The following is a 56,412-nucleotide window of genomic DNA, read 5'->3' as shown; positions in this document are numbered from 1 at the left end:
ATCGGACAGGCCGAGATCGCGATCACCGGCGGGCTATCCCCCCGGGTGGCCCCGATGGGCGAAATCCGCGACCTTGGGGCTTTGTTGCAACGGGCGGGTTTTGCCTTGCCCGTGGCCGATAGCCTGCCGATCCGGACCGAGTACCGGGACGCGATGCATCTGATGCACGACCTGCGGCAGATGGGTGAGACAAATGCGCTCAGCCAGCGTCGGAAAACCACCCCGCCGCGGGCCCTTTTTACCCTGACTTCACAGCAATATGCCGAGGCCTTCTCGACCCCGACGGGTCGGGTCAAAGCAACGTATGAAATGGTCTTTTTGACCGGATGGGCCCCGGATGCGAGCCAACAGCAACCGCTGCGGCCGGGGTCCGCAAAACAAAGGCTTGCAGATGCGCTTAAGGTGCCGGAGGTGCCTTTGGGCGATTGACCCGCGCTGAAAACTGACTATTTCACCACGATACGCCGAGAACAAGGAACACACCATGCTGGACAGCAGCTCCACCGCAAAAGCGATGGCCCGGCCCGCACACGCAGAGGCGGATCATCCGGCAATTGCAAAGCCAAAGATCGGCATTCTGCTGGCCAACCTCGGCACACCCGACAATTACGACTACTGGTCCATGCGCCGGTATCTCAACGAGTTCCTGTCAGACCGCCGCGTGATCGACTACAGCCCGTGGATATGGCAGCCGCTGTTGCAGCTCATCATCCTGTCGAAACGCCCGTTCTCATCCGGCGCGGCCTATAAATCGATCTGGAACGAAAAAGACGGCGAGAGCCCCTTGATGACCATCACCAAGGCGCAAACAGCCAAGGTCAAAGAGGCGATGCACGCGCGCCACGGCGATGAGGTGATGGTTGACTTCTGCATGCGTTACGGCAATCCGTCCACCCGATCAAAAGTGGCCGAGATGACAGCCGCAGGATGCCGTAAGATACTGTTTTTCCCGCTTTATCCACATTATGCGGGGGCCACGTCGGCGACGGCAAACGATGAATTTTTCCGCTCTCTGACCTATGAAAAATGGCAGCCGACCACGCGCACCGTCGATCCCTATTACGACCGGCCCGACTATATCGAAGCGCTCGCCCAGTCGATCGAGAAGGCCTACGCCGGTCTGGAAAAACGCCCTGACATCCTGGTCTGCTCTTATCATGGCGTGCCCATCCGCTATCTGATGGAGGGCGACCCCTACCACTGCCAGTGTCAGAAGACGACGCGGCTGCTCAAAGAACGGCTGGGTTGGAAAGACACGGAAATCACCACAACCTTTCAGTCCAAGTTCGGCCCGGAAGAATGGCTGAAACCCTACACGGTAGAAGAAGTCGCCCGGCTGGCGGAGGCCGGCAAAAAGAACATTGCGGTCTGTGCGCCTGCGTTCTCAGCCGACTGCATCGAAACGCTCGAAGAGATCAACGAAGAGATCAAGGAAAGCTTTGAAGAAGCGGGCGGCGAAGATTTTACGTATATTCCGTGCCTGAATGATGACGACGCGCATATCCGTGCACTTTGCAATGTCATCAACGATAATCTGAGCGGCTGGATCGACTGAAACCGCGCCAGCGCCGCGGCAAATAAAAAAGGCGGCGTATTTCTACACCGCCTTTTTTTGTGGTTGGAATCCTATTAGGAAACCGCAGCTGCGACAATAACCAGCAGAAGCAGTGGAAGCAGGATACCTGCAGAAGACCCTTGTGTTTCTTCTACGATAACTGGCGCTTCAACGATTGGCTCTTCCAAAGAACCAGCGAATGCTGTGGATGCTGCGGCGGTGAAAGCAGCTGCGAGAACGAGTTTTTTCATATCATAACCTCCAGAAAAGGCATGCTACGCAATGCGATAGCATGCACCCAAGACTTACCTCGTGCTCAAATGTAAAACACCATACGCCTGCCTTTGCAAACCTGATTCGCCAAGAACGTCGGTAAACCGCCGAAATGTCGTCAAATTAGCAACACCTGTGTTCCGACCTCTGAAAACCCAAAGAGTTCAGCGATGTGCTCATTGTAAAGACCGATACACCCGTTGGAGGACTGACGCCCGATCTTGCGGGTGTCGTGGGTGCCGTGGATACGATAATAGGTCCAGCTGAGATACAGGGCGTGGGTGCCCATGGGATTGTCGGGGCCGGGGCCGATGTACTCCGGCCAGTCCGGATTACGCTTCAGCATGGAGGGCGTCGGCCGCCAGCTCGGCCCATCCACCTTACGCACCACCTGCGTTCTGCCACGTCGGGTCAGGTCTTCGGACAGCGGAACGCTGGAGGGATAAAGCTTGTAGAAATCGCCCTCTTCGGCCCAGTAGTGCAACGCACGGCTGTCGATATCCACCAGAATGGCACCGCGGCGCAGGTTCGAGAAATAAGGCCGCCAATCCAGCGTCCGAAAGCTGGAGCTGTTGCGCCGAACGGTTTCGGTCAGATCCCGCTCACCCTCTGTGGTGCTTGAGGAATTGACCGATCCCAGGTCTTGCGCCAGGGCAGGTGTCGCCAACATCGCAGCACTTCCTGCCAAGAACGCGCGGCGGCCGGGCTTATTAAAGGTATTCTCAGACATCAACTGCCTCCATAGATCAATGGTGTTCATTTTGTCGCCACTTTATGGCGAGAAAGCCTCAGTCGCAAATCAAACAGATGTCATTGCACCCGGTCACGTCGATGTGCGTTTGAAATATCACGCCGGGCAGGATATGTGGCAAAATACCGTTTCAGGAGAGTTTTATGATCCGTCTGTTTTCGCTTTTTCTCGCTCTGGCCGTGGCTCTGGCAGCTTGCGCCCCATCACCCAGCGGCACAAGATTGGGACCAGATGGCAAACCGCTCCCTCAGGTCTATCGGATCAAGGATCGCGACACAGCGAATATCCAGTTCCGGATGCTGGATGCGGTGAACGCGCTGCGTGGCGCATCCGGCCAGCAGGCCGTTGCCTTGGATTCGCAATTGAACGCTGCGGCAGCGACCCACTCGCGTGACATGTCGGTGCAGAACCGGCCCTGGCACTTCGGATCGGATGGGTCTTCTCCGATCGAGCGGGTCCAGCGGGTCGGGTTTTCCGGCAGGTTGGTCGGCGAAAACATCTCCGAAACCTTTGAGAGCGAGCTTGAAACCCTTGGGGCCTGGATGGAAAAGCCGGACACACGCCGGATCATCCTCGACCCCTCGGCAGACGCTCTCGGATTTGCCTGGTATCAGGAAAACAACGGCAAGATCTGGTGGACGATGATCCTGGGCGATACCGGCGGCGGGGTCGCCGCCAGCAGCTGATCCTCAGGCGTTGAGCTGGATCAGCGTGTCGTTGCGCACCATCGCGTAAATCTCTTCGATCTCATCGTTGGTCACGGCGATGCAGCCCCACGTCCAGTCCGGTCTATCCCGTCTGAACCGCGATTTCTGCCCGTGAATAAAGATGTCGCCCCCTGGTGATTTCCCGACAGCTTTGGCCGCCGCGTAATCGTTGGTGTTTGGATAGGAAATCCCCAGCGACAGGTGGAATTCGCTATTCGGATTGCGCCGGTCGATACGGTAAAGGCCCTCTGGCGTCCTGCCGTCCCCTTCGAACTGCTTGTGGCCCACAGGCGCAAATCCAAGGTGGATGTCATAGCTTTTCAAAAGCTGCTCGTTGTGCAGCAGATGCATTCGGCGTTCGCCTTTGTTGACAACCACAAAGGACACATCCGGTCCGTCATATCTTTTGAATTTCGAATCCGTTGCACAGGCCCCGACAGACATCAGCGCGGCTGTGCCCATCAATAACTCTCTTCGACGCATGTTCTTGCTGTCCCGTTTTTCTTTTTGTTCTCTGCTCTTTTGCCATTTCTACCATGGAGATTGCGTTAAACAAGGTCACAAAAACGTCAGGACGGGGGCTTATTTTTCAGCTGCTCCTCAATCGCAACCAACCGTGTGAGCACTTCATCACGGTAGGCATCGGTCACGGCCCCTGCTTCCTGCTGGTGCGCATCTTGCATCGAATTCACGATCAAACCCACCAAAAGGTTCACGACGGCAAAGGTCGTGACCATGATGAAAGGCACGAAAAACGCCCAGGCGTAGGGATAGACCTCCATCACCGGACGCACGATGCCCATGGACCAGCTTTCCAGCGTCATGATCTGGAAAAGCGTGTAACCGCTTTGTGGCAACGACCCGAACCACTCTGGAAAGCTGGCGGCAAAGAGCTTGGTCGCGATCACCGACCCGATGTAGAAGATGATCGCCATCAAAACGAAAACGCTGCCCATGCCGGGCAGGGCGGTGACGAACCCTTCAACCACGCGGCGCAGGCTCGGGGCGACAGAAATCACCCGCAGCACCCGCAAGATCCGCAGCGCCCGCAAGACGGACATGGTCTGCGAGCCGGGCACGAGGGCGGCCCCCACGATCACCATGTCAAAGATGTTCCAGCCGTTTTTGAAAAACCGCCCGCCCCGCGCAAAAAGCTTGAGCAGGATCTCGACCACAAAGAAGGCAAGGCAGGCCTTGTCGAGGGACACGATCAGCCCGCCGGCCATGGACATGAGCCGGGGCGATGTTTCCATCCCCAGCAGGATCGCGTTAAAGATGATAACGCCGATGACAAGGCTGGTGACCCATCGCTGGTCCAGCCAGATATCAAGACGTTCTCTGATACTCATCACGCTCTCCTTTGTTGCGCTCATCGCATATGGGATTTGGTCAAACAGGCGACAAGCTCAACATGTGAGGACCAGCGGAATTGGTCCACAACCTGTATCCAGCCCAGATCATACCCAGCCGATACCAGAACCGATGCATCGCGCGCAAAACTAACCGGGTTGCACGAAACATAGGCGATGCGCGGCACATCCGCCTTTGCCAGTTCCGCCACCTGCGCCTGCGCCCCCGCGCGCGGGGGATCGAGCACAAGCGCCTGTGCTTTGGCCATCTCATCGGGCATCAGCGGGCGGCGAAAGAGATCGCGTGCTTCGGTCGTGATCCTCTTGAGGCCCTGCGCATGACGCCACCCGGCATCGAGGGCGGCCAGCATCGCCGCCTCCCCCTCAACCGCATGGACCTCTGCATCCTGCGCCAGTGGCAGGGCAAAGGTGCCACAGCCTGCAAAAAGATCGATGACGCGGCCCGCGCCCGCCACGATTTCCCGAACCGCGTCGGTCAGAACACGTTGCCCATGGGCCGTGGCCTGCAAGAACGCACCAGGGGGTGGCGCGACCTCGGCAACCCCAAAGTCAAGCACCGGCGGCGCGCGCATCGCGACGACCTCATCCCCCCATGTGAGCCGCGCAAGACCCATCTGGTCACAGATCGCCGCCAACTGCTGGCGCAGGGGACCATCCAGCGGCTTGCCCTGTGTGACCGCCACATCAAGCCCGGTCTGCGTCGCGGTCACCATAACGGACAGCGGCGTTTTGCGACTGGCCCCGACCACCGCAAGCGCTTCGGCCACCGGCAGACCCCGCAGAATATCGGGATCTACCAGCTGGCAATCGGGCACCGGCACAATGGTGTCTGACGCGCGCCCATGAAAACCCGCCATCGCCGCCTTTTTGGTTCGCCGCGCGGCAAAGCCGGCCCGGCGGCGCGATGTCGCGGGCGAGGTTTCTATCGCTCTGAATTCAGGCGCCAGCCCCTGCGCCTTGAGCGCCATGCGCACCACATCAAGCTTCCATTCCGCCACAAAGGTGTCATCCGCATGTTGCAACTGACACCCGCCGCAGGATTTGTAATGCACACACGGCGGGTGGACCCGCCGATCGGACGGGGTCAGGATTTTCACATCTGTCAGGGTCTGGCCCGAGAGTGTGCCCGTCACCTGTTCGCCCGGCAGCGCCCGCGGCACAAAGACCGGACCCTCGGCAATGCCGTCACCCTGCACTCCGAGACGCGTGATGGTTACTTCTGTCATTGTCCTGCTTTAGGCCCGAAACCGGCGTGATGCCAGTGCTACTCCGCCGCCTGGGTGCGGATAAAACCGCCCGATTGCCGGTCCCAGTACTGCGCATAAAGCCCGCCCTGAGCCAGCAGCGTCTCGTGATTGCCATCTTCGACGATCTGGCCATCGTCCATCACGACGATGCGGTCCATCTCGGTCAGCGTTGACAAGCGGTGCGCAATGGCCAGAACGGTCTTGCCCTCCATCACCCGCTCAAGCGCGGTTTGAATGGCCGCCTCCACCTCGCTGTCGAGCGCGCTTGTTGCCTCGTCCAGCACCAGAATGGGCGCGTCCTTGAGGATCGCGCGTGCCAAGGCAATACGTTGTCGCTGCCCGCCGGAGAGTTTCACACCCCGCTCGCCCAGATGCGCATCATATCCGACGCGCCCCTTGTGATCGACGAGATCCTGTATGAACCCGTGCGCTTCGGCTCTTTCCGCCGCTGCAATCACCTCTGCCTCACTGGCCTCGGGGCGTCCATAAAGGATGTTGTCGCGGGCAGATCGGTTGAACATCGCGGTTTCCTGCGTGACCATGCCGATGCTGCGCCGCAGGCTTTCCTGCGTCACCTCGGTGATATCTGCGCCATCGATGGTAATCTGGCCCTTTTCCGCATCGTAGAGCCGCAAAAGCAAGGCAACCAGCGTCGATTTGCCAACACCGGACGCGCCGACGATGCCGACCTTTTCACCGGGATGGATGGTCAGGTTGATCCCCTGCACGCCCCCTTTATCACGCCCGTAGGCAAAACCCAGATCCTGCAGGTCGATCTGGCCCTCCGGCACGATCAAATCCTGTGCTTGCGGGTGATCCTCCACCCTGTTGCGGGGCGTCAGCGTGCGGATGCCGTCCTCGATCTCACCGATGTTGGAATAGATCGCCATCAGGGTGAAACTGACCCAGCCGGTCATTTGCGAGATGCGGATCGCAACCGCCCCCGCCGCCACGATATCGCCCTGGCTGGCCTGCCCGGTTTGCCACAGCAGGATCGTGCCCCCCAGCAGGAGCACCGGCAAAATCCCCGCCAGTGTCATCAGCGCAAAGCGAAAGCCCGCCGCGAGATAGCCAAACGACAACGCCCTTTCGCGGAAGGTCTGCATCGAATCCAGCGCCGCGCGGTCCTCGTGATCCGCATGCGCGAAAAGCTTGACCGTCTTGATGTTGGTGATCGTATCCACCACCTGACCCGACACCATCGCGCGCGCGCCGGCGCGCGCGGCAGACCGCGCCCGGACACGCGGCAGAAACCAGTTGATGAGGGCGAAGTACCCGGCCAGCCAGACGGCAAAGCCCATCGCCACACGCCAGTCGATGGCAAAGAGCAGAATGACCGACCCGATCAGCGAGGCCAACGCAAAGGCCACGACGTTGATCACCTCGACCACCACATCCGTGACGGCGCGCGCCGCCTGCATCTGCTTCTGGGCGATCCGGCCCGCGAAATCGTCGTCAAAGAACCCCACCGTCTGGCCTAAGGTCCAGCGGTGCAGCCGTGACAGGACCAGTGGGTTCACATTCGGCCCGACAATGATCGAGTTGGCGGAGGCCGAGAGACCAAAGAACACCGGGCGGGCAACCACAAAGAACGCCACGGCCGCAACGACCAGGCCGATATTCTCACCTTCGAAAAACCGCTCCGGCCCGGCACTGGCGGTGGCATCGATGACCAGACCGAGGATCAGTGCGGTGCCTGCCTCCATTGCCCCTGCCAGCGCCGACAGAAACGCCGCCAGCCAGAGCGCAGGCCAGGACCCCGACAGGCACCAACGCATGAAGGCGGCCAGTGTTTGCGGCGGGGGTCCGTCCGCTGGCCGGAAGGCCTCGATCCATCGGTCTATTCTCACGCGTCTTCCTCAATGGTCAGAAATCCGCCCGACTGCCGGGCCCAGAAATCTGCATATAGCCCACCGCGCGCCAAAAGCGCGTCATGGGGGCCGTCTTCGACAATCCGACCCTGATCGAGCACCAGAATGCGGTCCATCTGCGCAATCGTGGACAGGCGGTGGGCGATGGCGATGACCGTCTTGCCCTCCATCATCCCGTAGAGTGTGTCCTGAATAGCCGCCTCCACCTCGCTGTCGAGCGCGCTCGTCGCCTCGTCCAGCAGCAAAATGGGCGCGTCCTTGAGGATCACCCGCGCCAGCGTCACCCGCTGCCGCTGCCCGCCGGACAGTTTCACACCCCGTTCGCCCACATGCGCGTCATAACCACGTCGCCCCTGCGGATCCTCAAGGTCAAGGATGAACGCATGCGCCTGCGCCTGGCGCGCGGCCGCGATCATCTGCTCCTCAGTCGCGTCGGGCCGGCCATAAAGCAGGTTGTCCCGCACCGACCGATGCAGAAGCGAGCTGTCCTGCTGCACCATCCCGATGGCGAGCCGCAGGCTGTCCTGCCGCACCTTGCTGATGTCCTGCCCGTCGATGCAGATGCTGCCGCCTTCGACATCATAGAACCGCAGCAACAGCTTGACCAAGGTGGATTTGCCCGCGCCCGAACGCCCCACAAGGCCTACTTTTTCCCCGCGCCTGATGGTCAGATCGACGTTTTCCAAGCCACCGGACTGACGCCCGTAGTGATGGGTCAGACCCTTGATGGAAATCTCGCCCTTGGTCAATTTCAGCGGCTCGGCAGCATCTGCATCTGTCAGGCGAATGGGCTGGGCAATGGTCTGCATCCCCTCGGAGACGACCCCAAGTTCCCGAAAGAAGCTGGTCAGCGCCCACATGATCCAGCCGGTCATCGCATTCAGCCGCAGGGTCAAAGCGGTGGCTGCCGCAACGACACCGACGCTCGCACTGCCTTGCATCCACAACAGAAAAGCCCACCCCACAACACCAACAATCAGCAAGCCGTTCAGCATCACCAGCGTGAAATCCATCATGGTGAAGATCCGCATTTCCTTTTGGAAGGTTTGGCGCGCAGCCTCGATGGCCTCTTTGGCGTAGTCGAGCTCCTTTTCGTGATGCGCGAACATCTTGACCGAATGAATGTTGGTATAGGCATCCACCAACCGGCCCGTCAGCCGCGACCGGGCATTCGATGCCGCCTCAGACGCCGGACCCACACGGGTCACCGTCCAATGCACCAGCCAACCATAGAGCACGAACCACGCCAGCAGCGGCAACAGCAGGCGGGGGTCAGAAATGCTCAGCAGAATGGCGGCCCCGATGAAGTAGGCCAGCGAAAAGGAAATCGCGTCGAAAATTTGAAAGATCACCTCGCCGCCCGCCGAAGGGGCCTGCATGATCCGGTTTGCAATCCGACCGGCGAAATCATTCTCGAACCAGCCCACCGACTGACGCAGCACATGACGGTGCGCCCGCCAGCGCATCAGCATACCAAAGTTCGGCAGGATCGCGTTGTTCAGCAGCAAGACATCCAGCGCCTGAATTGCCGGACGCAGGAACACGATAAAGAGCGCCATCAGGATGAACTCGGTCCCGTGCTCTGCCCAGACACGGGCCGGGTCACCTTCCATCAGATCAATGATGCGACCCATGTAATAGATCAGCCCCACCTCAATGGCGGCGACAACGATCGACATGAAACCTGCAAGGTAGAACAGGGGCCGGAAGGGTTCGGCGAAGGACCACAAAAACGGCCAGATGCGGGTGGGAGGCTGATTCGTCTCAACGTAATCAGCATAAGGGTCGACGAGGTTTTCAAAGAAACGGAACATGGGGCGGAGGCCTTGAGTGCAAGATGTACGAAATGGCCAGACGCCGCGACCGGCTGTCTGGAAGGATTGGATTATATCAGCCTTAGCTGTCCCAGATCCCGCGATACATTTCGTATTCCTCCGTTGTCGTGACCATGACCTAGCAGACAAGCAGGCCGTCTGTCGAGGTCTTCATGCGTCCCTCAGCAAATCATCGCGCGAGAGCGTAAAACCGGACGCGATCCAGCGAGTTTCCAGGGCCGCGAGACGCGCGCCCAGAGCCTTGCCCTGGTAGCTTGGCATCAGGTCTTTCGCGCCGATGGGCAAGACCGCCGTTGCCGCCCTGTTCAGCGGTACAAGGCTCTGCCTTGCCAGCGGCTGACCGGCAAAGGCTGCCCGCAAGATCGCAGCCCGACGCGCGATATCGGCACCCTGCCGGTACGCAAGCTCCGGCAGGGGCGTGGCATCAAAACCCACGGCGCGCAGCAACTCCAACCGGCGGGTGTCCGCCCGGCTGAGGCGCAGCCGCTTGGGGACATCCTGCCCGCCCAGCGCCGCAAGGCGGAGCATCGGATCGGGGGCCTCGTCCAGGGTCTGTTCGAGATGCACCACCGGTGCCAAAAACCGGTCGTCACTGCCGGGCAGAACGCGCGTCAGACAGCCAGCCTGCCGCATGGCCGCAATGGCCGGGGTGGGATCAGGCGCTTTCAACAGCCTGACCACCTCGTGACCAACCCTCTCCGCCGAAAGGGTCTCCAGCCCGTCCGAGTTTCGCGCGATGGCGTCCAGCGCGTCGCTGTCAAACCCGTCTCCAACCTGGGCATACCAGGCATGGAACCGGAAATAGCGCAGGATACGCAGGTAATCCTCGCGGATGCGGCGATCAGCATCTTCGATAAACCTGATCCGCCGGTTCAGACAATCCTCCACCCCGCCAAGGGGGTCGACGATCAACCCATCCGGCTGCGCATAAAGCGCGTTGAGCGTGAAATCCCGACGCCGGGCATCCGCAGAAATATCGGTCGAAAACGCCACCGTCGCGCGGCGCCCGTCGGTGGAGACATCCTGCCGAAACGTGGTGACTTCAAACCCCTTGCCGCCCGCCACGACCGTGACAGTCCCGTGGTCAAATCCGGTCGGCACAACCCGGAAACCCGCAGCCTGCGCTAACCGGGTGACCTCATCTGGCAAAACATCCGTGGCCAGGTCGATGTCTGATCCGCCGACCTTGAGCAGCGCGTCGCGCACGCAGCCCCCAACAAAGTAAATTCTGCCACCATCCGCCATGATCGCGCGGCACACCCCTTGGGCGTTTTCGTCCCGCAACCACGGCGTGGTCATCGGCAATCTCATGTCATCTGGCTCATGTCATCTGGTCGGTCCATGCCCGCAACATACGCGCAGTTGCGCCCCAGATGTAATAGGGCCCGTAAGGCACGGCGAAATAGGACCGCCGATGCCCGCGCCAGCGCCGCGATTCAACGATGAAGTTCGACGCGTCCAGAACATGGGGCAGCGGGACGCTAAAGACCTCGTCCACTTCGCCGGGCTCCGGCACCTGCTCGAAAGCGGTATGGATATAGCCGATGACCGGCGTGACCAAAAAGCCTGTCACGGTCTCATGGGCGGGCAGATGCCCCAGCACCTCGACATGGCTGGGCGGCAGGCCGATCTCTTCATGGGCTTCGCGCAGCGCAGCCGCCGTCACGCTTTCGTCAGTGTCATCCTGCTTGCCCCCCGGAAAGGCGATCTGTCCGGGGTGGTGCTTGAGGGCGGAGGATCTTTTGGTGAGGATCACCCGCATGTGGTCCTCCTGCTGGAAAAAACCCACCAAAACACCCGCCGGCCGCAATTTGCGCCCCTCCGGCAGGAGGGTCCCCGGATTCAGATCAAAATCAGACGAGGGCCGCCCCGGTCGGTCCAGGGCGGCTCTGATCCGTGCGCGATCATACACCTGATCCGTCGCTTTCGGCCTCGAACCCGACCGTGGCGGGGTCAAGGTCGTAATGCGCACCGCAAAACTGACAATCGGCGGTCACCCGACCCTCATCCGTCGTCATCTTTTCGATATCCCGCGCAGAGTAGATCGACAGGCTCTGCCGGACCCGGTCTTCGGAACAGGTGCAGCCGAACCGGACAGGTTGCGTGTCATAGACCCTCGGCTGTTCCTCATGAAAGAGCCGCAGCAACAGGTCATTGGGCGCAAGCGACGGGCCGATCAATTCCATCTCCTCGACGGTGTCGAGCAGGATGTTCACCCGGTTCCAGTTCTCTTCCTGGTCGCCCTGCACCAGATCAGAGGCTTGCAGAACGTCCCCAGACCCCTCGCCTTGCGCCACGAAAGGCGACGCTTTAGGCATGTGTTGCAGCATCACGCCACCTGCACGCCAATGTTCTTCGACCCCCGGTTCGGTCGATTGCCCGAAGCTGAGGGAGAACCGCGTTGGCAACTGTTCAGACTGCGCAAAATAAGCCTCGGCACAGGCCGAAAGCGAGCCGCCCGAAAGCGGCGTGATCCCCTGATAGGGCGTCATGCCCCTGCCCTGATCGATCATGATCGCAAAATACCCCTCGCCCACCTGATCGAAGGCAGAGGCATCCGTCAGCCGGTCGGCATCATAGCTTGCATAGGCCCTGATGCGGGCCGGGGCCCCCTCCTCTTCGGGACCATAGTAATCGGTGGAAATCATGCGCACAGGCCCTTTGGACTGGACCTGCAACTGCAGCTTCCAGCGCAGCTTGATCGTCTGCCCGATCAAGGCGGTCAGCACGGCCATTTCCGCCACCAGCGCTTCGACCTGCGGCGGGTAGTCATGTTGTTTCAGGATACCATTCAAGGCCCCGTCAAGACGGGCCACACGTCCGCGAATATCGCTTGCATCGAGCTGAAAGGGCAGGATCGTATCGTCCCACGCGATCTGATGTCCAAGTGTCATTGGGGTTTCCTTATGGCCAGGCGATTGGCATACCGCGTCCATATAAGGGGCTCAAGCCCATTGAAAAGAGGATGTGCCAGAATGATACCGCGGATCGGCCATGCGCCCGATGCAAGGCAACGCTATGTCCTGAGGCCGGGCGCTTATGCCATCCTGCCCCTAAAACAAAGGTTTCTGCTGACCATGCAGGTGGCAGACGACATCGACATCCAGCTGCCGGGGGGCGGGATCGACCCCGGCGAGAGCCCGCTCCAGGCCTTGCACCGCGAAGTGATGGAAGAAACCGGCTGGCGGATCGCCGCGCCCCGACGTCTCGGGGCCTTTCGCCGGTATGCTTACATGCCGGAATATGATCTTTGGGCGGAAAAGCTGTGCCACGTCTATACCGCCCACCCGGTCTATCAATTGTCAGAGCCCGTGGAGCCGGATCACCTGACGTTGGTTCTCTCTGGCCCGGAAGCCATTGCGGCCCTTGGCAATGATGGCGACAGGCGCTTTCTATCCACCTACCTGTCGCGACCCTTGGGCTGAAATTCAAACAGGATGCCCGAGATATCATCCGGGAACTCCGCATGGCCGGCAAACTGGCAGAGGTTCCAGATCAGCGTCTCAAAGAGCGCCGGGCCCTCAACCTCCCGCAGATCCGTCAAAAACCTCTCCAGACCTTCTTCGCCCAGCATGTCGCCGTCACTGTCAGGGCATTCCGTGATCCCGTCGGACAGGATCAGCAGCCGGTCACCGGGATAGAGTTGTGCCTCGAATTCCGTAAACGTGACGTCTGACATCAATCCGACCGGGAAGCCGCCCGGCCCGTCCTGCTCCACAGCACCCGATTTGCGCTGGATGACCGGATGTGGATGACCGGCCTGCCCGATCCTGACCTTGCCTGTCTCAAGGTTCACATCGGCGAGCATCAACGTGAAATAATGCTCTGTCTCCATCTCGTCGAGAACGAGCTCGTTCAGCGTTCCCATGGCCTGGGCCAGGGGTCGCGACCGATAGGTACCATCCTGCGTTTTTTCAAGCGCGATGTTCTGATCCAGGGCACTGCCCGAAAGATAGCCGGCAAGCCGGGCCGTCATCAGCGCAGAGCTGATCCCATGACCCGACACATCAAGGGAAAAGAGCCCCAGATGGCCGTCACCGGCGGGATAATACCCAACCAGATCACCGCCAACATGGCCGCTGGAGCGCAAAAGCAACGACAGATTGCTGGCACCGAATGTCTTGAAGCGCTCCGGGATCAGCGATTGCTGCAGCTGTTTGGCCTCGATGAGGTCGTTATCAAGCGAATCGTAAAGACGTTGGAGCTCTTCGAGCGTCTCCCCAATCATGCGGTTCTTGAGCGTCAACTCGTGCTGCATCTCAAGAATGCGCTCGCCTGCTGTGATGCGGGCGCGCAGCTCGTTGCCGTTCACCGGCTTGGTCAGAAAGTCATCCGCCCCCGCATCCAGCCCTTCCGCCACGTCGTTCTTTTCGCTCTTGGAGGTCAGCAGGATGAAATACCCATAGCTGTCGAGCGTCAGCTCTCTGAATTCCTTGCAGAATTCTATTCCGCTAAGGCCCGGCATGATCCAGTCACTTATGACAAGTTCCGGTCGGCGATCCTTGCAAATCTCCAGCGCCGCTTCCCCTGACGCGGCCTCGATCACGTCGTATCCCCAGCGGGACAGCGAACTCGACAGAATTTTACGCTGCAACTTGCTGTCATCGACGACCAGGATGAGCCGCTTGTCAGCAACAGGAGCCTTTCGGCGGCCGGAAGGATCACGAGGGGTCAATGCGGGCATAAAAAAAGAATGGCTGGCCTATAATTGGTGATCTTCCTTACGCTGCGACTCTTAAAGTCAGGTGAAGACAAGAATTCACGGCAGACATTGCAGGAATTAAACCTGCTGTTAGTTGTTTTATGCGACCCTGCAGCAGTGTCTGAAAGGAAACATGGGATGATTGACTGGGATCGGGTAGCCGCCTTGCGAGAGGAAATCGGACCAGAAGACTTCGATGAAGTGGTTGAACTTTTCCTTCAAGAAGTTGATGAAGAAATCGAAGCGCTCTCAGCTCAAAAGCAACATGACGGCCTGGCGGACAAATTGCATTTTCTGAAGGGCAGCGCGATGAGCCTGGGCTTCAGGGAGTTCTCCAACCTCTGCCAAAGTGGAGAAGTGGCGTTATCGAAAAATGCCGCCGCCGCCATCGACCTGCCAAACCTGCAGACAAGCTACCAGACGTCCCGGTCGACGTTTCTGACCGGGCTGCAAGACCGCTTCGCCGGCTAGATCAGTTTATAAAAATCCATCGGTCGGGCCGCGCCGAATTCGTCAACTGCCCGCTGGCGCAGCGACACCATGCCCTTGATCCATGCGTCATGGTCGCGCGCGCGGTTCATTGCGTATCCGTGAACCTCCGGATGCGGCAGGACCAGAAAGCGGTTGGCCTGAACCGCTTCAATCACGCAGATCGCAACTTCATCTGCGGACAGAAGACCCCGGGCCGTTTCTGCCTGCGCCTCCGACAACCCGATCAGCGGGGTGGCCACATACTGCGGGCAGACCAAAGACACACCGATACCGTCGGCCGCATGTTGGATAGCCAGTGATTCCGCAAAGCTGACAGCGGCATGTTTACTTGCCGAATAGGCCGCATCGCCGATCTGGTTCAACAGGCCCGCCGCCGAGGCAACAGTCACGAAATACCCGCTGCCCCGCGCAATCATCTTTGGCAGCAAAAGGCGCGCGGCATAGACCTGGGCCATGACATTGACCGACCAGCATCGCGCCCAATCGGTATCAGAGGCAGATCCTGCATGGCCGCTTTGAGATGATAAAACACCTGCGTTAGAGACAAAAATATCAATCTCTCCAAGATTTCGTTCGATGGTGGCAATGGCGCGCTGCAAAGCAGCTTCGGTCCCGACATCACAGGCCACGAACAGATCCGAAAATCGATCCGGCGGCGGCAACAGGTCAATTGACGCCGTCTGTGCCCCCGCTTGCGCAAACCGGCGCAAAAGGGCCGCCCCAATCCCGCTGGACCCGCCGGTCACCACGACTGTCTTGCCTGCAAATGCCATGGGCTCAGATCACGAACTGCGCAAGCGTTTCGTCGTTTGTAATGTCGGTATAGGTAAAGCCCGCATCATCGATCCGCTGGAACATCTGGGAGAAATTACGCGGATCGTCCGTCTCGATCCCGATCAGGACAGAGCCGAAATTGCGCGCGGATTTTTTCATATACTCAAAGCGGGTGATGTTGTCGTGGGCGCCCAGCATCTGCAGAAAATCCTTCAGCGCGCCGGGGCGCTGCGGCAACCGCAGGATAAAGTACTTCTTGAGGCCCGCATAGCGCTGCGCACGTTCCTTGACTTCGGGCAGACGTTCGAAATCGAAATTGCCGCCCGAGGCGATGCAGACCACCGTCTTGCCTCTGATCTGATCTGCGATCTCGCTCAGCGCTTCGACCGCAAGCGCGCCGGCGGGCTCCAGAACAATGCCTTCGACATTCAGCATTTCGACAATGGTGCCACAGATGCGGTCCTCCGACAGGTTCAGGATATCCGCGGACGAGACGTCCTTCAGCCGCGCAAAAGTCCGCGCGCCAAGCTTGGCAACGGCAGCCCCATCCACAAAACTGTTGATCGGTGAGACGTCAACCGGCGCACCCTCTTCAATCGCAGCGGCAAGGCTTTTGGCCCCATCGGGCTCAACAAAGGTGTAGGCGGTTTCCTTGCCGAAATAGCTGCGGCATCCGGCAGACAGACCGCCACCGCCCACGGGCAGGACAATCCTGTCGGGCGCACGGCCCAACTGCTGTGAAATCTCCGCCGCAACGGAGGCCTGCCCCTCGATCACATCCTCATCGTCAAAGGGCGACAGAAAATGCCCGTCGGCCCCTGCGCAAAACGCCTGAGCTTCGGCTAATGTCTGGTCGAAATAGTCACCAACCAGGCGCACTTCGACGTGATCGCCCCCAAAAATCCTGGTTTTCATGATCTTTTGTTCGGGCGTTGTCACCGGCATGAACACCACCCCGCGCACGGCGAAATGCTTGCACATGAAGGCCACACCCTGCGCGTGATTGCCCGCACTTGCACATACAAAAAGATCATGCGCCGGGATCACCTTGCGCATCGCGTTGAACGCTCCCCGCAGCTTGTAGGACCGCACCGGGCTCAGGTCTTCGCGCTTGAGCCAGATGTCGGCCCCGTATTTCGTGCTCAGCAGATCGTTGCGCATCAGCGGCGTGGCCGGGAAAACCTCCCGCATGGCAGTGGTTGCCGCATCAGCGCTTTGACGAAATGGGGTGGTCATGACCTAGCCTCGCAAACTCAATCCTTTGTCGATACGCCCGAGGCAGCGATGCGTCAACGCAGGCTTCAATCTTGCCCGTGCTTTCGAAAACCGGTAGGTCGCGTTTCAAATCGTAAAGGAAGCTTTCATGTCCGCCCCTAAAAAAGTTGTGCTCGCCTATTCGGGCGGTCTTGATACCTCGATCATTCTCAAATGGCTGCAAACGGAATATGGCTGCGAGGTCGTAACCTTTACCGCCGATCTGGGCCAGGGCGAAGAGCTTGAACCGGCACGCGCCAAGGCCGAGATGATGGGGGCAAGTGCGATCTACATCGAGGACCTGCGCGAAGAGTTCGTGCGCGATTTCGTCTTTCCGATGTTCCGGGCTAATGCGGTCTACGAGGGGCTCTATCTGCTGGGCACCTCCATCGCGCGGCCGCTGATTTCCAAGCGTCTGGTCGAGATCGCCGAGGAAACCGGTGCCGATGCCGTGGCCCATGGGGCGACCGGAAAAGGCAACGATCAGGTCCGGTTCGAGCTTGCGGCCTATGCGCTGAACCCCGAGATCAAAGTGATCGCCCCCTGGCGCGAATGGGACTTGTCCAGCCGCACCAAACTGATTGATTTCGCAGAGAAAAACCAGATCCCCATCGCCAAGGACAAACGCGGGGAGGCCCCGTTTAGCGTGGATGCAAACCTGCTGCACACCTCGTCAGAGGGCAAGGTGCTCGAAGATCCTGCCGTGGATGCCCCCGATTATGTCTATCAGCGCACCGTCAGCCCCGAAGAGGCGCCCGAGACACCGGAGTACGTCGAGATCGGGTTCGAGCGCGGTGACGCGGTCAGCCTCAACGGTGAGACGCTGTCGCCCGCGACGATCCTCACCCGCCTGAATGAGCTGGGCGGCAAACATGGCTGCGGCAGGCTCGATCTGGTAGAGGGGCGCTTTGTCGGCATGAAATCACGCGGCATCTACGAGACCCCCGGCGGCACGCTGCTGCTGGAAGCGCACCGGGCCATTGAATCCATCACGCTTGATCGCGGGGCGATGCACCTCAAGGACGAGCTGATGCCGCGCTACGCGGAGCTGATCTATAACGGGTTCTGGTTCAGCCCCGAACGCACGATGTTGCAGGCCGCGATTGATGCAAGCCAGACCCATGTGACCGGCACCGTGCGGCTCAAGCTTTACAAAGGACATGCGCGCACGGTCGGGCGCTGGTCCGATCACTCGCTCTATTCCGAGGCGCATGTGACGTTCGAGGATGATGCGGGGGCCTATGATCAGGCGGATGCCGCAGGGTTCATCCAACTGAACGCGCTGCGGCTGAAGTTGCTGGCGGCGCGAGATCGGCGCCTGGATCGCAAGACATGAGCCTCGAGCAGATCGCTGAGCGCATTCAGAAGGCGCTCGATAAGCGACCGCTCGACAACAGTCTGAAATTTGACTGCGGGACGGATGGGGTTCTGACCTTGTCGGGAACGCAGGCGGAGCTGGCAGATCATCCGGCGGATTGCACGATTGGTATTTCGTGGGCCAATCTGGAAAAACTGATCGCGGGCAAGCTCAACCCAATGACGGCCTTTGCCATGGGCAAGCTCAAGGTCTCGGGCGATATGTCGGTGGCGCTGAAGCTCGGCAAGCTGCTGGGATAAAACTCAAAGCTTATGCGCCGCGAGTTTTTCGTAGTGCGGCATGGCCTGCTCGCACAGCGCCGCCAAAGCACCGTCGAGAGCAGGCAACGGCCCTTCCGCACCGGCGAACCCGGTGCTGCGATGCACCGCCCCGTACCAGTGTTTCGCCCAGACCCCATCCTCGATCCGGGGACCGGCGGGCCAGCGCAGCATCGCCGGATCAAAGGGCAGGTCAATCGCAGAACAGAGACTGCGCAGGGCTTTTTCGGGGTTTTCGCGGATATCGAAACTGTCGATCACAAAACCTCCAACCCGGTCAAACAGCGCTGTTTGCTGGGCAAAGCCGATCTGGTCAAAGGTCAGATCCTCCCATTTCGCCGCATAGCTGGCGATGACCCGCGCGGGGTGCCGGATCAGGTGGACGTTGACGCAGGCCTCCGCCCACCCCATCGGAAAGCCGTCGATCATGTGATGCGGCATGTGTTTCATGTAGAGATGCGGCGTGTCCTGCGGGGCGAGACAGGCCACCGCCACCGCCTGCGGGTCTGTTTCATGTTGGGCGAGGATTTCCGGCCGCATCGGGTGATCGTTCCCGCTGGCCTGCAGAAACGGCGCGTAAAACGGCTCGTCCATGACAGTGAAATCCGGCCGCGCACCAAAGCTGTACATCATCGCCGTCGACAGGTTGCGCGGCCCCGACCACATCGCGATCCGCATCAGGGACGTGCCATTGGTTTTGTTTCAATGCGCATGATCCGGCACCCCATTCTGTTTCAATACACGATAAAAACCCGCACCAAAGCTGCCAAGCCGTAAACTTCTTTCACCAGCCTGTGAGATCGCGGCAAAGCGAATTGCCACATCCGCGCATTCCCGTCAGGGTATCCACAAAAGGAGGACAGCATGTTCAACCAATACACCTTTAAGTCCGTGGCGCTTGCCGGGATGATCGTTCTTGGGCTTTTCGCGCAGACTCATAAATCCGCTGCGGCAGACCTTGAAACCATTACCGTAGCGGGTGGTTGTTTCTGGTGCGTCGAATCGGATTTCGAGCGGGTCAGTGGCGTGAAAGAGGCGGTCTCCGGCTTTATCGGCGGCACGGTGTCAAACCCAACCTACAAACAGGTGGTGAACGGCGGCACCGGCCACTACGAGGCGGTTCAGATCACCTTTGATCCCGATGTGGTCAGCCGCGACAGGCTCTATGCCATGTTCTTCCGGTCGGTCGATCCGACCGATGCCGGGGGGCAGTTCTGTGACCGCGGGGACAGCTATCGCACGGCAATCTTTACCTCCTCCACAGCGCAAGCGACTGCGGCGGCAAAAGCCAAGGCAGAGGCGCAGAATGATCTCGGCGCGACGGTGGTCACCCCGATTCTCGAGGCGAGCACCTTCTATCCGGCGGATGAGTACCACCAGGACTATTACAAGGGCACGCAGCTGGTTCTGACCCGGTTTGGCCCCAAACGTCAGGCTTCAGCCTATAAAGCCTATCGTGAAGCTTGCGGTCGGGATACCCGTGTCAAGGAGCTCTGGGGCGATGCGGCCCCCTTTACGGGCAGTTAACCGAGCCTCTGATCCTGGATCTCCTTTAGGTCCGGGATCACATCCGCAGTGCCGACCCGCGTGACCATCAGGGCGGCCGCCTGCGTTGCCAGATCAATCGCCTGCGCCATCGGCATGCCCCGGTCCAGACCTGCAATCAGGTAGCCGGTAAAGGTATCGCCCGCGCCGGTGGTATCGACAGGGGTGACCTCCAGGGCCGGAAAGTCCTGAACGCCCGCGTCCTGCGACATCCATCGGCAGCCCTTTGCGCCCATGGTGACAACGATGTCCGCAACAGCCATTTCATCCAGGTTAGAGCCTGTTTCCGCTGTCAATTGGGCGGCTTCGACCTCATTGAGAACCAGCAGGTCCAGAAAAGGCAGTACCGTACGCACGGCGCCGGCATCAAAAGGTGCGGCGGCATAGACAACCCGCAATCCAAGCCCCTGTGCGGTCTGGGCGGCATAGGGCTGACCATTGGTTTCATTCTGGGTGACAAAGATATCCCCGGCAGAGGCTTCGGCCAGGGCCGCCCCGATCATGCCGTCATCGACCGCATGGTTCGCGCCTGCAAACAGCACGATGGCGTTTTCACCTGCCGCATCGACGCAGATATTCGCATGCCCGGTGGGGGCAGACACCTGGGCGATGTGACGTGTGTCGACGCCGTATTCCATCAACCGATCCGAGGCCCAACGCCCATCTGACCCAACCGCCCCGATATGGACCACGCGCGCGGCAGCCCGGGCGGCGGCCACGGACATATTGGCACCCTTGCCGCCCAACCCCCGGGTCAGTGCCGTGGCCGCCAGTGTCTCGCCCGGGGCCACCAGATGCGGCACGCGGTACACGTTGTCCGCGTTGATCGATCCGAGGTTGTAGATCGCCATCAGCCCACCTTGCAGGCCGCAAGCACTGCCATGTTCAGAATATCATTCGCCGTCGAAGCGGTGGAGCAGATCTGGATCGACCCGTCCACACCGGCAAGGATCGGGCCGATCACCGTCGCCCCCGCCATTTCCTGCATCAGCTTGACCGAAATGCTGGCCGAGTGCCGCGCGGGCACCACCAGAATATTGGCGGGACCGGTCAGGCGCGAGAATGGATAGCTGGCCTGCACAGCCGTGTTCAGCGCCACATCCACCGTCATCTCACCCTCATATTCGAAATCGACGCCGCGTGCGTCGAGCACCTTGGGCGCGCGGGCCATCTTCGTGGCGCGTTCCGACACCGGATAGCCAAAGGTCGAAAAACTGACGAACGCCACGCGCGGCTCCAACCCCATGTTCTGCGCCACCATCGCAGCCCGTTCTGCGATATTCGCAAGGTCTTCCTCGTCGGGCCACTCGTTCACGATGGTATCCGCAATGAAGACGATCCGGCCTTTGTGCAGTACCGCCGTGATCCCTGCGACGCCATGGTCTTTGTCCGCATCAAAGACGTGATTGATCCTATCGAGAATATGCGCCGATTTGCGCGTCGCCCCGGTGACCAGCCCGTCGCCATGCCCGTGGGCCAACATCAGCGCGGAGAACACATGCCTGTCGCGGGCAGCCAGCCGGTGGATGTCCTGCGCATCGAAGCCGCCCCGGTTCAGCCTGCTGTAGAGAAAATCCTTATAGGCATCGAGATGCGTGGTATTGGCGGCATTCACGATTTCGATCTCGCGCACCGCATCGGGCATGCCCGCCTGCTCAAGCTTGGTTTTGACGTCATCCTTGCGCCCGACCACCAAGGCCTTGCCGAGACCCGACCGTTGATAGATCACCGCCGCGCGCAGCACGCGGGGATCGTCCCCTTCGGCAAAGATCATCCGGGCCTGATTTGCCCGCGCCCGCGCATTGATGCCGCGCAGTATGCTCGCCGTCGGGTCCATGCGCGTCTTCAGCGACAGCTCATAGGCCTCCATATCGATGATCGGTCGCCGGGCGGCGCCGGTATCCATCCCCGCCCGCGCCACCGCCAGCGGCACCCGATGAATAAGCCGGGGATCGAACGGCGTGGGGATGATGTAGTCGCGCCCGAACGACAGGTGCTTGCCATAAGCCAGCCCGACCTCATCCGGCACATCCTCGCGTGCCAGATTGGCCAGCGCGTGGGCGCAGGCGATCTTCATCTCGTCGTTGATGGCGCGGGCGTGGATGTCGAGCGCACCCCGAAAGAGGTAGGGAAACCCAAGCACGTTGTTGACCTGATTGGGATAATCACTGCGCCCGGTGGCGACAATAGCATCGGCGCGCACCTCGTGGGCTTCTTCGGGCGTGATCTCGGGATCGGGATTCGCCATGGCAAAGATCACCGGGTCTTCGGCCATGCTCTTGACCATCTTCTGGGTCACAGCCCCTTTGACGGACACCCCCAGGAACACATCCGCACCTGTCATCGCATCTTCGAGTGTGCGGGCTTCGGTGGTCACCGCATGACCCGACTTCCACTGGTTCATGCCCTCGGTGCGGCCCTGATAGATCACGCCCTTGGTGTCGCACATGATGCAGTTCTGGTGCTTGGCCCCCATGGCCTTCAGCAACTCCAGACAGGCGATGCCCGCCGCCCCCGCGCCGTTCAGCACGATGCGCACATCCTCGATCTTCTTGCCCGACAGATGCAGCGCGTTGATCAGCCCCGCTGCACAGATCACCGCCGTGCCATGCTGATCGTCGTGGAAGACCGGGATGTCCATCTCTTCCTTGAGGCGCTGTTCGATGATGAAACACTCGGGCGCCTTGATATCCTCGAGGTTGATACCGCCAAAGGTCGGCCCCATCAGCTTGACCGCATTCACGAAGGCGTCCGTATCCTCGGTATCCAGTTCGATATCGATGGAATTCACATCGGCAAAGCGTTTGAACAGCACCGCCTTGCCCTCCATCACCGGTTTTGAGGCCAGCGCGCCGAGATTGCCCAGACCCAGCACCGCCGTGCCGTTTGAGATGACAGCAACCAGATTGCCCTTGTTGGTGTAGTCATAGGCCGTCTCGGGGCTTTGCGAGATCGCCTCGCAGGGCACCGCCACACCCGGCGAATAGGCAAGGCTGAGGTCGCGCTGGGTTGTCATCGGCACGGTTGCCGTGACCTCGAATTTTCCGGGGGTCGGTTCCAGATGGAAGGCGAGCGCCTCTTCTGCCGTAACGCGGGTCTTGGACATGCACTTTCGCCTTTTCTGAGTATTCCAGCGTATAACCCTTAGCCCAGCCTGCCCAGCGCCTCAAGCAAGCTCCATTTGGGGTTTTACCTTGCTGCTGTGATTTGTAAGGTCACGCGAAATTGCCGGGGGGCCTCGCATGACCGTCACGCCGATGATGGCGCAATACCTCGATCTGAAAGCCAACTATGCGGATGCGTTGCTGTTCTACCGCATGGGCGACTTTTACGAGATGTTCTTTGACGATGCGGTCGCCGCGTCCGAGGTGCTGGATATCGCCCTGACCAAACGCGGCAAGCTTGAAGGCAACGACATCCCGATGTGTGGCGTGCCGGTGCATGCCGCCGAAGGGTATCTGCTGACGCTGATCCGCAAGGGCTTTCGCGTGGCAGTCTGCGAACAGATGGAAAACCCCGCAGAGGCCAAGAAACGCGGCTCTAAATCAGTGGTAAAGCGCGATGTTGTGCGGCTTGTCACGCCCGGCACGCTGACCGAGGAAGCCTTGCTGGAGGCGCGCCGCAACAACTACCTCGCCGCTTTTGCACAAGTGCGGGACGCGCAGGCGCTGGCCTGGGTCGATATCTCGACGGGCGCGTTTCATGTCATGCCGCTGGCGTCCGTGAAACTGGGGCCGGAGCTGGCGCGCCTTGCCCCGTCCGAGCTGATCTGTTCGGAAAGCAGCGAGGCGGAATTGAGAGAGATCACCAAAGAATTCGGGATCGCGCTGACGGGGCTCGCGCGCGCCACCTTTGACAGCACCTCGGGCGAAAAGCACATCTGCGACCTCTTTGGCGTGGAAACGCTCGATGCTTATGGCACATTCTCTCGCGCCGAGGTGTCTGCCATGGGCGGGATCATCCAGTATCTCGACATCACGCAGAAGGGCAAACTGCCGCTGTTGCGGCCCCCGCAAAAGGAAAGCCTCGCCCGCAGCGTTCAGATCGACGCCGCCACGCGGCGCAATCTGGAGCTTACACAGGCGCTGTCGGGGGGGCGCGCGGGATCGTTGCTGTCGGTGATGGACCGAACGGTAACCGCGGGGGGCGCGCGGCTGCTGGCACATCGCCTGGCCAGCCCCTCGCGCGATCTGACAATGATTTTAGGCAGGCTCGATGCGGTGGGTTTTGCGCAGGACAGCAACGACAGGCGCAACAGGCTGCGCGATCAGCTCCGCAAGGTGCCCGACCTTGACCGCGCGCTGTCGCGGCTGTCGCTCGACCGGGGCGGCCCGCGCGACATGGCGGCGATCCGCAACGGGCTGTCTCAGGCCAGCGCGCTACACGCGGACCTCAACGCGTTGGATTTGCCGGATCTACTGGAGCAGACGGTTCGGGATCTGGCCGGGCATGACGCCCTGATCGACCGGCTTGAGGCTGCCCTGGTCGCGGAGCCGCCGCTGCTGGCCCGTGACGGTGGTTTTATCGCCGCAGGCCAGGATGCGGCGCTGGATGAGGTCCGCGATCTGCGCGACAAGGGGCGCAGTGTGATCGCCCAGATGCAGCAGCAATTCGTCTCTGATACGGGGATTTTGTCCCTGAAAATCAAACACAACAATGTGCTGGGCTACTTTATCGAAACAACCGCGACACATGCGGAAAAGATGCTGTCGCCCCCGTTGTCCGACCGGTTCATCCACCGACAAACCACGGCCAATCAGGTGCGCTTCACAACCGTTGAGCTGTCCGAGCTGGAGACCAAGATTCTCAACGCCGGTGCCCGAGCGCTGGAGATTGAAAAACGGCTGTTCGACGCTCTGCAATCGGATATCCTCTCTGCCGCCGCCCGAATTGCCAAAACCGCGACGGCGCTGGCCGAGCTTGATCTGACCTGTGCGCTGGCCGATCTGGCCGCTTCGGAAAACTGGTGTCGGCCAAAGGTGGATCGGAGCCGCGCCTTTCGCATCCAGGAGGGCCGCCACCCGGTGGTGGAGCAGGCTCTGAGACAGCAATCGGGTGATGCCTTCATTGCCAATGACTGCGATCTGACCGCGGTGGAGAACACGGCGCAAATCTATCTGCTGACCGGCCCCAACATGGCGGGTAAATCGACCTATCTGCGGCAAAATGCGATCATCGCGCTGCTGGCCCAGATGGGCAGCTTTGTGCCTGCCGCCGCCGCGCATATCGGGCTGGTCAGCCAGCTTTTCAGCCGGGTCGGCGCGTCGGATGATCTGGCGCGGGGGCGGTCCACTTTCATGGTCGAGATGGTGGAGACTGCCGCCATCCTCAATCAGGCCGATGACCGCGCGCTGGTGATCCTGGATGAGATCGGGCGCGGCACCGCCACCTATGACGGGCTCTCCATCGCCTGGGCCACACTGGAACATCTGCACGACGTGAACAAAAGCCGTGCGCTTTTTGCGACGCATTACCATGAGATGACGGCTTTGGCGGGCAAGCTTGACGGCGTTGAAAATGCCACTGTCACCGTCAAGGAATGGGAAGGCGAAGTGATCTTCCTGCATGAGGTCAAAAAGGGGGCTGCCGACAGGTCATACGGGGTGCAGGTCGCACAGCTTGCCGGTTTGCCACCCGCGGTGATTGCCCGTGCAAGGGTCGTCCTGGACGCGCTGGAAAAAGGCGAACGCGAAGGCGGGGCCACCCAGAAGACGCTGATCGACGATCTGCCGCTCTTTGCCGCCACACCTGCCCCGCCACCGCAGCCGCAAAAGACATCCCGTGTCGAAGAGGCGCTGGCCGATATCCATCCCGATGAGCTGAGCCCCAGGGAAGCGCTCAATCTGCTGTATCAACTGAAAGAAGCGGCCAGATCCTGACCGCTTCCTCACACATAGCAATAGGCGCTTAGCTCGCAGGTGTTGACGACACGCCGACCTGTGCGGGGCGCAGCAAACGGTCGTGCAGCATGAACCCTTCGGCGGCGACCTGAATGATATCGCCCGCTTTGGTGCCCGGCACCGGGGCCTCGAACATCGCCTGATGCTGCTGCGGATCAAAGCGGTCTCCGACCTCCGGCGCGATCACCTCGATGCCGTGCTTCTTGAACACGCTGAGCAATTCGCGCATCGTCAGCTCAATCCCCTCGATCAGGGCGGCGTTTGCCTCCTTCTGCTCATCGGTCACGGTGTCCAACGCGCGTTTCATGTTGTCGTAGACCGGCAGCATGTCACGTGACAGCTTGGAGCCGCCGTAGTTCTCTGCCTCGCGGCGATCCCGTTCCGACCGCTTGCGCGCGTTCTCTGCATCCGCAAGCGCCCGCATGAAGCGATCTTTCAACTCATCGCGTTCAGCGCGCAACTGATCCATCTCGAGCGCCTCGTCATCGATCTCTTCCATTTCATCGGCATAGGCTTCTGCTTCGGCGTCTTCCACGTCGTCCAGAAAATCTTCGTTCTTAGGCTCTGCCATCTTACCCCTCTAGCTCCGGTCTGACACAAGTTTACCAACCAGTTGCGCCGTATAATTCACGATCGGAACAATGCGACCATAATTCAATCTTGTCGGACCAATGACACCCACGGCGCCAATAATCTTTCGATCAGCGTTCATATATGGGGAAACCACCAGAGAGGAACCCGAAAGTGAAAAAAGTTTGTTTTCAGACCCAATAAAAATGCGCACGCCGTCGCCCTCTTCGGCCAGCTCGAGGAACTCCGCGATGTCACGCTTGCGCTCAAGGTCATCAAAGAGCAGCCGAATACGCTCCAGATCGGCCGCCTCGCCCTCTTCGCTGAGCAGATTGGACCGCCCGCGCACGATCAGCCGCTCGATCTGATCGCCCTCGCCTTCCCAGACCGCCAGACCACTTTTCACCAGCGCTTGGGCCAGCGAATCGATCTCCTGACGGCGGGCGGCGATCTCCTTGCGAATCGCGCCATGCAACTCGCTGAGGGTCTTGCCCTCAATCAGCGCGTTGAGGAAATTCGCAGCCTCGCGCATTGAACTGGGGGTCTGGCCGGGGGGTGGCGCAAACAGCCGGTTTTCCACATGGCCATCGGCAAAGACCAGGACAACCAGCGCACGCTCCGGCGACAGTGACACAAACTCGATATGCTTGATCGGGGCTTCATGTTTGGGGGTCATCACCAGCGACGCGCCATGCGTCACGCCTGACAAGGCAGACCCGATGCGGTCCAGCAGCCCACCGACGTCTTCGGAGTTCGACGACATCGTCGCGTCGATCTTTTCACGGTCCAGATCATCCGGATCGCCAATTTCGAGCAGGCCATCCACGAACATCCGCAGCCCCAGTTGCGTCGGGATACGTCCGGCACTGACATGTGGGCTGTCGAGCAATCCCAGATACTCAAGATCCTGCATCACGTTGCGAATGGTGGCGGCGCTGACCTTTTCGCTGAAATCCCGCGTCAACGTCCGGGAGCCGACAGGCACACCATCCTGCAGATACCCTTCAACCACGCGCCGAAAGACCTCGCGCGAGCGGTCGTTCATCTCTTCCAGAATGTTTGGCGCTTCGGTCATACCTGTTTCCTATCCCGCAGTGCATAAAAGCATAAACCCCGTGGAATTCAATCGGGGTTGCATCGCGCCCGCCCGGCCTTGTATCGGAGGGGCGCACATATAAAGGATTTATCCATGCGTCCCTCCGGCCGAGAACTGAATGAAATGCGCCCCGTCTCGATTGAGACAGGTTTCACCAAACATGCCGAGGGCTCGGCGCTGATCAGAATCGGGGACACCCATGTTTTATGCACCGCGACCATCGAAGACCGGGTGCCGCCCTTTATCAAAGGGTCGGGCCTGGGCTGGGTCACGGCGGAATACGGCATGCTGCCCCGTGCCACCAACACGCGCATGCGGCGCGAGGCGGCGTCGGGCAAGCAAGGCGGACGGACCGTGGAAATCCAGCGGCTGATCGGGCGTTCGCTGCGCGCGGGCGTTGACCGCGTGGCCCTGGGCGAACGTCAGATCACCGTGGATTGTGACGTGTTGCAGGCCGATGGCGGAACGCGCTGCGCCGCGATCACCGGCGGCTGGGTCGCGCTGCGTCTGGCGGTGGACAAGCTGATGAAAGCGGGCGATATCATCAGCAACCCGTTGCTTGACCCGGTGGCTGCAATCAGCTGTGGCGTCTATGCGGGCCAGCCGGTGCTGGACCTCGACTACCCTGAGGATTCCGAAGCAGGCGTCGATGGCAACTTTATCATGACCGGCTCCAAGCAGCTGATCGAGGTGCAGATGAGCGCTGAGGGCGCCACATTTTCGCGCAGCCAGATGGATGCGCTTGTCGATCTGGCCGAAAAAGGGGTGGAGGAGCTGGTCGCGGCCCAAAAGGCAGCCACCGCATGACCCGGAAATTCGACGGCACCCGCATCCTGATTGCGACCCATAACGCCGGGAAGCTGGAAGAGATGGAGCAGCTCTTCGCCCCTCACGGCGTCGAGGTCGTGGGTGCTGCCGAGATGAAGCTGGCCGAGCCGGTTGAGACGGAAGACAGTTTCATCGGCAATGCCCGGATCAAGGCGCGCGCGGCTGTCGAGGCGACAGGCCTACCGGCTCTGGCCGACGATTCCGGGATCGAGGTCGAAGCGTTGGATGACGCTCCCGGCGTCTATACCGCCGATTGGGCCGAAACGCCCAAGGGGCGTGATTTCATCTTGGCAATGACTAAAACCCATGAGTTGCTGGAGGCGGCAAACGCCCCTCACCCCCGAAAGGCCAGATTTCGGGCCACGCTTGTTCTGGCTTGGCCTGACGGGCACGAAGAAGTTTTTGATGGGCGGGTCAACGGCACACTGGTCTGGCCGATGCGCGGCGCTGTTGGCCACGGCTATGATCCGATGTTTCAACCCGATGGCTACGACATCACCTTTGCCGAGATGGATCCGGCCGAGAAAAACCGCGTCAGCCACCGGGCGGATGCGTTTCAAAAGCTGATCGCGGGTTGCCTTGGCTGACGATTGGGAAAAAGGCGGCTTTGGCCTCTATATTCATTGGCCATTCTGCGAGGCCAAATGCCCCTATTGTGACTTCAACAGCCATGTGGTGCGCCAGATCGACCAGCATGCCTGGTGCAAAGCCTACCTTGCGGAATTGCGCCGGGCCGCCGCCGAGACACCCGGACGTGTCTTGCGGTCGGTCTTTTTTGGCGGCGGCACCCCCAGCCTGATGGACCCCGAAACGGTCGCAGAGATCATCGCCGAGATCCGGCGGCTCTGGCCGGTGGCGAATGATCTGGAGATCACATTGGAAGCAAACCCCGGCTCGGTCGAAGCGACGCGTTTTGCCGCTTACCGGCAAGGCGGGGTCAACCGGATCTCGATGGGGATACAGGCGCTGAACGATACGGATCTGCGCAGGTTGGGGCGGCTGCATACCGCCAGCGAGGCGATGGCCGCCTTCGACATTGCCCGGGCCACGTTTGAGCGGGTCAGCTTTGATCTGATCTATGCGCGCCAGGGTCAAAGCCTCGCGGCGTGGGAGGCGGAGCTGCAACAGGCGCTCACCCTGGCGGTCGATCATCTGTCGCTCTATCAGCTGACCATCGAACAGGGGACCGCCTTCGGGGATCGCTACCGGGCCGGCAAGCTGCGCGACCTGCCGGATGAGGATCTGGGCGCGGATCTTTACACCCTGACGCAGGAAATCTGCGACGCCGCGGGCATGCCCGCCTATGAGGTCTCAAACCATGCGCGGGACGGGGCACAGTCGCGGCACAATCTGATCTATTGGCGCTATGGCGATTACATCGGTATCGGCCCCGGCGCGCATGGGCGTCTGACCCTTGACGGGCAACGCTGGGCAACGGAGACTTACAGCAACCCCAAGAAATGGCTCGACAATGTGCCCCTCCGCCAGGCAGAAAAACCGCGAAACCCCCTGTCACCGCAAGATCAGGCCAGCGAATATCTTCTGATGGGCCTGCGCCTGAAAGAAGGGGTAAGCCTGTCGCGCTATGAAAATCTCGCAGGATCGCCATTGAACAGGGCAGGATTGGATGATCTTGCCGATCTGGGGATGATAACGCGATCGGGAGACATAATTACCGTTTCAAATCAAGGGTTTATGATCCTAAACGCGGTGATCTCCCGGCTCCTTGACTCTTAGCCGCCGCCAAGCTTGCGACAGAGCTCATCCAGCTCTTCGAGGCTTTTGTAATGCAGGGTCATCTGACCATCTTCCTGTCCGGGTTTGTGGGTCAGAACAACCTTCATCCCCAAAGCGGCCGAAAGGTCTCCTTCCAGCGCTTTGGTGTCAGCATCCTTCGCAACCACTGCCCCCTTGGATTTCGGCACGGTGGTGTCAACCATTTCAGCTGCCTGCTCTTTCTTGACCAGCGCTTCAGCCGCCCGGACAGACAAACCGCCCTTGATAATCTGCTGTGCAAGTTTCAAGGGATCCTCGGCCGGGATCAGCGCCCGCGCATGACCGGCACTCAACCCGCCCTGCCGCACCATTTCCAGAACCGCCTCGGGCAAGTTCAGCAGCCTTAGAAGATTCGCGATATGGCTGCGACTTTTGCCCAGGGCCTCAGCCATCTTTTCCTGTGTGTGGCCAAACCGATCCATCAGCTGACGGTACCCGGCCGCCTCTTCGATCGGGTTGAGATCGGCGCGCTGTATGTTTTCGATAATCGCAACCTCGAGAACTTCAACATCGGTGAATTCCCGCACCACCACCGGCAGCGCGTGCAACTGAGCACGCTGAGCCGCCCGCCAGCGCCGTTCGCCCGCCACGATCTCATATTGATCGGTGCCAATGCTGCGCACGATCAGCGGCTGGATCACCCCTTTTTCACGGATCGAGTTGGTCAGATCATCCAGATCCCCATCCTCAAATCGCTTGCGTGGCTGATCCGGGTTGGCGGAAATCTGTTCAATCGGGATTGTCCGCTCCGCCGCGACCGGGCCCGCGCTGACCACGGCCTCTGACTCCGCGACATCGGACATCAAGGCGGACAACCCGCGCCCCAACCCTCTTTTTCGGTCAATTCCGCTCGCCATCACTGCCCCCTCACGCCACTTGCAGTCTGTTTTTCTGTATCACTTCACGCGCCAGAGCGCGATATGCCTGCGCGCCTTTAGACGCCGTATCGTAGGTCAAAACCGGCATTGCAAAGGACGGTGCCTCGCTGACACGCACATTTCGGGGGATACGCGTTTGAAACACAAGTTCCCCAAGATTGTCGCGGGCGTCCTGCTCCACCTGCAAAGACAGGTTGTTGCGCTGATCGTACATGGTCAGCACGATCCCCTCAATCCGCAGGTCCTTGTTGCCGGTCTGCCGGACCTCGCGGATCGTCAACATCAGCTGAGACAACCCCTCCAGCGCAAAGAATTCACTTTGCAACGGCACCAGGACAGAATGCGCAGCGATCATTGCATTGACCGTCAACAGATTCAGCGAGGGCGGGCAGTCAATCAGGATGTAATCCAGCGCGAAACTATCCATCTGCGGCTGGCGCAACGCATCGTGCAGCAGAAAACTGCGTTTTTCATTCGACATCAGTTCCAGATCGGCCGAGCTCAGATCCACTGTCGCCGGAATGATCATCAGGCCCGGTGTAACACTCTGTAAAATAACAGCTTTAAGGTCGACATCTTCCAGCAAGAGATCGTAGGTCGTGAATTGTCGGTCTTCAACTTCAATCCCCAACCCGGTCGAGGCATTGCCCTGCGGATCGAGGTCAACCACCAGAACGCGGGACCCGGCCTCGGCCAGCGCTGCAGCCAGATTGATCGCCGTCGTTGTTTTACCGACGCCTCCCTTTTGATTGGCAACTGCAATAATCTTGGGCCCACCAGGGCGCGACAGGTCAGACACGCTGTATTTCCTTTATCTGCAGAATTGCTGCCTCCGGGCTTGTGATACTTCTATGTGCCGTCAGCTCGAAAGACCACGATTCACGCGCGCTTTGAACTTCTTTTTCCCATCTTTCTCCCTTGAGGAACAATGCTGATCCATTTCTTGCCAAATGCCTGTCGGCAAATCCCAGAAGCCGGTCCAAATCGGCGAGCGCGCGGGCCGATAGAACATCCGCCTGCATCGGTGCCAAAGCTTCGATCCGTTGTACTTTGACGCTCGCGTTCAGGTTCAGCTCCCGGATCACTGTCCGCAAAAACACAGCCTTGCGCTGGTCACTTTCAATCATGGCGACATGACACTCCGGGTTCTTTTCGAGCGCATATATCGCGACCACCAATCCAGGAAATCCACCACCGCTGCCAATATCCACCCAGAGATCAGCCTGATCTATCAATGGCACAATTTGTGCCGAATCCCATATATGGCGGTTCCAGATGTCAGGGATACTTGATTTTGAGATCAGATTGATCTTGGCGTTCCACTTGACCAACAGATCGTGAAGTACTCCCAACCGACTGAGTGTTTCACGTGAAACATTCTCTGCTGCGGTCACAGCCCTCATCAAGCGGATCGCTTCTTTCGGGATTGTCGGATTTTCGCAAGGATCAGCGTAAGGGCTGCCGGCGTCATTCCATCAATGCGGCTAACCTGGGCCAGCGTATCTGGTCTGATTGCGTTCAATTTTGTTTTCAGCTCATTCGAAAGCCCCTCCAGCGCAGCGTATTCAAAATCCGCCGGAATGACCTGGGCCTCATCCTTCTGCAGAAGGTCGATATCCTTTTGTTGCCGCTGAATATAATTCGCATAGAGCGCTTCCCGCTCCATCTGCCGCCGGATATCCTCAGGAATCGACAGGAAATCTGCATCCAACTGCCCAACCTCTGTGAATGAGACATCCGGGAAAGCCAGAAGTTGCATCGCGGTGCGGCGAGAGCCATCCTGATTGATGCGGATACCAACATCCGCCGCCTGGGTCGGCGTGAAAGAGGCCGCCTGCAATATCCCACGCGCCGAGTTGAGGGCCTGTTCCTTTTTCCTGAAAAATCGCTCTCTCTGCCGACCCACGCACCCAAGCTCAATACCCAACGGCGTCAACCGCTGATCGGCATTATCGGCGCGCAGCGACAACCTGAATTCGGCGCGGGAGGTGAACATTCTGTATGGCTCGGTGACCCCGCGTGTTGTAAGATCATCGATCATAACCCCAATATAACTGTTCGAGCGGGAGAATGTGATCGGATCCTTCCCCTGAGAAGAAAGTGCCGCGTTCAACCCCGCAACAAGCCCTTGAGCAGCAGCCTCCTCATACCCTGTTGTCCCGTTGATCTGCCCCGCAAGATAAAGTCCAGGAACCGACCGCACCGCGAGCGTCGCATTCAAAGCGCGCGGATCGACATAATCGTATTCGATCGCATAACCGGGTTGCAAAATGGTTGCATCTTCCAGCCCAAAGATCGACCGAACGTAATCCTCCTGCACCCCTTCTGGCAACGAGGTTGAGATGCCGTTCGGATATACTGTATCTGTCGTCAAACCCTCGGGTTCAAGAAAGATCTGATGGGACTCCTTGTCAGAAAACCTGACGATTTTGTCTTCAATGGAGGGGCAATACCGCGGCCCAATACCATCGATATGGCCACCATACATCGCTGATTTCTCAAGGTTTTCCCGAATGATATCGTGGGTCTTGGAATTGGTATGCGTGATCCCACAAGAGACTTGGCGCGCTGTGACCCCACTGGACAAGAAAGAGAAAAAAACGGGGTCTTTATCCCCTGGCTGCGCTTCCAGCACATCCCAGCGGATTGTTTTTCCATCCAATCGAGGTGGCGTGCCTGTCTTCAACCGGCCAAGCGGAAGCTCGAATGAGTCAATGCGATCTGCAAGCCGCACCGATGCCTTGTCACCCATGCGACCGCCACTTGTTGCGACATCTCCAATATGGATGACACCCCGCAAGAAGGTTCCGGTTGTCAGGACCACGGACGCCGCCTTGATCTCAGACCCGTCTTCCAATTTGACGCCAACCACACGGTCCCGATCCATCAGGAAATCGATGGCCTCGCCAATAACGACGTCTATATTTTGTTGCGATTCCGTTACAGACAACATCTCCTTGTGGTAAATTGCACGATCCGACTGGGCGCGTGGCCCCTGCACAGCAGGTCCTTTACGTCTGTTCAACAGGCGAAACTGGATCCCAGCCAAATCAGCCACCCTGCCCATCACACCGTCCAAAGCGTCAATTTCACGCACAAGATGGCCTTTGCCTAAGCCACCAATCGCAGGATTGCACGACATCACCCCGATCCCGGCCTTGGACATCGTGATCAAACCGGTGCGCACGCCCATACGCGCAGCAGCATGAGCTGCCTCCGCACCCGCATGTCCTCCACCGATCACCAAAACGTCAAATTGTTTCACGTGAAACACTCCCTCACTTCCCAAGACAAAAGCTTGAGAAGATTTCATCCAGCAAGTTCTCTACATCTATGCGCCCAACCAAAGTTTCCAACGCCCGAATCGCTGATCTCAGTTCTTCGGAGGCTATATCATAGAATTCCGGCCCACGAACCAGGGTGCGCCGCGCTTCCGACAGATCCTGCAACGACCGCTGCATCGACAGCCTGTGTCTCTCATGCGTCGCCAATCCAGCATCGCCGGCTCGATACATCAGAACTGATTGAATCTTATTAATAAGTTCCGTGACACCCTGGCCCGTCTTGCCCGATACCCCCTCAACCTCTGCTTCAAGCAGATCACTTTTTGGGCGGAGCTTGATATCCCCCGGAGCAGGATCCAGAAGTAAGTCTTCTCCGGGGTCAGCAAGGAAAACCCGCAAGTCAGCGCGTTGGGCGCGCTCCACTGCACGTGCGATCCCGATGCTCTCGACTTCATCCGTGGTTTCCCGCAAACCGGCTGTGTCCAGAAAAGTCACCGGAAGGCCCCCAAGGTCCATCCGGACTTCAATCACATCGCGTGTGGTGCCTGCGATATCGGAGGTTATCGCAGCATCCCTTCCCGCTAACCTGTTGAGAAGGGTAGATTTTCCAGCATTAGGCGCTCCAATCAATGCAACCTCGAAACCTGTCCGGATACGCTCGGCCACAAAGGAACCCCGGATCTCCGCCTGTAAGCCTTCTTCGACAGACGCCAAAAGCGCATTGACCTCGGGCGTCACATCGACAGGGACATCTTCATCCGCGAAATCAATGGTCGCTTCCAGCAAGGCCGCTGCTCGGATGAGATCGGCACGCCACCGTTCCACCTGATCCCCCAAGGCGCCTGAAAACACCCGAACGGCCTGCTTTCGCTGTGCTTCGGTTTCCGCATCAATGAGGTCAGCCAAGCCCTCAACCTGGGCCAGATCAAGTTTACCATTTTCAAGCGCCCGACGGGTAAATTCACCCGGCTCTGCCAAGCGTGCATGTTTATTGTTGCCAAGCTCTGCGAGAACGGCCCGGACAACCGCGATGCTGCCGTGGACCTGAAACTCCACCACATCTTCACCGGTAAAACTTTCAGGGCCTTCAAAAAACAAGACAAGCGCATGGTCCAGCAAAACCCCGTCGCCATCCCGCACAGGGCGCAAAGCAGCCCGTCTTGCTTCAGGCAGCGCCCCACAAAGCTGTGTTGCGACACCGCGCGCTTCGGCTCCCGAAATCCGGATGACGGAGACACCTGCACGGCCTTGTGCCGTTGCCAGTGCAAAAATGGTATCCATGATTTAACCCACTGTTTTAAAACAATAAGTTATGTATTCATCGAATCGAAGAAGTCGGAGTTCGTTTTTGTCTGCTTGAGCTTGGAAATCAGGAATTCTATCGCATCCGTGGTGCCCATCGGGTTCAGGATACGCCGCAGGACAAAGGTTTTCTGAAGGTCGATCTTGTCCACCAGCAGATCTTCTTTCCGGGTGCCGGACTTGAGAATATCCATCGCCGGGAAGACCCGCTTGTCAGCGATCTTGCGGTCAAGCACGATCTCGGAGTTACCCGTGCCCTTAAATTCTTCAAAGATGACTTCATCCATCCGGCTGCCGGTATCGATCAGCGCTGTTGCAATGATCGTCAGAGACCCGCCTTCTTCGATGTTCCGCGCCGCGCCAAAGAACCGTTTGGGGCGTTGCAGCGCGTTGGCATCAACACCGCCCGTCAGAACCTTGCCCGAGGAGGGCACGACGGTGTTGAACGCGCGACCCAGACGGGTGATCGAATCGAGTAGGATCACCACGTCGCGCTTGTGCTCCACCAGACGCTTGGCCTTTTCGATCACCATATCCGACACGGCCACGTGACGTGTGGCAGGTTCGTCAAAGGTCGAGGAGACAACCTCCCCCTTCACGGAGCGCTGCATGTCCGTCACCTCTTCGGGGCGTTCATCAATCAGCAAAACGATCAAGTAACATTCCGGGTGGTTCCGCTCGATCGAATTTGCGATGTTCTGCAACAGAACGGTTTTACCCGTGCGCGGGGGGGCAACAATCAACGACCGCTGCCCTTTCCCGATCGGCGCCACCAGATCGATGATCCGGGCCGAACGGTCCTTGACCGTGGGGTCATCGACTTCCATCGTCAGACGTTCATCCGGGTAAAGCGGTGTGAGGTTCTCGAACGCCACCTTGTGGCGGGCCTTTTCAGGATCCTCGAAATTGATCTGCGTTACCCCCAGAAGGGCAAAATAACGTTCACTGTCGTCTGGGGCCTTGATGATCCCTTCGATGGTGTCCCCGGTGCGCAGAGAATATTTCCGGATCATCTCGGGCGAGACATAGATATCATCGGGACCCGGCAGATAGTTTGCCTCGGGCGAGCGGAGGAAACCAAACCCATCCTGCAGCACTTCCAGCACGCCATCGCCGGAAACCTCCCAACCTTCATCCGCACGTTCGCGCAGAATCTGGAACATCATTTCGCCCTTGCGCATAGTCGAGGCGTTTTCGATCTCGAGATCTTCCGCCATGGACAACAGGTCCTTGGGGCTCTTGCGCTTGAGATCGGCCAGGTTCAGCTTTTCTGAGGCTGTCGCGTTTTCAGTGGGGTCAATTGTCGTATCAGAGGTCATGGATATACCTAAAAAGGCCACAGGTTTCTGTGCGGCCGCATGCGTTTGAATTGTCAGGTCTGCGCCTTACCCCGGACGGGGCGGTATTTTGGATGTAAGGAGTGCAGCAACCGGAGTCAATGCGCTCAGAATTTGATAACAACCGACAGCACGATCAAAACCATCAAAAGGGTCGGTACTTCGTTCATCATCCGGTATTGACGGCCTGATAACTGATCTCTGCCTGCGGCAAAAGCCTTGCGCCGCTTTGCCAGCCACATGTGAAACACCGTCATCGCCACCACGCCCAGCAGCTTTGTCCAGGGCCAGATGACCGACCAATCAACGACCCCCGGTATGGCGACCAGACACAGCCCCAGAACCCAGCTGGCAATCATTGCCGGGTTCATGATAACACGCAGCAGCTTCATCTCCATCGTCATGAACAAGGCGTGGGTGTCACCCTTCTGTCCGACCTGTTCTGCATGATAGACAAATAGCCTGGGCAGATAGAAAAGCCCGGCCATCCATGCAATCACAGCCATGATATGAAAAGCTTTGATCCAAGGATACCCAATGGCCAGAAGATCAGACATCACACACTCCGTTCTCTTGGCTCCCTTATAAATAAATAAAGAAAGATAAAAAGATGATGATGAGGTAGGGAGCCTACTATCTGTGGATTATTGGGTTTTCACAGATTTCATACCCATGGGAAAACTATCTAGGGTCTGATGGGACTGTTTAGCGAAGTCATTTATTATATATTTAAAACATAATCTTATGTCTATTTTATCTCCGCCGTCCGCGCGGAACTCTGTGGATAAACACAGGATAACTAATCTACCCACAACAAAACTTTATCCTTATGCGTAGAGGGGCAATTCCGGGATGCTCTGGTGAAAGCTGCCGGTTCCATATGGGCTTGCAGAAGATCCCTGATTTGCCCAGAACAATTCACTAATAAATCCTTAACGCTGTTCACAGGCTTATACACATGTCACCTTCCTTGATCCTTGCCTCGGGTTCGGAAATCCGGGCGCAGCTCTTGCGGCAGGCAGCGGTTTCTTTCGAAGTTGCCCCGGCCCGCGTCGATGAAGACATGATGCGGGAGGCGCTGCTGGCCGAAGAAGCCTCTCCCCGTGATATTGCCGATGCGCTGGCGGAAATGAAAGCACGAAAGGTCAGCGAAAAGCATCCGGGCAGGCTGGTGCTGGGGTGCGATCAGGTTCTTGACCATCGGGGTGCGCTGCTATCAAAACCCCAGGGGCCAAAGGACGCCATCCGGCAATTGTCGACGTTGCGAGGTGATCGTCATACGCTTTTATCCGCGGCCGTGATTTGCGAGGATGGCAAACCGATCTGGCGGCATGTGGGTGTCGTTCGGTTGCGGATGCATGACGTGTCAGATGACTATCTTCAGGATTATGTCACCCGGAACTGGGACAGCATCCGCCATGCCGTGGGGGCCTATAAACTGGAGGAGGAAGGGGTTCGGCTTTTTGCCCGTATTGACGGCGATTACTTCACCGTGTTGGGGTTGCCGCTGCTGGAACTGCTATCCTATCTCGCATTGCGTGGAGACCTGCCAAGATGACGGATCATAAAATTCCCCTGGCGGGTGTCATCGGCGCCCCGATTGCCCATTCCAGATCGCCACAGTTGCATCGGCACTGGCTGGATACCTATGGGATCAAGGGATTTTATGTTCCGATGGAGGTGGCGCCGGCCGAGTTGGAAACTGTCCTGCGCACCCTGCCGAAAATGGGATTTGTGGGCGTGAATGTGACACTCCCTCACAAGGAGGAGGTATTGCAGATTGCAGACCTCGTGACGGACCGTGCCGCGCTGATCGGGGCTGCGAATACCCTGACCTTTCACGAGGGTGGAAAGATTCATGCGGACAATACGGATGGGTATGGTTTTCTTGAAAACCTGCGCCAGGGGGCACCCTCCTGGCAGCCTGTCAAGGGGCCTGCGGTTGTGTTGGGGGCGGGCGGCGCGGCCCGCGCGGTGATCGTCGCTTTGCTTGATGCCGGTGTGTCATCGATCTTGCTGTCCAACCGGACCCGCGCACGGGCCGAAAGACTGCAATCGGATTTCGGCAATCGTGTGCAGGTGGTCGATTGGGGGCAGGCAGGCACCGTATTGCCGCGAGCCACTCTCGTGGTGAACACCTCCTCGCTGGGCATGGTCGGCAAGCCAGAAATGCGCCTCCCCCTTGACGGTCTGCAGCCGGGTACCGTGGTTACCGATCTGGTTTATACGCCGCTGCGCACGAAACTGTTGCAAACGGCAGAAGGCAAAGGCTGCCTGACCGTGGATGGCTTGGGGATGTTGCTGCATCAGGGGGTTCCGGGGTTCGAGCGGTGGTTCGGCAAACGTCCCGAAGTCACCGAGGCGACGCGACAGGCGGTCTTGTCGTGACCTTCAAGCTCGGCCTGACCGGTTCCATCGGGATGGGAAAATCAACCACGGCCGCGCTCTTTGCAGAGGAAGGCTGTGCCGTCTGGGATGCAGACGCCGCCGTGCACCGGCTTTATGGAGAAGGGGGTGCGGCGGTTCCGTTGATCGCCGCTCTCTTTCCATCCGCAATCGAAGACGGCAGCGTCTCTCGGGACAGGTTGCGTAAGATCATCGACAAGGATGCTTCCACCCTGGCTCATATCGAAGAGATCGTGCATCCGCTGGTGGCGCAGGACCGCCAGGACTTTCTGGACAGCACGGATGCGGATATCGCGGTGCTTGATATCCCCTTGCTGTTTGAAACCGGTGCAGAGGCTGCCATGGATGCGGTTGTCTGTGTCGACATTCCGCCTGAGGAACAGGAACGTCGCGTTCTGGCCCGCGGTACGATGAGTGCTGCGCAATTCGCACAGATTCGCGCCCGGCAAATGCCCAACGCGGAAAAAGCCGCCCGGTCAGATTATGTGATCGTGACGGATACGGTTGAACATGCGCGGGCGCAGGTCCAGACTGTGGTTCAGCAAATCAGGGAAAAACTGCGCCATGCGTGAGATCGTGCTTGATACCGAAACCACCGGTTTTGATCCGGAAAGTGGCGACCGGATTGTCGAGATCGGTGCGGTCGAGTTGATGGGCCATGTGGCCACCGGCAAGACCTATCATCAATATATCAACCCTGAACGGGAAATGCCGCAAGAAGCCTTTGAGGTGCACGGGCTGGGAGACGATTTTTTGCGCGACAAACCAAAGTTCGCGCAAGTGGGCCAGGCCTTTGTCGATTTTATCGGCGATGCCAAGCTTGTCATCCATAACGCGGCCTTTGACATCAAGTTCCTCAACGCCGAGCTGAAATGGATGGGTCTGCCGCAAATCCCCTGGGAACAGGCAATCGACACACTGGCCATCGCCCGCAAGCGGTTTCCGGGATCGCCTGCCTCGCTCGATGCCTTGTGTCGCCGGTTCAACATCGACAATTCGTCCCGGACATTGCACGGCGCGCTGCTGGACAGTGAAATCCTGGCCGAGGTTTATCTGGAGCTGATTGGCGGGCGGCAGCCTGATTTCGGTCTCTCGACCAGTGCTCAGAAATCTGCCGGTGACAGATCGGGGGAATGGGTGCCGCGGCCACGACCGACCCCGCTTGCCTCGCGGCTCACCGCAGAAGAAGCCGCCGCCCATGCCGAATTCGTGGCAAAGCTGGGCGACGACGCTTTGTGGATCAAATCCTGATTTAGGCGTCCATCTTCGGTGTCTCGGAGGCCTGACGCCGCGCGATCTCGTTGCGGTAAAGCGACAGGAAGTCGATGTTTTCCAGATTGAGCGGCGGGAAGCCCCCGTCGCGGGTCACATCGCTGACAATGCGGCGCAGGAAGGGGAAAATCATCCGCGGGCATTCGATCAGCAGGAACGGATGCAGTTGATCCTCCGGCACGTTTTCAATGTGGAAGATCCCGGAATATTCGATCTCAAGTACAAAGAGCGTCGCATCGTTATCTTTTACCTTGGAGGTCACCGCCAGTTTGATGGTGGACTCGTACTGGTTCTCTGTGGTGCGTTTTTTCGCATCCAGATTGACCTGCACCTGCACATCCGGTGTTGCATCCGCCGGCGCGCCCTTTTGCGCCATGATGTTTTCAAAGGACATGTCCCGGATGAATTGACCCAGAACCCGCATTTGGGGGGCCTGGGGGGGTTGGGTCCCGTCGGTCTTTGCTTCTTCTTCTGCCATTATGCGCTCCTGAAATAATAATTTGCCGTGGCTTACCAGCTTGGCTTCAGGTTCTCAATGGTCGGTCCATCCCGAGGGGCGCTTGTTCCGGTCAGGCTCCGAGGTCACATCGGTATAATCCGCGTCGATCACATCATCGCGCGCAGCGCCGTGAGGGTGGCGTGGACTGCCCCGACCCGGGCCTGTTGAAAAGGTTCGCACGTTGATGCGGGCCCTGATGGCGCGAAATGCATTCGACCGGATGGCGGGAACCAGCAGCAAAAATCCGATGGCATCGGTAAAAAACCCCGGTGTGAGCAGTAAAGCGCCAGAAAACAGGATCATCGCGCCATGCGCCAGAGGCTCTGTCGGGTCTCGCATCTCGTTGAAAGACGACCGGACCTGCCCCAGCGCCAAAGCGCCCTGATTCCGAACAAGAAAAGTCCCAAGGATGGCCGTCACAACGACTGTGAACAGCGTCCAGCCCAGCCCGATCGCGCCTCCGATCTGGATAAACAGGGTGATTTCTATGAGTGGTATCGCAAGAAAGGCGATAAACAGCCACATTTTGGTCCTTCCTTTCGTACGAGGTAGAGTGGACTTGCAGCCCGCACGCACCTACATAAGACCTCTGATGACTTGTTTCCATATTTTGCCTGATACGAGGTTTCTATGAATTCTCCACTGATACAGCTTCTGGTGCTTGCCGGGATTGCTGTCTTTTTGATTCTCCGCCTGAAAAACGTGCTGGGAACACGGGATGGATTCGAAGCACCGCCGTCCAAGGCATCCCTGCCCGATCGTGGCCCTGCCCGTGATTTCGAAGTCATCGAAGGTGGGCCGGACCTGGACATCACAGACCACGTCGAGGAAAACAGCCCCGCGGCGCATGCCCTGGCCGAGATGAAACGCATCGAGCCCAGTTTTAACGTCACAGAGTTTCTGGGCGGTGCGCGTGGTGCCTACGAGATGATCGTGATGGGCTATGAGAACGGCGAGCTGGACAACATCCAGCCCTTCCTGGCCGAAGATATCTACGAATCATTTGTGGACGGCGTTGCCGCGCGCGAAGATCAGAACCTGACCATCGAGGCGAATTTCATCGGTGTCCGTGAGATGAAGCTGGTGGATGCGACACTTGACCCTGAGACGAACGAGGCCGAACTGACGATCCGCTTCACCGGGGAGTTGACCTCGGCGGTGCGCAACAGCGAAGGTGAGATCATCGAAGGCAGCCTGACCGAAGTGAAACGCCAGAAAGACACATGGACCTTTTCACGGGATATGGGATCGGACGACCCGAACTGGCTTCTCGTTTCCACGGACGGGTGAAGTCGGCACTTGCGGCGACCTTTTGTGCGGGGCTTTCCTGGCTGGGTGGCCTCGTGAGTGCCGAGACGCAGGTGACGGTTCTTTCTTTCGATGATCTCGAGGGATGGGCGGCAGACAATCACGCCGAAGCCTTTGAGGTTTTCCAGAACACCTGCGCGGATCTTGATGACCCGGACTGGCAGGCCGTCTGCGCCTATGCGACCTCCAATCCCGACCCGCGCCAGTTTTTCGAGCTCTTTTTTCGCCCGGTCCTGATCGAAGACGGCAAGGACGCGCTCTTCACGGGGTATTTTGAGCCCGAGCTGGACGGCGCACTTCGCCCCAACGCGCGCTACCGATATCCGCTCTACGCGATGCCGCCCGAAGCGCGGGACAGCCCGAAGTGGTACAGCCGTCGTGAGCTGCTGGAAGAACGCAAGCTGGAAGGGCGCGGGCTGGAGATCGCCTGGGTCGATGACCCGGTCGAGCTGTTTTTCCTCCAGATCCAGGGCTCGGGTCGGGTCCATCTGCCGGATGGCTCCAAGTTGCGGGTGGGGTATGGCGGCAAGAACGGCCATGAATATCGTTCCATCGGTCAGGAGCTTGTGCGTCGCGGGACTTTCGAGGCCCATCAGGTCAGCGCGCAGGTCATCAAGAACTGGGTGCGCCGCAATCCGGTGGCAGGCACGGAGCTGCTCTACCACAATCCCTCTTACGTGTTTTTCCGCGAGGTGAGCGAAGTGCCCGCCCATCTGGGACCCTTGGGGGCGATGAACAGATCGGTGACCACCCTGCGCACGATTGCGGTTGATCCTGCCTTTGTGCCGCTTGGTGCCCCGGTCTGGATCGAAAAGGACGGCAAAAACCCGATGCGCCGGTTGATGATGGCGCAGGACACAGGCTCTGCCATCAAGGGGGCGCAGCGCGCGGATATCTTTTTCGGCACCGGCGATCAGGCAGGCCGTGCGGCGGGCCGATTGAAAGATCCCGGCCGGATGATCGTCCTGCTGCCGATTCAACGCGCCTATGCGATGTTGCCGGAAGGCGTGGAATGACACGGCGGCGGCTGAAGCCCGAAGAGATCGAGTTGTGGCGACAGGTAACGGATAAAACCGATGCGTTGCACCGGACGCAGACCTTTGATCCGGAGGTCTACGCGCCGCACCCGGTCAAACGCGCACCGGATCGTCAGGCCCCGGTCCAGCTTGACGGGAAGAACCCGCCCAAACCCAGCCCGCGTCGGGTCAGTTTTGATCTTGCGCCTTCTTTGCCGGATCGGTTGCAGAAAGCGCCGGTTCAGATGGACCGCAAGACCTTTGGGCGGATGAGCCGGGGAAAGGTGCGGCCCGAGGCGCGCATTGATCTGCATGGCATGACGCTGGACCGGGCACATGGGGCGCTGACGCGGTTCATCCTCTCGTCCCATGGGGCGGGCAAGCGGCTGGTGCTGGTCATCACCGGCAAAGGCAAAGATCGCGACGACGGCGGGCCGATCCCTACCCGATTTGGCGTCTTGCGCCACCAGGTCCCGCAATGGCTTGCGGCTCCGCCGCTGGCTTCTGCGGTGATGCAGGTCAGCCAAGCGCATCTCAGCCATGGCGGCAGCGGGGCCTATTACGTCTATCTCAGACGGCGGCGGTGACCAGATCGCGCTGGTAGCGCAGCACACCCAGGCCAGCGAGCGCAGCACCGACAAGATAAAATGCGGCAATCGGTATCATTTGCTGTGAAAAATCAATGCCGTAGTCAATAAAAACCCCGGTGATCCCCGGCCCGATGGCAGAGCCAAAGACCATAAGCGCTGCCGCCCCTGCCTTGATCGCGCCCAGATGCCGCGTCCCGTAGAAGACTGCCCAGAAGGCGGTGATCGCTGTCCCATGCATGCCCTGCCCGATCCCAAAGATGGTCAGGGCGATCCCAGCGGCAAAAATCGTCTCGGCATGAGAAAGCAGCACGAAAGAAATAGCGAAGGGGATCAGTTGGAACGGGACAACCCACTTCACCCCGAAACGATCAATGGCCCAGCCTGCCACAAAGGTGGTGACGATCATGGACAGGGTGAAAATTGGCATCAGCGACACATAGGAAACAAGGCTCCAGCCCTTTGTCTCGGTCAGATGTACCTGCTGGAAGAACAGTGCTGTGCCCCAGGCAGGTGGGCCAAGCATTAGCGGCACCAGCAGATAAAAAAGCGGATGGCGCAGCATCTCTGCCCGCGACCAGTGCTTTGCTCCCATGCCAAGGCTCGCATCACTTTCGGCCAGTGATTGCGGTGTTCTTTCCTGCCGCAGCAGGCGTTGGATCACCGGGATCGTCACCAGCACACAAAGCGCTGCAATGACCCAGAGCGTCCGCCAGTCAAACAGCACCAGCAAGGCCACGAAGATGATTGGCAGCACGGCCTGTCCTGCGGCAAACCCCATGGAGGCAATTGAAATCGCGCGCCCGCGCGCCGCGACAAACCAGCGGGCCATCGCGACATAGGCAATTTCAGACATCATGCCCTGCCCGAAAAGCCGCAGCGAATAGATGACCACGATGAGCAGGATCCAGTTGGTCACAACCGCCATCGCAAGGCAGGCAAAGGCCAGCAGCAACATCACCCAGAACGACAGCAACCTGACCCGGTAGGTGTCGGTAAGAACGCCCGCCCAGATCATCGTAGCGGCGGAGATTGTCGTTCCCAGCGTATAAAGCCCGCCCCACTGCCCATCCGTCAGGTCGAACTCCCGCATGATTTCGCCCGCAAAGAGCGCAATGAAAAACGTTTGCCCGTAGGACGACGAGAAAGACAGAATAAAGCCGCCCAGCAGGAAAAGCCTGTTTTCAATGAGAAAGCGCAGATAGCCCATGGGCCACCTGTCGCAGGCGTTTGGGCGTTTGAAAAGCCTCAAAGCACGTAGCGGCTGATATCCGTGGATTTTGTCAGTTCACCGAGGTTTTTGTCGACAAAGGCCGCATCGACCGTGACCTCTTCGCCCGCGCGGTCGGGGGCGGCAAAGGACAGCTCTTCAAACACCCGTTCCATCACGGTGTAGAGCCTGCGTGCGCCGATGTTTTCAACCGACTGGTTCACGTCGGCGGCGATCTTGGCCAGCGCTGCGATGCCGTCTTCGGTAAATGTCACTGTTACCTGCTCCGTTCCCATGAGGGCGGTGTATTGCAGGGTCAGCGCATTGTCGGTCTCGGTCAGGATGCGGACAAAGTCCTCTTCGGTGAGCGCGCGCAATTCCACCCGGATCGGCAGACGGCCCTGAAGTTCGGGCAAGAGGTCCGAGGGTTTGGCGATGTGAAACGCGCCCGAGGCGATAAAGAGGATATGATCGGTCTTGATCGGCCCGTGTTTGGTGCTGACGACGGTGCCTTCGATCAGCGGCAGCAGGTCGCGCTGGACCCCTTCGCGGCTGACATCGGCCCCGCGCGCGTCCGAGCGGGCGCAGACCTTGTCGATCTCATCGAGAAAGACGATCCCGTTCTGCTCCACCGCCTCGATGGCGGTGCGGGTGACGGTTTCGTCGTCCAAGAGCTTGTCGGCCTCTTCCCCGATCAGAACCTCGTAGCTTTGTGCCACGGTCAGTTTCTTGCGTGTGGTGCGCCCGCCCAGGGCTTTGCCGAATAGATCCCCGAGGTTCATCATCCCCATGTTGCCGCCGGGCTGGCCGGGGATGTCCATCATCGGAAAGGGGTTGGAGGTATCGGCGATATCAAGCTCGATCACGGTGTCGTCCAATTCGCCGGATTTGAGCTTTTTACGAAACATCTCGCGGGTGCTTTCGCGGGCGTCTTCCCCGGCGATGGCACTGATGACGCGTTCTTCGGCGGCCTGATGGGCACCTGCTTTCACATCGTCGCGCATGAGATCGCGGGTCATGGTGATGGCGCTGTCGACCAGATCGCGGATGATCTGTTCCACGTCGCGCCCGACATAGCCCACTTCGGTGAATTTCGTGGCCTCGACCTTCAGGAAAGGCGCGCGCGCCAGTTTGGCGAGGCGGCGGCTGATCTCTGTCTTGCCGACGCCGGTGGGGCCGATCATCAGGATGTTCTTTGGGTAGACCTCGTCGCGCAGATCATCGGCCAACTGCTTGCGGCGCCAGCGGTTGCGCAGCGCGACGGCGACGGCGCGTTTGGCGTCTTTCTGCCCGATGATGAAACGGTCGAGTTCAGAGACAATCTCGCGGGGGGTCAGGTCTGTCATGCGTTAGGCCTTTGTGATGTGTGAGATGGCGGCAGCCGGTGCAGCGGGAGAAAACCGGGTAAGACGGCCAGAAGACGCGCCCGGATCGCCTCCCAGCGGGCACCGAGGAACAGCAGAACAACACCGAGGAAAAAGACGGTGAACACGGCGCCATCGCCTTCGAAGATCGTGGCGGTGAGGATCACGGTATAGCCAATAGCCGCGATCAGGAACGACCGGCGGTCGATAACGATGGCCACCAGCGCAAAAAGCACCAGCACGGTGACCAGCAGACCGTTGGACCAGCCTTCATCGCGGTCCAGAAGGGTCAGGGCGAGGGTATTGACCAGCGCGGGGGCTGCGACCACGTGCAACCAGAACCCGTTGGCGGATCGTCGCGTGACCCGGTGCGGATCAGACATGTCAAAACCCATCGCCAGGACAAAGACCACGAGGCCCAGCACCAGCGTGATCCACGCAAAGGGCCCCCCGGCGGAGAGCAGGAAAAGCTCTTGCGTGGATTGTGGCGAGCCGCTGCTGTTGCCCGCGATCAGGATCGCGATGCCAAAGGCTGCCAAGGCAATCAGCGCCAGCGCAAAAGGCACCCGGAACCGCAGCCAATAGATCGTCAGCATTGCGGTTGCAAAAGCCAGCGGCAGCGGCAGGCTGCTGTTGTCTCCCTGCGCCAGCATCAGCAGCTCTGAAAACGCGCCGGCCGCACCGTAGGCGGCATTTCCGGCAAAAAGCACCGAGAGCGCGATTGCCGGGGCGACCATGCGCCTTTTGCGGATGAAGTATTCCGACAGGCCCCACAAAACCACCGCGCCCCCCAGGGCGGAGATCACCAGCGTGTTGCGTGTGTTCAACGGGTCAAGGCTGATCCAGAACGCGACGATCCCGACCCAGCCCATCGCCAGAATGACCATGCCCACGACAATGAAGATCTCGTTGAATCCGCGAAAAAGCTCGAAGGGCTCATCGCCGGGGGCAAGGTTTTCCCGTGCGCCGGTGCGACTGTGCGCAAGGCTCATCAGGGCTGCGGCCTGCGCTTCGGTCACGATGCCTGCGCTGACCGAAGCCCGGAGATCATCCCGGTCGATCATTCTGTGATCTTTTCAACCGTCAGATTGCCATTGGTATAGACACAGATGTCAGCGGCAATGGCCATCGCATCCCGCGCCACCGCTTCGGCGTTGCGACCGGTATCCATCAGGCCACGGGCGGCGGCGAGCGCATAGTTTCCACCCGACCCGATGGCGGCCACGTCATGTTCGGGCTCCAGCACGTCGCCGGCGCCGGTGATGACAAGGATGTCCTTGCCGTCCGAGACGATCAGCATTGCTTCGAGCTTTTGCAGATATTTGTCGGTGCGCCAGTCCTTGGCCAGTTCCACGCTGGCGCGGGCCAATTGGCCAGGTGTCGCCTCCAGCTTGGCCTCCAGCCGCTCCAGCAATGTGAAGGCATCCGCTGTCGAGCCCGCGAAGCCCGCCACCACGTCAAAGCCGCCGGGGCTGAGTCTGCGGACCTTGCGGGCGGTGCCCTTGATGACCGTCTGACCCAGTGAGACCTGACCGTCGCCCGCGATCACCACTTCGCCGTCCTTTTTGACCCCGATGATCGTTGTGCCGTGCCAGCCGGGAAAGTCTTCACGTGCCATTCGGGTCTCCTTCTTGTGCCTGCGTTGCGTTATGGCGTGCAGGCTCTGCGGGTACAAGACCCACGAAAAAGGGCGCCACCAAGGACGCCCTGAACCGATTTCTGCGCCTGTCGCTTAGATGGAGTCTTCGATCCAGCTTTGCAATGCGGCTTTGGGTTTGGCCCCGGCCATGTTGGACACGACCTGCCCGTCCTTGAAGATAAAGAGTGCCGGTATGCCGCGGACCCCCATCTGAGCCGGCGAATTCGGGTTCTCGTCCACGTTCACTTTGACGATCTTCACCTTGCCGTCCATTTCAGCCGACAGTTCTTCCAGCGAGGGGCCGATCTGTTTACACGGGCCACACCATTCAGCCCAGAAATCCACCACAACGGGGATATCGGATTTTTTCACTTCGGCGTCGAACGTGGCGTCCGTTACAGCAAGAGTGGCCATCGTGTTCTCCTAGAGGCTAAGTCTGAGGCGTTGAACCTAAGAACCCATGGGTCCGGCGTCAAGATATAGAGTGTCCTGCAGTGCCCTTGTCACGATATCGTGCGGCAGATGCATCAATTGGCGCGTCTTGGTCCAGAGGATGGCGGTATCGATGCGGCGGTCGGGGTAAATCTGACCCAGCGCATGGGCATAGGCCGCCATCTGCCGCAAGAGGCCGTCCGGACAGTGCGCAGGGGTTTGCGGCACGGTCTGATTGGTCTTGAAATCCACCGCCAGAACATGGGTCTCCGAAATGATGAGCCGATCAATGACGCCGTGCAGGCGCCGCGCGCCGACATTTGCCGTGACAGCAACCTCCGACAATGTGCCCGGCGCAAAGAGCGCCGCGAGCTTCGGCGCGCGCAGCACGGCCTGCGCTTCCGCTGCGGCCTCGGCCGTCTCGGGGTCTTCACTGGCGCTGAGGGCTGCGATCACCCCGGGCCAGTCTTCGGGTGGCGTTGATGAGAGATGTTCAAGATAGCGATGCACCAGCGTTCCATAGGCTTTTGCTGCGGTCTCGTCGCGCCCTGTATCGCCGGGCAGCGCCTTTGCGCCGCCAAGATCGGAGGGGGAGAGCACGGGCACCCCTGGGGTCGGCTCCGGCGCTGGCTCAGCAAAACAGGGATCGGGCGCGATATCGGCTGAGGCGCGCTGCTCCACCGGGGCGCGGGGCAGGCCGTCCCAGTCTTCATACGACAGTCGTTTGACCGCAAGACCATTGAAATCGACCAGCGCGGCACCTGCGGCCTCCAAGGCAGTTTCCACGCGCTGGTACCAGCTGTCGTTCTGCTTCGGCAGATCCCCGGCAGCCGCAACGATCAGCCACTTTTCCGCCCGCGTTAGAGCCACATAAAGCAACCGCAACCGTTCCTCGGCCTGCGCCTTTTTCATCGCGTCGAGCGTCGTTCTCATGGCTTCGGGCATGTCGGCAGCGGCGGTCTTCCAGACCGGTGTGTCCCCAATTCTGACGATATCGTCCTTGATCTGGATATCGCGCTTGCCGCTGTCCGGCAGGATGACAATCGGTGCCTCCAGACCCTTGGCGCCATGCACGGTCATGACCCTGATCTGATCGGAGGCACTGTCGATCTGGCGTTTGATTTCCAGATCGTCCGTCTCCATCCAGACCAGAAACCCGGTGAGGCTGGGCACCGCGTTGCGCTCATAGGCCTGGGCCTGCGAGAGCAGGGCGTTGATGCCGTCTTCGGCCTCATGTCCCAGCCGGGCAAGCAGGTTACGGCGCCCCTGATGACGGGTGAGGATACGTTCGATCAGGTCATAGGGGCGCAGAAAGTCGATGTTTGACCGCAGATCGTTGAGCACCGCCATTGTCTTGGGGAACTGATCTGACCGGTCGCGCAGGGCCTGCCACAGATGGTCCTGGGTCCGACGATGTGCGAGGTCGAAAAGCGCTTGTTCATCCCATCCCAGCAGCGGGGATCTGAGGGCGGAGGCAAGCGACAGGCTGTCCTCCGGCACGGCCAGAAACGACAGCAGAGCTGCCAGATCACGCACCGCAAGCTCGCCGCCGACCTTCAGCCGGTCCGCGCCGGCGATGGCGAGCCCGTGGGTCTTGCAGGCCCGGATGATTTCGGAAAACAGGGTGGAGCGGCGCTGCACGAGGATCAGGAAATCCCCTGCCCTGACCGGTCGCTGAAAATGGGCGTCGCTGGCGGCGTCATCCACCGGGATCATCTGGCCGCCCGCGATCATCTGTTTGATCTGCTCGGCGATCCGGTTGGCGAGGACGACATTGTGATGGTGCGCTCCCTTGCGGTCCAGCGGGTCGTACCACGCGCGGTCTTCTTCTTCCGGTTGCGGCTCGATCAGGGGCCAGAGATCCACCCGTCCGGGAAGGCGCGATTTAAAGGCGATATGCGTCGCGTCATCGCCAAATCCGGCCTCCGCCTGATCCTGAAAGCTACGGTCCACCACCTCCAGCACCGCGCTGGACGAGCGAAAGGAGTATTTCAGCGTGCGGTTCTGGAAAAGCTGATCCACGGCGTCAAACTTCTCTTTGAACTCCGCCTGCATGCGGTCGAATTCGCGCGGATCGGCTCCCTGAAACGAATAGATCGACTGTTTCTTGTCCCCGACGACAAAGATCGTGCGCTCGATGCCCTCGCGGGCGCCCTGCCCGCTGGTGAACTCAGCGGCCAGCTTGCGGATCACGTCCCATTGCGCCGGGCTGGTGTCCTGCGCCTCATCCACCAGAATATGGTCTATGCCGCCGTCAATGCGGAACAGCACCCAGGCGGCGACTTTTTCGTCGTTCAGCAGGGCGCGCGCGCGGTCAATCAGATCGTCAAAATCAAGCCATCCGCGTTGCGTTTTCTGTGCTTCATAAAGCGGCAGGAACGCAGCGGCGAACTGGTGCAACGCAAGGATTTTGCGGGCGGCCATCAACCCCAGACGCTTTTGACGCGCCGTTTCGATCCGCGTCATGAAATCGTCGAGCGCGGGCATGAGATGGCTCAGCCGCTCTTGCGTCGGTTTGGTCGGCACGGCACCGATCTTGGCAGAAAACGGAGTGGCCGCCTGCGCACCGGTCAGGAAAACACCCTCCAGCGCGGGCAAGGCCTCAAAGCCCAAATCAGGCAGATTTCCCAGCTTTAGAGCCGTTTTTTCGTCGGTTTTCCCCTTCTCAATCATCGGCGGGATGATCTGATCGATGAGGCTTTGTTCGTCACCCAGAAAGACCTCCGCCTCGATATGCGCGTCGGTCAGATCGGGTGGCAGATCGAAGGTGGCCAGCGCCCCCGCCCAATCGAGGGGTGTCGCAAACCCGTCCCGGTGTTTCACGATGGCCTGCGTGAGTTTGTTGAAATCATCGCCAGTGTAGTGTTGCGCCAGACCGGCAATCAGCGCCGCTTTCGACCCGTCGGCCATCGCATCGACAATCTCGGCCCGCAGCAGCTCCGCCGCGCGATCCTCGATTTCCTTGAATTGCGGGCTGACACCGGCTTCCAGCGGAAAGCGGCGCAACAGCGAGGCACAAAAGGAATGGATCGTCTGGATCTTGAGCCCGCCCGGCGTCTCGATCGCACGGGCAAAGAGCGTGCGGGCCTGACGCAGGGTCTCGGCGGTGATCGGCGTGCGGGTTCCCAGCTCCCGCAGGGCGGTCGTCAACGCCTCATCCTCCAGCATCGCCCAGGCCCCCAACCGTCGGAACAGCCGGTTCTGCATCTCGGAGGCCGCCGCTTTGGTGTAGGTCAGGCAGAGTACGTGCTGCGGTTCCACCCCGTCCAGCAGAAGCCGCGCCACCCTGTCGGTCAGAACCCGTGTCTTGCCGGAGCCGGCATTGGCCGCCAGCCAGGTGGAAGCATCGGGGCGGGCCGCCTGCACCTGCGCTTCGGTCGCATCATGCCGAAGGGTCATGACAGATCCTCCGGCACCGGATCATGGGTGACATCCCACTCGCCATAGCGCGCCAGCAGATCATAGTCGCTGCCATAGGTGTCTTTCTGCATCATCCGGCGCGCGGTGAAGCCTTGGCCTGCGTCGCGGTAGGCCAGAATCAAAGCGCGCAACTCCGCCAGGACCTGCGCTGGCGGTTCCTTGTCCAAAGGGGCTGCGACTTCGGCGTTTTTCGACCCTAACCCGATGAAAATCGCCTGTACCACGGGGGCCGGGCCAATGCGTTCAAAGCCGCCTTCTTCGATCATCGCCGCTTCGATCAGCAATTGTTTGTCGAAGGTGGCCTGCTCTTTCAGGCTTGGGACGCTACCGGTCTTGTAATCGTAGACCAGCACGTCGCCCGTTTCTGTCCTGTCGATACGATCCGCGCGGGCCGTCAGGGTGAAATTGATGTCGGACCAGTGCAGCCTCCCCTTTGCGTCCTCCTCAAAGGCCACAGGTGTCGCGATGGCCTGTCGTTGGATTTCATTGCTGACGAACCAGTCTGCGATACGCTGCAACCGCGCCATCCAGAGCGCCCGCGCCGCCGGCCAGGGAACCTCGGCCGCCAGAATATCGCACGCCGTGGCCATCAAGGTCTCCGCCGACAGGGCGGTGGGATACTTGAGGGTTTGCCGAACAAACGCCTCCATCACATCGTGGGATACCGTACCGCGGGACAGGGCATCGGGGTTTTGCACCAGCGGGCCGAGCTTGCGCAGGCGCAGCACATGCTTGGCATAGATCGCATAAGGATCGCGGATCAGATGTTTGATATCCGTCACGGCCAGCCGGTTGGGCCGTGCGCTCAGCGGGGGGCGCGGCGACGGGCGGGCGGCCGGCGGCACAGGATCGGCATCTTCAAAGAGCGCGGCCCGGGCCAGCCACGCCGCCCCGCGTTGGCGCATCGCCTGGAGCAGCCCCGGCCCGTCCTGCGCCTTGAGACCTTCAAGAAGGTTGCCAAGACGGTTGATCCAGCGGGATGCAACGGTTTCGGCATCATCGGACCTGATCGAGCGTGTCAGCCAGACCTCCGGCGCAGCAATGGCCTGCTGATAGTCGTGTGCTGCCAGCCCGATGCGCCGTTCCGGCAAGAGCAAACCGGCCTTGTTGCGCAGTGACCGGTTCAGCCAGGGATCAGGGTTGGGAGCTTCGGGCCAGGTGCCGTCGTTGAGCCCGGCGAGGATGACCAGATCGGCCCCCTGCACGCGGGCCTCAAGCGTGCCCCAGATCATGATATCGGGATGGGGGGCGTCGCGGTCCCGGATCTCGCCATCCGCCAGCAGCGCGCCGACCAGATTGGCATAGTCCGAGGCGGTCATCAGACCCCCGTAGGCCGCCTGATCGCGCAGGTTTGTCATGACCTTGAGCGCCTCCTGGCCCGCGTTTTTCTGCCAAACCTCCCCTGTGTCAGCGCCGTTCGGCCCTGAAGAGACGGCCTCCGCCAACGCCATGTGACGCGTCACCCAATCAAGCAAGGGCCGTTCACCCTTTGAATCCTGACCGGTGAAGGTGGCCCCGATCCAGGCGGCCCATGTATCGACCTCTGCCTGTTGCTCTGCCGTTTGCAGCACAGCACGCAGCCGTGCCAGAATGCCCTGGGCATCCGGATAGGGCAGCCCATCCCGCCTGATCCGCAATTCGAGCCGCTGCGTGTTCAGCACATGGGTGCCACGGTCGCTGCTGCTGTGGGTCAGCGGATGCTTGAGCAGGGTCAGCAGCGCTTCCGCGTCAAGGCGCCGGTGAAACAGCGCCGCAAGATGGCGCAGAAAACGCCCCGGCGGGCTGAGATGCAATGGCGTGCCCGCGGAATCGTCGGGCAGGATATCCCATTGATCCAATGCGGCGGTGATCTGCCGCGTCAGCATCCGGTCGGGCGTGATGACAGCTGCCTTTTGCCCCTCCGCCACGGCTTTGCGCAGACGCAGCGCGATGGTCAGGGCCTCGCTGCGCGGGTTTGGCGCTTCGACGAGGGTGATGTTTTCTGTTGCGGCCTCCAGGTCTTGCAGCCTGGGGCCTTCGCTGAGCCAGGCGTCAGTGACGGGTGCCGGGCGCAACGACAGCGACACCAGCGCATTGCGCGCAGGCGAGGGTGGCGGCCTGTCATGCCAGGGCTGAATGTCGCCCCGCCCGACGCCAAGTCTTTGCATCAGCTTGTAAAACCGGAATTGGGGATGATCCTCCGAGACCATCGCATCGCCCAGATGCACCCATTGTGCGGTGGGCAGATCAAAATCGAAACCGGGCAACACCAATGCGCCCTGTGGCAGCTGTGCAATCGCCTCCATCAGCAGCATGGTTGTGCCGCGCGACCCGGTGGACCCGGCAAGGATCACCGGGTGCTCGGGGGGGGCAATCGTCCACCGTTCTGCCAGCGCGCGGACAAGCTGGCGTTGTCGCGCCTCCTTGTCCGGTATCGTGGTGGTCTGCCGCAGGTAGCTCTGTGCAATCGTGATGAAGGTCTGCGCCCGCTGCCAGTGGCCGGATTCGTCGGACACATCGAGCGCGGTGATCTCTTCGGCCGAGACGCCTTCACCCTGCATCTCATCCATCAGGGCGGCCAGGCTGTCGGTCAGATCGTAAAGCGAGCTGCGCGGTGCAAGTTCCTGTTGCTGATCAATGAGCCGCGCCACGAGCGAGATCAGTTCCAACCGGCGTCTCAGAGGGCTCACCGCAGGGGGCACAACCACCGCAGGATCAAGCAGATCAAGGTGGGTCAGCAGGCTGATCCGGGGCAGAATGCGGGGTGGTCCTGCGTCGAAAAGCTGCTGCAAGCGGCGTTCCATCCGGGCGGTATTGACGATGAGCTGGACCCGCCCGAGGCTTTCCGGCGGGGAGCTTGCGGCGCGGGCGATCAGGCCAGCCATCAGCCCTTTGGGAAAATCGACCCCCGGTGCAAGTCCAAAGAGGCGTGGCTTTCCAGTGGGCTCAAACATCCCGAACCCTCAACAGATGTTCTGCAAGCGGGATCCCTTCGGGGTGGCCGACATCACACCATTTTCCGCCGTATTCGACCGCGTAGAGACTATTCTCCGCGATCAACAGATCCCACAATGTGTTGAGTGAAAAGGCCGTCTCGGTGATTTCGGCCAACCTCTCGGTCTTGATGATCTGCGCGCCGCCGTAGATGAGGCCCGGTCCCCGTGCCACGCGGTTTGACGGGTCCAGCACAAAGTTTCCCGAACCGGTGTACCCCACCGCGTTTGCCATCGGGATGCACATCAACAGCCCGTCCATCCGCGTCGGATCCCAGGCCGCTTGCAGCTGTCGAAGAGGGTTGTCGCCGGACCAGATAGCATCGGCATTCAGGGTCATGACCGGATCACCGCCAAGCAGCGGCAGGGCATGGCGCAGGCCGCCGCCGGTATCGAGGATTTGCGGGGCCTCCAGCACGGTCTGGACGTTCCGCCCGGCAAGGTGTTCTTGCAAGAGCGCTGGCTTATAGTGCAGGTTGGCGACGGTCGTTGTGGCTGGCAGGTCCGTCGTCAGATCCAGCGCGTGGTCGATCAGCGGCCGGCCTGCGACCTCGACCATCGGTTTGGGCCTGTCCTGGGTCAGATGTTTCATCCGGGTGCCGAAACCTGCGGCAAATATCATTACCGACCAGCCCATGCGCCACCTTGGGTCTTGAGCCGCGCAAGCAGGTCGGGGGTGGGTGCGGGCAGATCAGCTTTCAGAGCCACTGCCATCTCTGCCAGTTTCGGGTGTTTCAGGTTGGTTTGAACATGCCCCCAGACGCGCGGCAGCAGGTCCACATAATGCGGTTTGCGATCCCGCAGACACAGGCGGGCAAAAACACCCAGAATCCGCAGGTTCCGTTGCAGCCCAAAGAGCGCATAGGCCGCGTCAAACGTCTCCGCGTCAAGTTGGTTCTGCGCGATGAAGCGGGTCTTCATCTCCTGTTCCGTCGCGGTGGGAACATCGCGGCGGGCGTCTTGCAGCACCGAGACCAGATCATAGGCGCGGTGGCCCCGCATCGCGTCCTGAAAATCCAGCAAACCCACGCGGGCTGCCCCGGTGCGGTTCGGCAACCACAGCAGGTTTTCAGCGTGGTAGTCGCGCTGGATCAGGACGTCCAACGCGCCATCATAAGGTGCGATAAGATCGTGAAAGAGGGCGCAGAACTGCGCTTTGGCGGTGTCATCCACAGTGCCTGTGGCACCGAACTGGTACCAGTCATAGGCCAGGGCTGCGAGGGGTGCGGTCGTGGCGGCGTCATAGGCGGGCACATCCGGCGGAGGGGCGCGATGCAGCGTGGTCAGCACATCCACCGCCGCCTC

At 59.9% G+C, this 56,412-nt stretch carries 55 protein-coding genes (2 of these 55 running past the window's edge); 19 read left to right on the top strand and 36 right to left on the bottom strand.

The window, feature by feature from the left end; translation table 11 throughout:
• Positions 1-429 carry the 3' portion of a methyltransferase domain-containing protein gene (locus tag H7847_RS09305; protein WP_227269204.1) on the top strand. It extends 390 nt beyond the left edge of the window, so only the last 429 of its 819 coding nucleotides appear in the window; its start codon lies off the left edge, out of view; its stop codon occupies positions 427-429.
• 55 nt (positions 430-484) lie between these two features.
• Positions 485-1,555, top strand: a complete 1,071-nt coding sequence (gene hemH / locus H7847_RS09300; RefSeq protein WP_227269203.1) for a ferrochelatase — start codon at positions 485-487, stop codon at positions 1,553-1,555.
• Positions 1,556-1,629: 74 nt separating this feature from the next.
• On the opposite strand, the gene H7847_RS09295 is transcribed toward hemH, so the two are convergent.
• Both H7847_RS09295 and H7847_RS09290 read right to left on the bottom strand, forming a co-directional pair.
• Positions 1,630-1,806, bottom strand: a complete 177-nt coding sequence (locus tag H7847_RS09295) for a hypothetical protein (RefSeq protein WP_227269202.1) — start codon at positions 1,804-1,806, stop codon at positions 1,630-1,632.
• A gap of 140 nt (positions 1,807-1,946) precedes the next feature.
• Positions 1,947-2,558 (bottom strand): L,D-transpeptidase, encoded by a 612-nt coding sequence (locus H7847_RS09290; RefSeq protein ID WP_227269201.1) that lies wholly within the window; start codon positions 2,556-2,558, stop codon positions 1,947-1,949.
• A 164-nt stretch (positions 2,559-2,722) separates the two neighbouring features.
• Here H7847_RS09290 and H7847_RS09285 point away from each other — a divergent pair, with 164 nt between their 5' ends.
• A complete protein-coding gene (locus tag H7847_RS09285; RefSeq protein ID WP_227269200.1) occupies positions 2,723-3,265 on the top strand; it encodes a CAP domain-containing protein in 543 nt (180 codons plus the stop codon).
• 3 nt (positions 3,266-3,268) lie between these two features.
• On the opposite strand, the gene H7847_RS09280 is transcribed toward H7847_RS09285, so the two are convergent.
• From H7847_RS09280 to hslO, 8 genes are all read right to left on the bottom strand, one after another.
• Entirely contained in the window at positions 3,269-3,769 is a 501-nt protein-coding gene (locus tag H7847_RS09280; protein ID WP_227269199.1) for a L,D-transpeptidase family protein, read from the bottom strand.
• An 86-nt stretch (positions 3,770-3,855) separates the two neighbouring features.
• Complete coding sequence (locus H7847_RS09275; protein WP_227269198.1) at positions 3,856-4,635, bottom strand: ion transporter; 780 nt, start codon at positions 4,633-4,635, stop codon at positions 3,856-3,858.
• A 20-nt stretch (positions 4,636-4,655) separates the two neighbouring features.
• The gene (locus H7847_RS09270; protein ID WP_227269197.1) at positions 4,656-5,882 is read right to left on the bottom strand and encodes a class I SAM-dependent RNA methyltransferase; all 1,227 of its coding nucleotides are present in this window, start codon (positions 5,880-5,882) and stop codon (positions 4,656-4,658) included.
• A 38-nt stretch (positions 5,883-5,920) separates the two neighbouring features.
• Positions 5,921-7,753, bottom strand: coding sequence for an ABC transporter ATP-binding protein (locus H7847_RS09265; RefSeq protein WP_227269196.1), 1,833 nt, complete (start codon positions 7,751-7,753; stop codon positions 5,921-5,923).
• Entirely contained in the window at positions 7,750-9,588 is a 1,839-nt protein-coding gene (locus tag H7847_RS09260) for an ABC transporter ATP-binding protein (protein ID WP_227269195.1), read from the bottom strand. Before H7847_RS09260 ends, H7847_RS09265 begins: the two co-directional genes overlap by 4 nt.
• 171 nt (positions 9,589-9,759) lie before the next feature.
• A complete protein-coding gene (locus tag H7847_RS09255; protein ID WP_227269194.1) occupies positions 9,760-10,908 on the bottom strand; it encodes a CCA tRNA nucleotidyltransferase in 1,149 nt (382 codons plus the stop codon).
• 22 nt (positions 10,909-10,930) lie between these two features.
• Positions 10,931-11,521: a CoA pyrophosphatase gene (locus H7847_RS09250; RefSeq protein ID WP_227269193.1), complete on the bottom strand. Its 591-nt coding sequence runs from the start codon at positions 11,519-11,521 to the stop codon at positions 10,931-10,933.
• Entirely contained in the window at positions 11,514-12,503 is a 990-nt protein-coding gene (gene hslO / locus H7847_RS09245) for an Hsp33 family molecular chaperone HslO (protein WP_227269192.1), read from the bottom strand. Before hslO ends, H7847_RS09250 begins: the two co-directional genes overlap by 8 nt.
• 81 nt (positions 12,504-12,584) lie before the next feature.
• Here hslO and H7847_RS09240 point away from each other — a divergent pair, with 81 nt between their 5' ends.
• Positions 12,585-13,034, top strand: coding sequence for an NUDIX domain-containing protein (locus tag H7847_RS09240; protein WP_227269191.1), 450 nt, complete (start codon positions 12,585-12,587; stop codon positions 13,032-13,034).
• Here H7847_RS09240 and H7847_RS09235 read toward each other — a convergent pair.
• Positions 13,010-14,293: a PP2C family protein-serine/threonine phosphatase gene (locus H7847_RS09235; RefSeq protein ID WP_227269190.1), complete on the bottom strand. Its 1,284-nt coding sequence runs from the start codon at positions 14,291-14,293 to the stop codon at positions 13,010-13,012. The two genes, H7847_RS09240 and H7847_RS09235, sit on opposite strands and share 25 nt — an antisense overlap.
• A gap of 156 nt (positions 14,294-14,449) precedes the next feature.
• Here H7847_RS09235 and H7847_RS09230 point away from each other — a divergent pair, with 156 nt between their 5' ends.
• Complete coding sequence (locus H7847_RS09230) at positions 14,450-14,782, top strand: Hpt domain-containing protein (RefSeq protein WP_227269189.1); 333 nt, start codon at positions 14,450-14,452, stop codon at positions 14,780-14,782.
• Here the strand turns inward: H7847_RS09230 and H7847_RS09225 are convergent.
• Both H7847_RS09225 and ilvA read right to left on the bottom strand, forming a co-directional pair.
• Positions 14,779-15,576: an SDR family NAD(P)-dependent oxidoreductase gene (locus H7847_RS09225; protein WP_227269188.1), complete on the bottom strand. Its 798-nt coding sequence runs from the start codon at positions 15,574-15,576 to the stop codon at positions 14,779-14,781. The genes H7847_RS09230 and H7847_RS09225 overlap by 4 nt on opposite strands.
• Positions 15,577-15,580: 4 nt before the next feature.
• The gene (gene ilvA / locus H7847_RS09220) at positions 15,581-16,813 is read right to left on the bottom strand and encodes a threonine ammonia-lyase IlvA (RefSeq protein WP_227269187.1); all 1,233 of its coding nucleotides are present in this window, start codon (positions 16,811-16,813) and stop codon (positions 15,581-15,583) included.
• 127 nt (positions 16,814-16,940) lie between these two features.
• On the opposite strand from ilvA, the gene H7847_RS09215 reads away from it, so the two are divergent.
• A complete protein-coding gene (locus H7847_RS09215; protein WP_227269186.1) occupies positions 16,941-18,167 on the top strand; it encodes an argininosuccinate synthase in 1,227 nt (408 codons plus the stop codon).
• A complete protein-coding gene (locus H7847_RS09210; protein ID WP_227269185.1) occupies positions 18,164-18,448 on the top strand; it encodes an SCP2 sterol-binding domain-containing protein in 285 nt (94 codons plus the stop codon). The genes H7847_RS09215 and H7847_RS09210 overlap by 4 nt, the downstream gene beginning before the upstream one ends.
• A 3-nt stretch (positions 18,449-18,451) precedes the next feature.
• Here the strand turns inward: H7847_RS09210 and H7847_RS09205 are convergent, their stop codons facing one another.
• Positions 18,452-19,144, bottom strand: coding sequence for a sulfotransferase-like domain-containing protein (locus H7847_RS09205; RefSeq protein WP_227269184.1), 693 nt, complete (start codon positions 19,142-19,144; stop codon positions 18,452-18,454).
• A gap of 228 nt (positions 19,145-19,372) precedes the next feature.
• Between H7847_RS09205 and msrA the strand changes: the two genes are divergently transcribed.
• On the top strand, positions 19,373-19,993 hold the full coding sequence (gene msrA, locus H7847_RS09200) for a peptide-methionine (S)-S-oxide reductase MsrA (RefSeq protein WP_406675983.1): 621 nt from the start codon (positions 19,373-19,375) through the stop codon (positions 19,991-19,993).
• Here the strand turns inward: msrA and H7847_RS09195 are convergent.
• Complete coding sequence (locus H7847_RS09195) at positions 19,990-20,862, bottom strand: ribokinase (protein WP_227269182.1); 873 nt, start codon at positions 20,860-20,862, stop codon at positions 19,990-19,992. The two genes, msrA and H7847_RS09195, sit on opposite strands and share 4 nt — an antisense overlap.
• Complete coding sequence (locus tag H7847_RS09190; protein ID WP_227269181.1) at positions 20,862-23,117, bottom strand: NADP-dependent malic enzyme; 2,256 nt, start codon at positions 23,115-23,117, stop codon at positions 20,862-20,864. The genes H7847_RS09195 and H7847_RS09190 overlap by 1 nt, the downstream gene beginning before the upstream one ends.
• 136 nt (positions 23,118-23,253) lie before the next feature.
• Between H7847_RS09190 and mutS the strand changes: the two genes are divergently transcribed.
• Positions 23,254-25,890, top strand: coding sequence for a DNA mismatch repair protein MutS (mutS, locus tag H7847_RS09185; RefSeq protein WP_227269180.1), 2,637 nt, complete (start codon positions 23,254-23,256; stop codon positions 25,888-25,890).
• A gap of 28 nt (positions 25,891-25,918) precedes the next feature.
• Here the strand turns inward: mutS and H7847_RS09180 are convergent, their stop codons facing one another.
• A complete protein-coding gene (locus H7847_RS09180; protein ID WP_227269179.1) occupies positions 25,919-26,482 on the bottom strand; it encodes a nucleotide exchange factor GrpE in 564 nt (187 codons plus the stop codon).
• A 9-nt stretch (positions 26,483-26,491) separates the two neighbouring features.
• A complete protein-coding gene (gene hrcA, locus H7847_RS09175; RefSeq protein WP_227269178.1) occupies positions 26,492-27,556 on the bottom strand; it encodes a heat-inducible transcriptional repressor HrcA in 1,065 nt (354 codons plus the stop codon).
• Positions 27,557-27,670: 114 nt separating this feature from the next.
• On the opposite strand from hrcA, the gene rph reads away from it, so the two are divergent.
• From rph to hemW, 3 genes are read left to right on the top strand one after another with little or no spacing between them, the layout of a single operon-like run.
• The gene (gene rph / locus H7847_RS09170; RefSeq protein WP_227269177.1) at positions 27,671-28,384 is read left to right on the top strand and encodes a ribonuclease PH; all 714 of its coding nucleotides are present in this window, start codon (positions 27,671-27,673) and stop codon (positions 28,382-28,384) included.
• Positions 28,381-28,992, top strand: coding sequence for an RdgB/HAM1 family non-canonical purine NTP pyrophosphatase (rdgB, locus tag H7847_RS09165; protein WP_227269176.1), 612 nt, complete (start codon positions 28,381-28,383; stop codon positions 28,990-28,992). Before rph ends, rdgB begins: the two co-directional genes overlap by 4 nt.
• Positions 28,985-30,142 (top strand): radical SAM family heme chaperone HemW, encoded by a 1,158-nt coding sequence (gene hemW, locus H7847_RS09160; RefSeq protein ID WP_227269175.1) that lies wholly within the window; start codon positions 28,985-28,987, stop codon positions 30,140-30,142. The genes rdgB and hemW overlap by 8 nt, the downstream gene beginning before the upstream one ends.
• On the opposite strand, the gene H7847_RS09155 is transcribed toward hemW, so the two are convergent.
• The 7 genes from H7847_RS09155 to hemJ form a co-directional block, all read right to left on the bottom strand.
• The gene (locus tag H7847_RS09155; RefSeq protein WP_227269174.1) at positions 30,139-31,038 is read right to left on the bottom strand and encodes a ParB/RepB/Spo0J family partition protein; all 900 of its coding nucleotides are present in this window, start codon (positions 31,036-31,038) and stop codon (positions 30,139-30,141) included. The genes hemW and H7847_RS09155 overlap by 4 nt on opposite strands.
• 10 nt (positions 31,039-31,048) lie before the next feature.
• Positions 31,049-31,858: a ParA family protein gene (locus H7847_RS09150; RefSeq protein ID WP_227269173.1), complete on the bottom strand. Its 810-nt coding sequence runs from the start codon at positions 31,856-31,858 to the stop codon at positions 31,049-31,051.
• Complete coding sequence (rsmG, locus tag H7847_RS09145; RefSeq protein WP_406675977.1) at positions 31,851-32,462, bottom strand: 16S rRNA (guanine(527)-N(7))-methyltransferase RsmG; 612 nt, start codon at positions 32,460-32,462, stop codon at positions 31,851-31,853. The genes H7847_RS09150 and rsmG overlap by 8 nt, the downstream gene beginning before the upstream one ends.
• A complete protein-coding gene (gene mnmG / locus H7847_RS09140) occupies positions 32,462-34,333 on the bottom strand; it encodes a tRNA uridine-5-carboxymethylaminomethyl(34) synthesis enzyme MnmG (RefSeq protein WP_227269265.1) in 1,872 nt (623 codons plus the stop codon). The genes rsmG and mnmG overlap by 1 nt, the downstream gene beginning before the upstream one ends.
• A 4-nt stretch (positions 34,334-34,337) precedes the next feature.
• Positions 34,338-35,624 carry a tRNA uridine-5-carboxymethylaminomethyl(34) synthesis GTPase MnmE gene (gene mnmE, locus H7847_RS09135; protein ID WP_227269171.1) on the bottom strand — a complete coding sequence of 429 codons (1,287 nt, stop codon included), beginning with the start codon at positions 35,622-35,624 and terminating at the stop codon, positions 34,338-34,340.
• Between the two features lie 29 nt (positions 35,625-35,653).
• Complete coding sequence (gene rho, locus H7847_RS09130; protein ID WP_227269170.1) at positions 35,654-36,964, bottom strand: transcription termination factor Rho; 1,311 nt, start codon at positions 36,962-36,964, stop codon at positions 35,654-35,656.
• A gap of 125 nt (positions 36,965-37,089) precedes the next feature.
• The gene (hemJ, locus tag H7847_RS09125; RefSeq protein WP_227269169.1) at positions 37,090-37,539 is read right to left on the bottom strand and encodes a protoporphyrinogen oxidase HemJ; all 450 of its coding nucleotides are present in this window, start codon (positions 37,537-37,539) and stop codon (positions 37,090-37,092) included.
• Between the two features lie 401 nt (positions 37,540-37,940).
• Here hemJ and H7847_RS09120 point away from each other — a divergent pair, with 401 nt between their 5' ends.
• The 4 genes from H7847_RS09120 to dnaQ are packed head-to-tail and all read left to right on the top strand — an operon-like array spanning position 37,941 to position 40,639.
• The gene (locus tag H7847_RS09120) at positions 37,941-38,540 is read left to right on the top strand and encodes a Maf family protein (RefSeq protein ID WP_227269168.1); all 600 of its coding nucleotides are present in this window, start codon (positions 37,941-37,943) and stop codon (positions 38,538-38,540) included.
• A complete protein-coding gene (locus H7847_RS09115) occupies positions 38,537-39,370 on the top strand; it encodes a shikimate dehydrogenase (RefSeq protein WP_227269167.1) in 834 nt (277 codons plus the stop codon). The genes H7847_RS09120 and H7847_RS09115 overlap by 4 nt, the downstream gene beginning before the upstream one ends.
• Positions 39,367-39,960 (top strand): dephospho-CoA kinase, encoded by a 594-nt coding sequence (gene coaE, locus H7847_RS09110; RefSeq protein ID WP_227269166.1) that lies wholly within the window; start codon positions 39,367-39,369, stop codon positions 39,958-39,960. The genes H7847_RS09115 and coaE overlap by 4 nt, the downstream gene beginning before the upstream one ends.
• Positions 39,953-40,639, top strand: coding sequence for a DNA polymerase III subunit epsilon (gene dnaQ / locus H7847_RS09105; protein WP_227269165.1), 687 nt, complete (start codon positions 39,953-39,955; stop codon positions 40,637-40,639). The genes coaE and dnaQ overlap by 8 nt, the downstream gene beginning before the upstream one ends.
• A 1-nt stretch (position 40,640) precedes the next feature.
• Here the strand turns inward: dnaQ and secB are convergent, their stop codons facing one another.
• Both secB and H7847_RS09095 read right to left on the bottom strand, forming a co-directional pair.
• Positions 40,641-41,141 carry a protein-export chaperone SecB gene (gene secB, locus H7847_RS09100; RefSeq protein ID WP_227269264.1) on the bottom strand — a complete coding sequence of 167 codons (501 nt, stop codon included), beginning with the start codon at positions 41,139-41,141 and terminating at the stop codon, positions 40,641-40,643.
• 51 nt (positions 41,142-41,192) lie between these two features.
• Positions 41,193-41,684: an FxsA family protein gene (locus tag H7847_RS09095; RefSeq protein WP_227269164.1), complete on the bottom strand. Its 492-nt coding sequence runs from the start codon at positions 41,682-41,684 to the stop codon at positions 41,193-41,195.
• A gap of 105 nt (positions 41,685-41,789) precedes the next feature.
• On the opposite strand from H7847_RS09095, the gene H7847_RS09090 reads away from it, so the two are divergent.
• Genes H7847_RS09090 through H7847_RS09080 form a run of 3 tightly spaced genes read left to right on the top strand, consistent with a single transcriptional unit; the run spans position 41,790 to position 44,070 of the window.
• A complete protein-coding gene (locus H7847_RS09090) occupies positions 41,790-42,449 on the top strand; it encodes a Tim44/TimA family putative adaptor protein (RefSeq protein WP_227269163.1) in 660 nt (219 codons plus the stop codon).
• Positions 42,383-43,483, top strand: coding sequence for a murein transglycosylase A (gene mltA, locus H7847_RS09085; RefSeq protein ID WP_227269162.1), 1,101 nt, complete (start codon positions 42,383-42,385; stop codon positions 43,481-43,483). The genes H7847_RS09090 and mltA overlap by 67 nt, the downstream gene beginning before the upstream one ends.
• A complete protein-coding gene (locus H7847_RS09080; RefSeq protein WP_227269161.1) occupies positions 43,480-44,070 on the top strand; it encodes a Smr/MutS family protein in 591 nt (196 codons plus the stop codon). Before mltA ends, H7847_RS09080 begins: the two co-directional genes overlap by 4 nt.
• Here the strand turns inward: H7847_RS09080 and H7847_RS09075 are convergent.
• The 9 genes from H7847_RS09075 to H7847_RS09035 form a co-directional block, all read right to left on the bottom strand.
• Entirely contained in the window at positions 44,054-45,280 is a 1,227-nt protein-coding gene (locus H7847_RS09075; RefSeq protein ID WP_227269160.1) for an MFS transporter, read from the bottom strand. The two genes, H7847_RS09080 and H7847_RS09075, sit on opposite strands and share 17 nt — an antisense overlap.
• 38 nt (positions 45,281-45,318) lie before the next feature.
• Positions 45,319-46,626, bottom strand: coding sequence for an ATP-dependent protease ATPase subunit HslU (gene hslU / locus H7847_RS09070; RefSeq protein ID WP_227269159.1), 1,308 nt, complete (start codon positions 46,624-46,626; stop codon positions 45,319-45,321).
• Complete coding sequence (locus H7847_RS09065) at positions 46,623-47,708, bottom strand: hypothetical protein (RefSeq protein WP_227269158.1); 1,086 nt, start codon at positions 47,706-47,708, stop codon at positions 46,623-46,625. The genes hslU and H7847_RS09065 overlap by 4 nt, the downstream gene beginning before the upstream one ends.
• Positions 47,705-48,262, bottom strand: a complete 558-nt coding sequence (hslV, locus tag H7847_RS09060; RefSeq protein ID WP_227269157.1) for an ATP-dependent protease subunit HslV — start codon at positions 48,260-48,262, stop codon at positions 47,705-47,707. Before hslV ends, H7847_RS09065 begins: the two co-directional genes overlap by 4 nt.
• 114 nt (positions 48,263-48,376) lie before the next feature.
• The gene (gene trxA, locus H7847_RS09055; protein ID WP_227269156.1) at positions 48,377-48,697 is read right to left on the bottom strand and encodes a thioredoxin; all 321 of its coding nucleotides are present in this window, start codon (positions 48,695-48,697) and stop codon (positions 48,377-48,379) included.
• A 36-nt stretch (positions 48,698-48,733) separates the two neighbouring features.
• The gene (gene addA / locus H7847_RS09050) at positions 48,734-52,114 is read right to left on the bottom strand and encodes a double-strand break repair helicase AddA (protein WP_227269155.1); all 3,381 of its coding nucleotides are present in this window, start codon (positions 52,112-52,114) and stop codon (positions 48,734-48,736) included.
• A complete protein-coding gene (gene addB / locus H7847_RS09045) occupies positions 52,111-55,068 on the bottom strand; it encodes a double-strand break repair protein AddB (protein WP_227269154.1) in 2,958 nt (985 codons plus the stop codon). Before addB ends, addA begins: the two co-directional genes overlap by 4 nt.
• On the bottom strand, positions 55,061-55,729 hold the full coding sequence (locus H7847_RS09040; protein ID WP_227269153.1) for a nucleotidyltransferase family protein: 669 nt from the start codon (positions 55,727-55,729) through the stop codon (positions 55,061-55,063). The genes addB and H7847_RS09040 overlap by 8 nt, the downstream gene beginning before the upstream one ends.
• Positions 55,729-56,412, bottom strand: partial view of an aminoglycoside phosphotransferase family protein gene (locus tag H7847_RS09035; RefSeq protein ID WP_227269152.1) — the 3' portion only. 336 nt of this gene lie beyond the right edge of the window; the window shows 684 of its 1,020 coding nt (coding positions 337-1,020); its start codon lies beyond the right edge, outside the window; it ends in the stop codon at positions 55,729-55,731. The genes H7847_RS09040 and H7847_RS09035 overlap by 1 nt, the downstream gene beginning before the upstream one ends.

The organism is Roseobacter weihaiensis, assembly GCF_020622345.1.
Taxonomy (GTDB): Bacteria; Pseudomonadota; Alphaproteobacteria; order Rhodobacterales; family Rhodobacteraceae; genus Roseobacter; species Roseobacter weihaiensis.
This window is presented reverse-complemented; position numbering and strand designations above follow the sequence as displayed.

What these genes read in the sequence shown, in the direction of transcription:
- hemH (WP_227269203.1), top strand. Translation starts at nt 485, where the DNA reads ATGCTGGACAGCAGCTCCACCGCAAAAGCGATGGCCCGGCCCGCACAC.
- H7847_RS09295 (WP_227269202.1), bottom strand. Translation starts at nt 1,806, where the DNA reads ATGAAAAAACTCGTTCTCGCAGCTGCTTTCACCGCCGCAGCATCCACA.
- H7847_RS09290 (WP_227269201.1), bottom strand. Translation starts at nt 2,558, where the DNA reads ATGTCTGAGAATACCTTTAATAAGCCCGGCCGCCGCGCGTTCTTGGCA.
- H7847_RS09285 (WP_227269200.1), top strand. Translation starts at nt 2,723, where the DNA reads ATGATCCGTCTGTTTTCGCTTTTTCTCGCTCTGGCCGTGGCTCTGGCA.
- H7847_RS09280 (WP_227269199.1), bottom strand. Translation starts at nt 3,769, where the DNA reads ATGCGTCGAAGAGAGTTATTGATGGGCACAGCCGCGCTGATGTCTGTC.
- H7847_RS09275 (WP_227269198.1), bottom strand. Translation starts at nt 4,635, where the DNA reads ATGAGTATCAGAGAACGTCTTGATATCTGGCTGGACCAGCGATGGGTC.
- H7847_RS09270 (WP_227269197.1), bottom strand. Translation starts at nt 5,882, where the DNA reads ATGACAGAAGTAACCATCACGCGTCTCGGAGTGCAGGGTGACGGCATT.
- H7847_RS09260 (WP_227269195.1), bottom strand. Translation starts at nt 9,588, where the DNA reads ATGTTCCGTTTCTTTGAAAACCTCGTCGACCCTTATGCTGATTACGTT.
- H7847_RS09255 (WP_227269194.1), bottom strand. Translation starts at nt 10,908, where the DNA reads ATGACCACGCCGTGGTTGCGGGACGAAAACGCCCAAGGGGTGTGCCGC.
- hslO (WP_227269192.1), bottom strand. Translation starts at nt 12,503, where the DNA reads ATGACACTTGGACATCAGATCGCGTGGGACGATACGATCCTGCCCTTT.
- H7847_RS09240 (WP_227269191.1), top strand. Translation starts at nt 12,585, where the DNA reads ATGATACCGCGGATCGGCCATGCGCCCGATGCAAGGCAACGCTATGTC.
- H7847_RS09235 (WP_227269190.1), bottom strand. Translation starts at nt 14,293, where the DNA reads ATGCCCGCATTGACCCCTCGTGATCCTTCCGGCCGCCGAAAGGCTCCT.
- H7847_RS09230 (WP_227269189.1), top strand. Translation starts at nt 14,450, where the DNA reads ATGATTGACTGGGATCGGGTAGCCGCCTTGCGAGAGGAAATCGGACCA.
- H7847_RS09225 (WP_227269188.1), bottom strand. Translation starts at nt 15,576, where the DNA reads ATGGCATTTGCAGGCAAGACAGTCGTGGTGACCGGCGGGTCCAGCGGG.
- ilvA (WP_227269187.1), bottom strand. Translation starts at nt 16,813, where the DNA reads ATGACCACCCCATTTCGTCAAAGCGCTGATGCGGCAACCACTGCCATG.
- H7847_RS09215 (WP_227269186.1), top strand. Translation starts at nt 16,941, where the DNA reads ATGTCCGCCCCTAAAAAAGTTGTGCTCGCCTATTCGGGCGGTCTTGAT.
- H7847_RS09210 (WP_227269185.1), top strand. Translation starts at nt 18,164, where the DNA reads ATGAGCCTCGAGCAGATCGCTGAGCGCATTCAGAAGGCGCTCGATAAG.
- H7847_RS09205 (WP_227269184.1), bottom strand. Translation starts at nt 19,144, where the DNA reads ATGCGGATCGCGATGTGGTCGGGGCCGCGCAACCTGTCGACGGCGATG.
- msrA (WP_406675983.1), top strand. Translation starts at nt 19,373, where the DNA reads ATGATCGTTCTTGGGCTTTTCGCGCAGACTCATAAATCCGCTGCGGCA.
- H7847_RS09195 (WP_227269182.1), bottom strand. Translation starts at nt 20,862, where the DNA reads ATGGCGATCTACAACCTCGGATCGATCAACGCGGACAACGTGTACCGC.
- H7847_RS09190 (WP_227269181.1), bottom strand. Translation starts at nt 23,117, where the DNA reads ATGTCCAAGACCCGCGTTACGGCAGAAGAGGCGCTCGCCTTCCATCTG.
- mutS (WP_227269180.1), top strand. Translation starts at nt 23,254, where the DNA reads ATGACCGTCACGCCGATGATGGCGCAATACCTCGATCTGAAAGCCAAC.
- H7847_RS09180 (WP_227269179.1), bottom strand. Translation starts at nt 26,482, where the DNA reads ATGGCAGAGCCTAAGAACGAAGATTTTCTGGACGACGTGGAAGACGCC.
- hrcA (WP_227269178.1), bottom strand. Translation starts at nt 27,556, where the DNA reads ATGACCGAAGCGCCAAACATTCTGGAAGAGATGAACGACCGCTCGCGC.
- rph (WP_227269177.1), top strand. Translation starts at nt 27,671, where the DNA reads ATGCGTCCCTCCGGCCGAGAACTGAATGAAATGCGCCCCGTCTCGATT.
- rdgB (WP_227269176.1), top strand. Translation starts at nt 28,381, where the DNA reads ATGACCCGGAAATTCGACGGCACCCGCATCCTGATTGCGACCCATAAC.
- H7847_RS09155 (WP_227269174.1), bottom strand. Translation starts at nt 31,038, where the DNA reads ATGGCGAGCGGAATTGACCGAAAAAGAGGGTTGGGGCGCGGGTTGTCC.
- rsmG (WP_406675977.1), bottom strand. Translation starts at nt 32,462, where the DNA reads ATGAGGGCTGTGACCGCAGCAGAGAATGTTTCACGTGAAACACTCAGT.
- mnmE (WP_227269171.1), bottom strand. Translation starts at nt 35,624, where the DNA reads ATGGATACCATTTTTGCACTGGCAACGGCACAAGGCCGTGCAGGTGTC.
- rho (WP_227269170.1), bottom strand. Translation starts at nt 36,964, where the DNA reads ATGACCTCTGATACGACAATTGACCCCACTGAAAACGCGACAGCCTCA.
- hemJ (WP_227269169.1), bottom strand. Translation starts at nt 37,539, where the DNA reads ATGTCTGATCTTCTGGCCATTGGGTATCCTTGGATCAAAGCTTTTCAT.
- H7847_RS09120 (WP_227269168.1), top strand. Translation starts at nt 37,941, where the DNA reads ATGTCACCTTCCTTGATCCTTGCCTCGGGTTCGGAAATCCGGGCGCAG.
- H7847_RS09115 (WP_227269167.1), top strand. Translation starts at nt 38,537, where the DNA reads ATGACGGATCATAAAATTCCCCTGGCGGGTGTCATCGGCGCCCCGATT.
- dnaQ (WP_227269165.1), top strand. Translation starts at nt 39,953, where the DNA reads ATGCGTGAGATCGTGCTTGATACCGAAACCACCGGTTTTGATCCGGAA.
- H7847_RS09095 (WP_227269164.1), bottom strand. Translation starts at nt 41,684, where the DNA reads ATGTGGCTGTTTATCGCCTTTCTTGCGATACCACTCATAGAAATCACC.
- H7847_RS09090 (WP_227269163.1), top strand. Translation starts at nt 41,790, where the DNA reads ATGAATTCTCCACTGATACAGCTTCTGGTGCTTGCCGGGATTGCTGTC.
- mltA (WP_227269162.1), top strand. Translation starts at nt 42,383, where the DNA reads ATGGACCTTTTCACGGGATATGGGATCGGACGACCCGAACTGGCTTCT.
- H7847_RS09080 (WP_227269161.1), top strand. Translation starts at nt 43,480, where the DNA reads ATGACACGGCGGCGGCTGAAGCCCGAAGAGATCGAGTTGTGGCGACAG.
- H7847_RS09075 (WP_227269160.1), bottom strand. Translation starts at nt 45,280, where the DNA reads ATGGGCTATCTGCGCTTTCTCATTGAAAACAGGCTTTTCCTGCTGGGC.
- hslU (WP_227269159.1), bottom strand. Translation starts at nt 46,626, where the DNA reads ATGACAGACCTGACCCCCCGCGAGATTGTCTCTGAACTCGACCGTTTC.
- H7847_RS09065 (WP_227269158.1), bottom strand. Translation starts at nt 47,708, where the DNA reads ATGATCGACCGGGATGATCTCCGGGCTTCGGTCAGCGCAGGCATCGTG.
- hslV (WP_227269157.1), bottom strand. Translation starts at nt 48,262, where the DNA reads ATGGCACGTGAAGACTTTCCCGGCTGGCACGGCACAACGATCATCGGG.
- trxA (WP_227269156.1), bottom strand. Translation starts at nt 48,697, where the DNA reads ATGGCCACTCTTGCTGTAACGGACGCCACGTTCGACGCCGAAGTGAAA.
- addA (WP_227269155.1), bottom strand. Translation starts at nt 52,114, where the DNA reads ATGACCCTTCGGCATGATGCGACCGAAGCGCAGGTGCAGGCGGCCCGC.
- addB (WP_227269154.1), bottom strand. Translation starts at nt 55,068, where the DNA reads ATGTTTGAGCCCACTGGAAAGCCACGCCTCTTTGGACTTGCACCGGGG.
- H7847_RS09040 (WP_227269153.1), bottom strand. Translation starts at nt 55,729, where the DNA reads ATGATATTTGCCGCAGGTTTCGGCACCCGGATGAAACATCTGACCCAG.